Source organism: Paenibacillus lemnae (assembly GCF_012933385.1).
In the GTDB taxonomy this organism is placed as follows: Bacteria; Bacillota; Bacilli; order Paenibacillales; family Paenibacillaceae; genus Paenibacillus_AQ; species Paenibacillus_AQ lemnae.
The window spans coordinates 57,672-115,342 of record NZ_JABBPN010000003.1 but is presented as its reverse complement, the minus strand read 5'-3'; the positions used below and the strand labels follow the sequence as shown (position 1 = coordinate 115,342).

Here is a 57,671-nt window from a genome sequence, read left to right as displayed (position 1 = left end):
GATGTAGCTTGCTGTTCCTTCAGTAGATCGAGAATGCGATTAGAATCATATCCTCGATCTGCGATGACTTGCTTATCGGTTAAATCCAGATCCCGCAGCATCTCATACCCGATCACACTGTCGTGTGTGTTTCCAGGAGAAAGAACGATGCGCAGAGGGCACCCTAACGCATCCACTACCGTATGAATTTTCGTAGTTATGCCTCCTCGGGATCGCCCGATTACTTGCTTGTCTGGCCCCCTTTTGCGCCAGCACCATGCTGATGTACACGGACGATCGAGGCATCAATCATTAAGCTTTCCAAATCGGGTTCCGATGCTAGGCACTCTAAGACTTGATGAAATACACCTGCTTTCTCCCAGCGTCGGAATCGAGTATAGACTGACTTCCAAGGTCCGTAATATTCCGGTAAATCACGCCATGGCGCTCCGCTTCGAGCAATCCACAGCATGGCATTGATCATGGTTCGATTGTCTTTGGCCGGCCGGCCACCCTGAGCTTTCCGCTCCGCAGGCAGCAAGTCTTTCATCTTATCCCACTGGTCGTCACCTAATTCGTATCGTTGTCTCATACCTTTATTTTACCAGATCAAATCAACCCTGTAGTTTGAAGACACGCCCTAGATTCACAACAATTGAAGATTCACTTCATGTTTATATACAGAATGGTATGGTTCAAAAGGCAGCTAAAGTTTCATGGACAACTGGAGTAAGTGCTCGTCCGTTCGTTTATAGACTGACTGAATAGCCATGGCTCAAGTCTTGCTATCGAATCTTTAAGATCCGATTTAAATATATTGTTCATCCATTCTCCTGCAGCAGACTGACTGTTTATCCGAGCCATATAACATACATCCAGCATCGTATATTGCCTTCGGCAGAGCACTGCGCAAACTACGAAAGGATGACTTAAGCCTATATTCCCGTCTCGACCGGTCTTTTATCAGTGGGCTGGAGAACGGAGAAAAAGCGCCCTCTCTGCTAACCATTACTGCATTAGCCAGGGCGCTTCAAATTTTCTAGTCCAATAATTTCATTGCATCATCAAAACCGTCATTCTTTAGTTCGAGGAGACGGTCTTCTTTTAACTGCGCAGCCGCCCTCCCCCCACGCACTAATGACAAAGCTGTCAATGACTCTCCAATACATCTCTTTGCATCCGCGTAACCCTGACTTATTAAAGACTGAATTCGTTCCGGCCTAAAGTCAAACAGACTTGGGAGAAGACCATTCCGATGTAATGTTTGCTCAGGCCGAACTTCAATAATCGTCGTATTCTTAAACTCATGCCTGTTAAACATGGATCCATCTGATAAGTTCACGACCACACAATGGGTATATCCGGCTAATACTAATGGAGTTAAAGGTGTATTACCTCTCGAATGCACAGCTCCTCCTACTCCCCCGTCAACATAAGGCTGCCCATTCACAGTTTGCCGGCTGTACACTCCCGGAATGGCTGCACTAGCCAGAATAGCTGACAGTCGTTCTTCTTTACGAATCTCATTCAATTGCAGATAGTGCGATTCATTTGTATCCCGAATACCGGATCCTGCGAGTAAGTAATCTACAATATCTCTTGTCATTCCCTTACTCGGATATGCCGATACCCAAATAGGTGATGCATTCTCCATATCATGGATACCCAGCTGCTCCTCTAATAATCTTCGTAAGAACTGGTTATCTAACAGCCCTTGCTGCAGTTTAGAAAGAAGGGGATGCTCCGTGATGAGCTGGCTTATATTTTTGACATCCTTCATCACCTTGATTTTTGAAGCCAGCAGGTTGAAGGCTTCGTCATATACAGCTAATCCCGGATGAAGTACGATGCCTCTTTTGACTGCAGCATGGACCAAACCCAAAACTACCATTTGATGATTCATCTTCACAATGTCTTGAATTTTCAGTGTTCTCCAAACTTCTTCAAGCCGATGGACACCTTCCTGAAATGACGGAGCCCCAGCTAGAAACACCGCATTTAACGCCCCGATGCTGGCTCCAGCATAAGCGGATGGCACCCAGTTCTGGGAGGCCAGGTATTGAGCGACTCCGATCTCATATGCTCCCCGGGCGCCGCCGCCGGAGAACACCAGGCCGAATACCGGAAAATCAAGATGCATGGAGTCCCCTCCTATGCAGCCGAATGCGTGATTCCATAAGTAATCTTTGGCTCAGCCTTTTGGATTCAAACACGAGTGGGACGTTGACCTGGGTCAGTATAGATCTCATAGACTCAGCACTATGCTCTTCCAAGTCTACTACTTTCAGCATCGTACTCTGCAATGGCAAGCTAGCCAAAAGTTCAGCATCATCTTGAAGTAGAAATCTGAGCATTTCCTTATGCGCTGCCCTCTCTTTCACCAGCGACAGCATCCACTTGTCCGTAGGTAAGTTGCGCATGGGAATTCCTCTTACGTCTTTCAAAAGAACGGCACACTTATAATTTAACTGTTCCCTGAATTCCGGGTTAACCGCATCATACACACCAAAAGGTCCCCAGCTCAAAGCTTCTAATACCAGAAACATTTGAAGCAGTGGTGAAAATGAAGCGTATCCTCCGCCCGCCCATTTATCAAACTCCTGATTCATTTGAATTAACGCACTTTGTCTCATATCTATAGAGGTGAGCTGGTTACGAATTTGTTCCGACTGCTGAGTAAATTGTTCCTCTAATCCATGCATTTGTTCAGTTAACTGCCGCACCTCGTTTTTTAAAGCAACATGCTTGTCCACCAGCTTCATGATTCCCTGCCGGGTTTCTGATAATTTCTCTGTCACATAAGCTAAAGCCCGATCGGTCTGAATTTGACTGGCCTGCAGATTCTCCAGCCAGATCATGGTGCTTCGCAGCCCTTCGTTCAAGTTCTGATCAATTCGCTGCTGCCGCAGCGCCGATTTACCGGTTACGGCATCGACAATTCTTGATCCGAGCCCTGTAATGCGATCTTGGCTGACGCGAATATGATCTTGTGTAACCTGGATTCCATTGACCAGATCTACTATCATTTTATCCTGCAAAATGGGAATGGACTGCACCAGGCGGCGTATCTCTTGTTCTTCAGCGTTGTACTCACGTTCATGTATGCTCATTAGACTAAACTGACTTCCTTTCCTACAGGATTGCCCGACAAGATCTCGTTCATTATCGGCTCAATATCCTGTTGGTGCAATTCGACTACCGAGATGAGGCTCTCCATAGCCGACAGAAGCTTTCCCAAAGACTCCTCGCTTTTCTGCTTATCATGGATACCATCCATAAGATTGCCGAGGAACTTGTCCAGATAGGATGTAAGATGATTGAAGTAATCAGCCAGATTGTTGGAGAGTTCCTGATTCATATAAATATCCAAATCTTGTTGAAGCTTCTTCTGCGAAGCTTTTAAATTTTCAAGCACTGCAGCACCCATTCGCTTCGTATCGATGTGGTACTCATCCTCGTGAACTGTGTAGGATTCGGTATGCTCTCTTAACCAGAGAGTGTACCACTTTCTAACATATCTCGTTTTTTTCTTCTCAACATTCTTCACATTGATAGAGTCTTCACGAAGAGATTCGAAGTTGATTTGAATCGGTTTAATGGCATGCTGCTTGAAAGAGATTTTGAGATGAAAGGTGTCATTCAACTTACTGGCCGCTCGCTCCAGCACCGGTTCCATTTTGTCCCTAATCTCACTTTGGAGCTTATACTCCATCGATTCAACGAACCGATTTACTTCAGATTGAATTTGCTTGAAAATCTGGGAGGAGTCCTGGACAAGTGCCGATTGAATCTTATTAAGAAACTCAAGCGCATCTTGTTTGTTCGAGAATACGTTTAATCCGCTTTCGTTTATAGGGATGGAGGCTTTTTGGGCAGGTTTAAACAAGGATATAATATCCGACATGTAACCTTTATTCTTTTTATTATTCTTCCTCTCCAGTTTAGCCCGTTCACTTTCCAATCTTTTTCCATGTCTAAACAGACTGTCAATCAATCTCTTTAGAGTCTCATTTCCCTGATTAAACACCAGATCAAATGTTCCAGATAGTTCTTTCTGAGCAGAATCCGATAATGCCTCGGCTTTCTCCTGAACATCCTGGATTAATTGAATATTATGCTCCAACTCTGTGATGATTTGCTTTAAAGAGTCGATGTCGATATGGATGCTTCCTCTTCTCATCTTCAGATATTGAAGGATTTCTTCATCGTACATGTTCATTTTCTCAAGTGCCGATTGAATGACAATGAGAGCAGCTTCTTCATAGGCTTTGCCAATTACACGGTCCAACGGCTCTTCAAAATCACTTTTCTGCCACAATCGCTCTGCACTCTTGTTTACCCGGGGGATATCATCGATATCTTCTTGCCAGAAGGAACCCAGAGCTCGATCTCCAAAATCCTCAATCCACTCCGCTTGATCAGGAGATGGCAAGCACCCTCTCTCTGCGATCTCACGAAGTGCATAATTCGCCAGATACCCCAACTGGCTGGAAACAGGAAAGATATGCTCTTGAGGCAGCCGGTCTTCAAAAAGTTCCTTACTTACATAACGGCGAACTTCATCCGCCCCCATGGAATTCCGGTCTTTTTGATCAAATTTGTTGATCAACACAAACAGCCGCTCCCGGGAATACTTCGCTACCTCCTCGATCGCCATACGCACCTCAAAGTCTGCCTCTGAATTAAGCTGAGTATAGTCAAGGACAGCCAGGATGGCTGATGCTTTATGTAACTGTTCTTGCAGAATTCCTCTTAAATGCACCTGTCCTGCCTCATTGGGGCCCGGTGTATCAATAAGGGTCAGTCTCCCGTTGGTTTGCTGCTTTCTATGCTTTAAATGAAAGAACTCTACATCAATGACGGGCAGCTCCAGTAAGGATGTATATTCGGTAAGAGGAGAAGGAAGATCCAGATTCTTGGAGTCGCACAATCTTGAAATATCATTAAGCGTCTTCAGGAAATCATAAATACCCTCGGTCCCATGATAGGCTGAATCCAGCTCATGGATATGACCGCTCAAGATATCCTGAACTAATGTTCTGCCATCATCCGAAGCATTGACCGGGAGGCTCGACAATGCTTCCTCATCCATGTCACGCAGCGCTGATCTGATTTCCCGTATAGCCTGATTGAATGGTTGCGGCTTGGGAAAACGTAAAACCGGTGTTTCCTGTCCCGGCTGATGCCTGATCATTGTGGGTAACGTGGTCATCGGTCTATTCCGGTTCGGCAGCACCTCCCGGCCAACGATCGCATTAATTGTCGTCGACTTTCCTGCCTTCATTGTTCCTACAACGGCAAGCGTCATCTCCAAATCATGAACCTTCGTCAGCTCTTCTGCTAACGCTGCATTCCACATTTCAGCCAAGGGCCGGTCAAGAGAACGTTCTTGCTGCTCGTCTCTCTCCATAACCATGTCTTCCGATTCCAGAAGATCACTTATTATATTGCGCTGCTGAGATAAAAGCCTGATGACTTCATCCCTGACCGCGCTGACCGTATCTTTAAACATGAAAAAACCTCCTGCATCCATTTAAAGTAAGTTAAGAGCAAAGCGGTAATCAGCCTCAATGAAATGCATGATTACTTAATCATTATAGACTGTCTATGTAGCAAACCTTGTCATCGAATGTACGTTCCGATCAAGATGTCTCTTCTTAGAAAGATCCTATTCGTTCGAATAAGATAAAGACATCTGTTAATCGACAACCGCTTTCAATATATATATCCATTCAACAATGACTTCCGAACTCCTCCTCAAGAACCAACTGGATCTATATTTTTCATTAACATGTCTCCTATTTCCTATTTATCGGTCAAATAGCTCATCAGTCTTTACCGCGTCATTCCTATGTAAAGCCAGCAAGACAGTATACACTAACCCCGAAGACAACACCATTTAAGGGAATAACTCAAGAGCAGCATCTGTTCAGAACAACAAAAAAGCCCACCATTCTTTAGGAGGAGGCCTGAGTATATAGAGCTATCAGATCGTGTCGCTGGAGTTACCAAGGCTGAATTGCTGTAGAAGAGTACCTAGATAATGGTTTACTTCGTTATACTTAAATCCTTTTTCTAATAAATAATTCATGCGTTCAACCACAAGGTCCGCATCCGTCCAATCACTAATGTCGACACTTTTAGCACGAATTCTAGTAAAACTTCCATTCAGCTTTTTCAGAGCATTTGACTTTATGGATAATAAATGATCCGGGTCATTATCATTGATATAATTTAATAATTTCAATCTGGTATGACCATCCGTGATGGGTCCTACTTCAAGGATAAGTCGCAGCTTTTTCTCTTCAGCAGCAAAGAAATAGCTTATGGGTCTTGGTGATTTCCATTTCTTAAGTAAACGAGGCAGCTGTTGATCGATCATATTAGGCATAAACCAGTATTCTTTATCGCTTAAAAAGAAATCAGGATTTTCCCCATGCCCAATGTCATTCAACTCCGATTTCAAGACCTCGGCTGCCTGGTTGAGGGTCGAAGTGGAAGTAACCCCATATTTAATGATTGTTTCTATCGCTTCTCTATGATGTTTATAAATATCGCGGCATAGCTTTATTAGCTGTTCATCCTGCAAAGTGAGTACCTCCAGAGTCTTGGTATAGTAACTAATAAAATTATGGATTTTACTATTCATATTTTCTTTATTTAAGGTCAGAATGGATTTTAAAATGCTAAGAATATCCAAGTGTGCAAGGCTAAAATATTCCGAGTGCGGGGCTTCTTCTCCGTTTAAAGTTAGGAATACAGGAATAATGTGCTGGACCCCTGGATAATGATCCTTAACTAATTGGATGTACTTCTCTAGCTGATGGCTTTCTAAACCGGCGTGCACTTTATTTTCAATAAGAAGGATAAAATCATTGCTCCTTGAAAAGACAAGAATATGGAAGCTGCCTAATAATATATCCGATACCTTCAAGTCGTGGTTTTTAATATCAATGTCTCTGCATATTACTTCAGCAGTTACTTTCTTTAGTACCAAATCGCTTAAGAAGTGATTCTCTCTTGGATTTAACAGCCATGCCAGTATGTTTGAATGTCGAATCTCAAATTGATCCACCTTCATCACTTTAAAAGGATTGAACTCATTGATCCGAGAATTCAAAAGCTCCAATAAATCATTATTTGTAACAAAACGATTGATTTTATGGTAAAGCTCGTCCATATCACTCATAATCTTTTCTCCTTAACATGATTTCTATAAAGAGGGACTAGGTAAATGTACCCTATAGTGAAAAGTATAGCTAATCAAACGAGATACGTCATCACATATTGCTTCCACAAAATAAAAAGAGCCGCCCGAACATCAGAACATTCCTGATATCCGATCGGCTCTTTCACTCAATCCTACTGCACCACTCTCTGTTCCTTACGCTCAAAATGATAGTGCAGCCGGTACAGGCATACCTCCTGCGTCCAGCTGTGCAGCACTTCTAGATCCTCCGCAGCAGGTTCAACATCCAGGCTAAACACGCCATCCTCAAAGCCAGTCATGCTGCCTTTAGCTGAGCTCCACTTGGTCATGGGCATTCTCTCAATCAGCTTGCTGACCTTAACCTCATCGTAATTCCACAGCTTCTTCGCATCGTTATCCGAGAAATCAATCCGTTTGCGGTACTCTTTCTCGGTCAGGTACTTATGGAAGAATGGCGCGACTTCCAGAGAAGTCACAGGCTCTGCCCACTGCTTCGGTCCGCGCTCCAGCATGTACAGAAGAACGATCATCTTGTAGCTTTTGTTCATGGCCGTCTTCTCTACATCACGCAGCCAGTTCTCATGCCGCCAATAAACTTCTTCTTCCTGCTCACTCAGGCACTCCGCCCATAGAAGAAAGCCCGCATAGGAACCGAATTCATTCCGATACTCCCAGCTGTTGGCGCGGCCGTAGAGGTGAAGCTCCAGATAGGTCGGGATCCGCCCAAGCTCCGCTTGAAGATCCAGAAAAGAGCGGTGTAGACGTTCGCGGTGAGGCAGCTTTTTGCGGCTTAATTCATCCAGCAGGTTGATGACCCCGGTCTCCAGCTGGATCTCGCATCCGGCAGGCACAGAAGGAATCACCTTGTCCTTGGCCGTTCCTTTCAACTCCTCGTCATTTGCGAACAGCCGCAGCTTCACATCTGCATTCCTGTAGTTGCCGATCAGGTCGATAATGGTGCAGTGTGTCTTCTGCTCATACAACCTGAGGCCCCGGCCCACCTGCTGGGTAAACACCGTTAACGATTCAGTCGGACGCACGAACAGCAGCGTATCCACACTCGGAATATCCACGCCTTCATTGAACAAATCCACTGTAAAAATAATTTCAAGCTCTCCACCGGCAAGACGCTGGATTGCTTCCCCTCTGGTCATGCCGACCGTTCCGGAATGCAGACTGACGGCGGGTATGCCCTTGTCCTGAAAATACCCTGCTAAATAATCCGCCTGCCGGATCGATGAACAAAAACCAATCGTTCTTGTCTGCTTATGACCGATCCAGGACTCGTAAATTTTGTCCGCTAGACTCCCTCTTAACTGGGCAGCCGTCAGCTGTTCGTCATCATAGTGCGATCCCATCCAGCGGATGGAGGAATAATCGGTATCATCATAGATGCCGTAATATTGAAAAGGAGACAGCCAGCCGCGCCGAATCGCTTCAATAAAATGGATCTGGTACGCCACGTTTCCATCACAAAGAGCATACACATCCTTGCCGTCCATACGGTCCGGCGTTGCTGTAATGCCAAGCAGAAACCTCGGTTCAAAATATTGAATCACCGATTGATACGAGCTGGCAGCCGCATGATGAAATTCATCCACCACAATCAGGTCAAAATGCTTCTGAGCAAATCCCTCGCGATGCTTCTTCATGCCCAGTGTATAAATAGAAGCAAATACACAATCCGCGTCTCCTTCTTTCAGCTGCCCGTTATAGATACCTAAGGTTTTGTCCGGCATAATCTGATGAAAAGACCGCTTCGCCTGGAGCAAAATCTCCTCCCGATGCGCTACGAACAGTACACGCTGAAACCGCTGAGCGAAAAAGCCAGCGAGGTAGGTTTTGCCCAAGCCTGTCGCCATGACCACCATCGCTTTATCGTATTCCTCTTCCAGAGTACGCTCCAATGCATCTAAAGCATCCAGCTGGGCAAATCGGGGCTGAATCAGTACCTGCTCGACATCCGGAATAATCGCAGCATCAGAGCTGCCAACACTCTCCGAACGATACTCCTCTTCTTCCATCTCGGTAATTCTGCGGATAAGTTCCGGATTCTCCCGGTGGTAAGCCCGGTACTCTTCCTCATATAGAGAGATTGTATGGTCGTTCAGCGGCAGGGTGGAGTCGTGATAAAAGTTCTGCATGAACTTATCCAAAGCGACCTGAAAAGTGTACGGCTCGGCCTTTGCATTCATCGCCAGGTTCCACTCCATCCCCATCCGCATGGCCGACATCGAGAAGTTCGAAGAGCCCACGATGAGCAGACCTTCTCCTTTGTCATAATCAAAAAGATAGGCTTTGGGATGGAACGAGGTTCCCATACTCCGCCACAGCCTGGCCTCCAGCTGGCTGTCGATGTCGCGCAGGGCCTGCAGGCCTTCAGGCTGTGTCACATACAAGTAGTCACCCGCCAGCATTTTGACCTCGGCACCGCGATCGATGGCTTTTTTCAAATGAGGAGCCAGTAAACGCACACCCGACTGCATTACAAACGAAGTCATAATATAAATGCCAGAAGCATGCTGCATGCCAATAATCAGCTCGTCCGCTAGGTTCTCTGTAATCAGCTTAACATTAAGCGTTGTCGTCGACATCGATGAGATACACCTTATCCTTAAACCCGCCGCGTGCCTGCGCCTTTTGGTCTCTCAACGCTTCAAGCTGCTCCCAGCTTGAACCATGTACAGCAGCCAGTGACCGTATCACCTCAAGCATATCTGCCAGCTCTTCTAAAGCTTCCTCCGACTTCGATGCGGCAAAATACTCCTCCGATTCTTCCTTCAGCTTCACGTTCAGCTCTTTCTGGTACTCTTCTTCATCCAAAATCCGTGTCCGGCATTCCTTGCCGCTCTTATGTATAATCTCCGGGATCAGATCCCGGACAAGCTTATTGTATACTGGCATGGGTTATTCATCCTTTGCTGGTTGGTTGTGTAATTGTATTGTAGCATGTTAACCGGCATCTTTGGCGCTTGAGTAGAGCAGAAATACTCCCAGGATAAATAGCAAAATGGGTATTAAAATCCACATAAAACTAAGATTAAACAGACTGTACTCAAAGGCTCCAAGGTTTGTACCTGACGAATAATGAACAGATCTCAATGCTGAAACAATAAATCCTGTACATAGGACGATAACGGATGAGATTATGGACGTGATACCTAACAATATTTTGATCATAGGCTCCTCCTTTTTAACGATCAGAGTCCAGACTCTGCTTGAATTTTTTCACCTAGTGTTGGCGAAATTTTCTTGAGAGAGTTAGAAGCAAGGCCTTGTAATAATAATTGAGACTCTACTAGATCTAACACATCGTAATAAGCAAAGTTCAAACCCAATCTGTAAGATTTATCTTTATCACTTTCATCTGCAGGTACATCCAACGTATCATTATACTTCTCCTGAATGAGTATAATTAAGTCACTAAGGAAATCTTTTAATTGTTTATTCATTTTCACCTACTCCTTAAGCGTTTACCATATCTACTATTAACCGGGAATAGGTATACCACCCTCATATATTCCAATATATTCAATCACGAGAGATGGCCCCAATACCGATAAATATAATAGAATAGACTAAAAGCTACATACATTTACCAGAATGCAAGACCGGAGGGAAATGAATTGAAAAAGAATATCCACGTCGTCGGAGCTGTCATCATCGAAAACGGAAAGATTCTCTGTGCCCAGCGCGGGGCTACAAAAGCTTTAGCATACAAATGGGAATTTCCCGGCGGCAAGATTGAGGAAGGCGAAACGCCTCAGGGTGCATTGAAGCGCGAGATTGACGAAGAGATGCACTGCAGCATCGAGATCGGTGAGCATATCGAAACGACCGTGTATGAATATGATTTTGGTATTGTGCATTTGTCTACTTTTTATTGCCACCTTCTAAGCGGAAAGCCTGTGCTCACAGAACACGTAGAAATTGCCTGGCTATCCCCCGATGAACTCATGTCCCTGGATTGGGCACCTGCAGATATCCCTGCCGTACACAGCATTCAAAAGGACTTGATCAAATAAATGGATACCTCCACCCAACAGTTCAATCATTCTCTAAGCTGGGCGTTCATTAATCATCAACAGGAGTCGGTAGACAAATATAAACCAAAGCTGCTGGTGAACAACAAAGAGAGCAAGGATTATGTCCTGACTCCACTACTAGAAGAGCTGGATCACTGTCAGTCCTTCGTGTTCTCTGTTGCCTTTATCACAGAAAGTGGACTAGCCACACTGAAGTCTCATTTACTCGACCTGAAAATGCGCGGTGTTACAGGTAAAATCCTGACCTCCAACTATCTTAACTTTAACCAGCCAAAAATCTATAAAGAGCTGCTGAAGATCACCAACGTAGAGGTTCGATTATCAGATCTAAGTGGATTTCATGCGAAGGGCTACCTTTTTCACCATGAAGGTTATTCCACCATTATTACAGGAAGCTCCAATCTGACAGCCTCTGCCTTAAAAGCCAATTATGAATGGAACGTGAAGCTAACCTCTTTTAAGCATGGCGGTCTCCTGGGGCAGTTTCAAAGTGAATTCAATAAGGTCTGGGATGAATCCGTCCCTTTGTCCAGCCAGTGGATTGATGCATATCAGATTTTATATGAAGAGGTTACAAAAGCCACTCAAGATGTGAGCCAGGTGTTTCCACTCGCTCCAGAAGGCATTCCGCAGACGGTGTTCAGCCCTATTGTGCCGAACGCCATGCAGATGAACGCCCTGAGGAACCTTCAGGATCTGCGTGCCACCGGAGCACACAAAGGGCTCGTGATTTCGGCAACAGGTACAGGCAAGACGTACTTGTCAGCATTTGACGTCAGAAACTTTGCCCCTAAACGAATGCTGTTTGTCGTTCACCGGGAGCAAATTTTGCAAAAAGCCATGCTCGATTACCAGCGGATCCTGGGTGGTGAAGATCGAGACTATGGCATTTTATCTGGGAGCAGTAGAGAGACGGATGCCAAATATTTGTTTGCTACTGTCCAGACGATATCAAAAGCCTCCAATCTAAACAGCTTCGATCCTGAAGCGTTTGATTACATTTTAATAGACGAAGTGCACAAGGCCGGGGCCAGCTCGTATCTTAACATCCTTCATTATTTTCAACCTAAATTTCTGCTCGGGATGACTGCTACGCCGGAGCGGACGGATGACTTTAACATCTATGAGTTGTTTGACTACAACGTTGCTTATGAAATTCGTCTGCAAGAGGCGCTGGAAGAGGATATGCTGTGTCCATTTCATTATTTTGGAGTGACGGATTTCGAGTATAATGGCCAAGTGACCGACGATACCGTGATGCTCTCTCAGCTCGTTTCAGATGAACGAGTAGCCTATCTAATAGAAAAGATTGAGTATTACGGTTATTCCGGAGAGACGGTAAAAGGTCTTATCTTTTGCAGCCGGAAAGAAGAAGCGCTCGAGCTATCTAAGCTGCTGAATTTGAGGGGTTACCGCACGATAGCTTTAACGGGGGATAACCGCCAGGAGGAACGTGCTCGCTGTGTGACAGATTTGGAAAATGGGCAGCTGGACTACATCCTGACCGTGGATATTTTTAATGAAGGTATCGATATTCCGTGCATTAATCAGGTGGTCATGCTGCGCCAGACTCAATCTAGCATCGTATTTGTACAGCAGCTTGGGCGCGGACTACGTAAACACGGTGGCAAGGAATTCGTGACCATCATCGATTTTATTGGGAATTATAAGAATAACTACCTGATCCCGATCGCGCTTTCTGGAGATAAGTCGCAGAACAAGGATAATATCCGCCGTCATATGAAGGACACCAGCTTTATCAATGGGGTTTCGACGATTAATTTCGAGGAAGTTGCCAAGAAACAGATCTTTCAATCGATCAGCAATAGTAACTTAACCGCGCTGAAGATCCTGAGAGAAGAATATATTCAGCTCAAAAACCGTTTAAACCGCATCCCTACGCATCTGGATTTCTTGGAGCACGGCTCGATCGATCCGCTGATTTTCTCAGATGAGCACGGGAGCTATTATCATTTTTTGCAGAAGATTAAAGAGCCTGTCCCGCCACTATCCGAGCAAGAGAAAAAGTATTTGGTAATGCTGTCGGCGGAAGTGCTGAGTGGCAAACGCAGGCATGAGATTGTTCTGCTGAGCAAGTTACTAACAGAGTGTAGTGTTACAGCCCAGGAATGGGTCCACGCTCTTGCTGAGCATGGATGCTCTGTGGATTCGCAAACACTGGATTCCGTGAAACGTGTGCTGGACATGTCCTTTTTCACGGAGCCGACAAGGAAGAAATATGGTGACACTCCTGTCGTCGTATTCACGGAAGCGCAGCGGTTTCTATTTCATCCGATGTTGTTGCAGTCCATGCAGAACAATTCATACTTTAGGGAAATGCTTGCCGACATCATCCAAACCGCTTCACATCTCACGGAGCAGTATGATTGCCATGAACACCTTACGCTCTATAAAAAATATTCCCGGAAGGATTCCTGTAAGCTGCTCAATTGGCTGAGTGATGAAAGCTCCACCATGTATGGGTACAAGACAAAGTATCAGACCTGCCCGATCTTTGTCACCTATCACAAGCATGAAGGGGTTGAAGCAAGCACGAACTATCAGGAGGAATTTATTTCTCCAGAGGTTTTGAAATGGTCGACAAGAAGCAGACGAACTCTGGAATCGGAAGAAGTCAGAACAATCCTTGAGGCAGATGAGCGGGGAATCGACCTGCATGTATTCATCAAAAAAGACGATGCGGAAGGAACGGAATTCTATTATTTAGGCAAAGCTCATCCCGATCCTCAAAGCGCCGTCCAAGGGTCTATGCTCGATCGTAACAGCAAATCGATTTCCGTTGTGCATATGAATCTAGTACTGGAGCAATCTGTGGAGAGCAAGCTTTATAGGTATTTGACCCAATAAAAAACTAAAAAGCAGCTGACGTCGAATTTAATCCCGGCGTCAGCTGCTTTCATTTATTGATACCCTTATAAACACCCTTGATACCTTAACCTGTCATCCTTTAACCGCGCCGCCTGTTAATCCGCGAACCAGGGTCTTTGATCCGAACAGGAACAGCACGATAAGCGGAAGCGTCCCCAGCGTTAGCCCGAGAATACTGGCCGAATAATCGGTCCGGTAGCGGGTCGACAGGTTGGCAATACCGAGCGGCAGCGTGTACAGCTCTGGCTTGTTGATCGTAACAAGAGGCAGCAGATAGTTATTCCACGAACCGAGAAAGCAGATCAAGCCGAGTGTACTGATCGCTGGCAGCAGAAAAGGAATGACGATTCGCGAGAATATGCCCGGTTCCGTACACCCGTCAATACGTGCGCTTTCCACGACCTCCATCGGTACAGAGGACTGCACGAATTGGGTCATAAAGAAGACACAGAAAGCATTATTCAGACCCGCAATAATGAGCGGCGCATGGGAATTATTCAGATGAAACCATTTCATCTCCATGACAAAAGCAATCAATCCAAGCTGCCCTGGAATCATCATGGTAAGGAGAATAAATCCGTACAGCCACTTCTTACCTTTAAATTCATACTTGCCGAAGGCAAAGCCGGTCAGCGCACTCATCAGCACCGATACGAAGGTAAATAGTACGGCTACATAGAAGCTGTTCCAATAGGTGCGAAGAAAGTCCGCCGATAGAATCGTCTTCAAATTATCAAGCAGATATCCACTAGGCAGGATTGGAAGCTTTTTAAACAGAGCCTCGGAATAATAGGTTCCCATTGCAAACATCATGTAAAAGGGAAACAGAAACAGCAGCGACACCACGGTCAGCACGATGATCAGCAGCCATTTTTGAGTCTTCATGTCGAATCACCGTCCCGGTTCAGCCATTTGATGCCCATTAGTGAGAACAATGCGATAAAAAGGAACGTTGAATAAGCTATGGCCGCCCCTTTGCCGTATTTGAACGAAGAGCCGCTAAATGAAGCGTCGAACATATACCAAATCGGAGTAAATACAGAGCCGTCCGGTCCTCCTGTCATCGATGTACCGGAAGCCCAGCCGCTGTACAAGAGCATCGGCTCTTCTACGAGCTGCAGTCCGCCGATAATGGACGTAATAATAAGAAACAGGTTGATCGGCTTAAGCAGCGGGATGGTAATGCGAAAAAAGACACTTTTGGCAGAAGCGCCGTCAATCTCGGCTGCTTCGTAGATTGATGTATCGATGCTCGCCATTCCTGCTGCATAGAACATAATAAAGTATCCAAGATTCTTCCAGAAAATCATCATGATCACAATCCAGCGTGCCCAAGCAGGCGAGCCAAGCCAATTCACCTTATCCTGGATCCAGCCCAGCTCAATAAACAGATTATTGACAAACCCTCCCTGCCAGTCAAAAAGCAGCGCAAAAATAATACCAATGGCCACCGGTGTCGTCATATAGGCACTGAAAAAGCTCAGGCGGAAAAAGGTTTTTCGGCGAATCAGCTTGCTCTCAATCAGGCTGGCAATCAGCATGCCGATCAGTACCAGTGCAGGCAGATAGCAGGCAATAAACACGAGAACATTCCATAAAGAGGTCCAGAAAAACTTGTCATGCATGAACAGCTGCACATAGTTATCGAAGCCGACGAAGTTTTTATTGCCGAACAAATCCCAATCGGTAAAGCTCAAATACAAGGTGAAGAAGATGGGAAATAAACTGAATACAGCATAGAACAAAAAATAAGGTGTAATGAACAGATAAGGCCACTTATTGGTTCGATTCATGCGACTTGTCTTCATTATTCAATCGTCAATTCCGGATGGTTCTTCTTCATCTCCTCGGACCATTTCTCAAGCGCTTGATTGGCATCGAAATTGTTGTCCTGCGCCATCGTCTGGAGCACGATTTCCGAAGCGGCATACACATCCTGATCGTATTTTGTGACCGGTTTGGCTTTAATGCTCGGGAATACCTTTTCGACCCAGAACTTGTTCAGGTCCTGGCCGCCGAAAAACTCATCTGGACCGGAAGCCAGCTTGGAGGTATCGTCAAAGACCGATTTCAGAGGAAGAATGGCCTGCATCCCCTTGAAGCTGACCTCTGCGCCTTCCTCAGAACCGTATGTTCCTTTCAGGTATGTCCACGCGGCTTCCTTCTGCTTGCTGTCCTTCCAGATTCCAACCGAAGTACCCCCATAGGTGAAGCCTCCTCCAGGCGGGACCGTCAGACCCCAAGCGCCACTGCTGTTCTTGTCATTCGGCTTGATGACAAACTCAGGCGACCAATTCGCCGCTGGATAGAAAATCACGTTGTCCTGGGAGTAGGAAGCGCTCCACGAAGGTGACCACATACTGAGCTTTGCTTCATTGTTCGTGTCCCGCAGCATCTGGAGCTTATTGAACAAGTCAAGCATCTCCGCCTTATTGACCTTATTTCCGTCAACAAATGGCTCTGTCATCTGATTGCTCAGAATGGTGTAGGCGTCCATCAAGCTTGCGAACATCGTAACTTTGCCTTGGCTTTGATCATATACGTCCTTGCCCTTCTGTGCGAAATCGTCCCAGCTCTGGAACATCGAAGCAAGCTGATCCGGATCATCTGTACCCAGATACTGCTTTGCCAGTTCCCGCTTATAGGCAACAGCGCCCGGCGCTACTTGCTGATCCAGAGCGACCAGCTGTCCCTTGCTGTTGGTCAGGAGCGGAACTTCAAAGTCCAGAAGTGTACTCTTATCGAAGTTGTACGGTGCGGCACCGAGATCTTCCAGTACATTCAGCTCATAGATCGCTCCACGCTGTGCTGCTTCTGCCCAGATGATGTCAGGCAGCTCGGAGCCGGACGCGATCGAGGTCTGAATTTTCTTCAAATAATCCTTTGCTGAAACCTCCACGTATTCCACTTGAATATTCGGATGATTTTTCGAGAATTCGGTCATCAGCTTGTCGTGACTGCCTTTGTCCCATCCCCAGACGATCAGTTTGCCGTTCTCAGCTGCGTCCGAGCCGTTTTCCGATGATGCCTCCGGCGAGCTGGAACTGTTGGAATTGCCACCTTCATTAGAGCCTCCGCATGCCGACAGAACGAGTGAGACGCAGAGCATCAGTCCCATGAGTGTGCTCCAAGATAACTTTTTCCGAAAATCTTTCTGCATTTCTTGCAACCCCCTTTGTAAACTAGCTTTGGACAGCACCGAGCGATAAAGACTATGCATCCGTGCTGTCTGTTCACCACGTAATATACCGTCGATGTGAAGGAGCCACAATGATACAATCTGATGATTCTGTATAAAAAGCGATACCGAATTTTAACCGCTTTCAATAATGACGTCTGACTTCAGCGGCAGAGTAATCACAATGGTCGTTCCGTCGCCTTCGTTGGTATCCAGCTTGAACACTGCTGCATCGCCATACAAATAAGTTAATCGCTCGCGAATGTTGGTGATTCCGATATGCTTCATAGGGCCGGTATGCCGAACGGTTGTAGGAAGCTCTCCCGCTAATAGTCTTGCGGCCGTCTCGGGGTCCATGCCTGTTCCGTTGTCTCTTACTTTCAGAATGATGTAATCCTCCGTCCGCTCCAATGTGATTTCAATCAAACCGGGTGATTCCAGTTCGGCAAATCCATGAAAAATCGCATTCTCCACAAGCGGCTGCAGCACGCTCTTGGGAATCAGGACAGACTCCATCTCCTCTTTCATATTCCAGACCAGATCGAATTTATCAATATACCGGTACTTTTGTATAAGCACGTAATGATCAATGAGTTCCTTCTCTTTCGCCGCCTGAATGAACAGCCCGCTCTCGCCGAGCTTCACGGCATCATGCAAAATGCCAATAAAGGCTTCAACCATCTCCTCGACAGCTTTGTTGTTTCCTTTACGTGACAAGTAGATGACGGTATTCAGTGTGTTATAAATAAAATGAGGGTTCATTTGGGCAAGAAGCAGTTCTGTCGAAACTCTCTTTTTCCACTTTTCCTGCTGGACTTTCTCTTCGATCTGCAGCTCAATGTCGCGCAGCATGGATTGAAACCCGGTACGTAAAATATCCAGCTCGTCATTGCTTCGGAACTGCAAACCTACATTGTAATTGCCCATGGACACCATCTTCATCGCTTTGGACATTTGGGAGATTGGACGGGTAATGTTGGAGATGATCGGCAGAAACAGCAGCACGCAAAGACCGAGGCACAGCGTCAGGAAGATCGCCCAATACTGGACGACGTAGCCCAGGAGTCTATAAAATCTCCCTTTGGAAGTATACGTGATAACGGACCAGCCTGTCTCCTTGAATGAACGGGTCAGATAGTATCCCGATCTCTGATGATGCACGGTAACTTCCCCGTCCGTAAGTTCCTGGGTTGATGCTGAAATACTGTGCGTCATGTTTCGATTCAGCAGATAGGTTGAACCGCCATCATTCATCCAGGCATAGCGTTCGAAGGAGGGTGCGAGCGAATCGAACAGCTTGGCAATCGCATCATATCTGATGTTCAGCAGCAGGACACCTCCATATTCGGGCGCAAAACGGATGTAAAAGCTGACCACCTTCTGGTCTCCGCTGCTGACACTGATGGTGTGAGGGGCAGTAAAACCGCTTTTCCGTCCGGTTCCAATCGCGTCGCGATACCAGCTCTTGCCCAATTCCCGCTCAAAGTAGGGGTCAAGATAGAGAGAAGACCAGAACACTTTGCCATCATTTCGAACAATGGCCGAGCTCTCCAAGTAGTTGCGGAGCACATTGAACTTGGTCAACTGAACGACCACCTGCTGATAGGCCTTGATCTCCTCGTACACAGAAGGATAGGAATTCCGCTTGGCAAAGGACTGCAGCAGCTCGTCATTAACCATGTTGCCTGCATACAGCGTTACATCCTCGATGAACTGCTCGATCTGGTCGGCTGTCTGATCGACATGGATCAGATCCTCTTTCAGGGCCTGGTTTTCTAAAATCGAAGAGAAACGCTCCAGTGCCAGCACACTGATCAGCGTGATCGATACGACAACAATCAGAATGACACTCCCCAGAATTTTGTTTCGGATGCGGCGTACTCTCATCGACCGGTTTCCGTTCGGACAAAATCTTTGGGATGGAGGCCTGTGGCTTTCTTGAACACTTGACTGAAGTACTGGCTCGTCCGGTAACCAACTTTCTCGGACACTTCGTAAATTTTCAACTTTTCAGTAAGCAGCAGCCGCTTCGCAGCTTCTATCCGATACTCTGTCGTGTAGTCCAGCAGCGATCTGCCTGTCTCTTTCTTGAATGTCATCCGCAAGTGAACCGCGCTGATCTGCAGATGTTCCGCTGCAGTCTCCAGCGACAACTCGGTGTCACCGTAATGCTCATGCACATATTCCATCGCTTTCAGCACCCAGCGAGAGTACTGCGACTGTTGACGATTATTTTTCGCTCTGTCTTCAGCCATGCGGTATAGAGTGTCCACAATATGGTGAGCATCACAGCCCAGCGGCATATCCGGTTTTCCAATGCCAGCTTGAGTCCATCTCTCTCCCGTCCGTTTAACAGTGAAGAGCAGGCCATCTATCGACTTGTTCGCCAGAATCCCATCCAGATTTTTTCTCCAGCCATCCAGCATCTCCGTATCCGTCTTCTCTCTCTCATTCTCTGCTGGATCCATCCATTCACTCTCCAGCTCTGCCGACGTTTCAGTCGAGCCCAGAGCCTGTTCCAGCAAAAAGATAGATCGATCGGGGAGAAAGAAAGCATAGGTATACAAATGCTTGATCCGCTCATACTGCCGGTGGACATTCTCCCGTTCCAGCACAGCTGACATCAATATTTTAGGTGCCTCTCCTGCACGATCCAGCATACAGCGCTGGAGGGTAAGCGAGATCTTTTGGAGTGTATACTGTTTGATCAGCAGGCTGTTCGGAATGGAGAACTGAATAACTGCCGCGCAGCCGCCATCCCCTGTCTCCAATAAAAGAATCTCCTTGATTCCTGTACCTTCCTCCTGCATCATTTCATCTGCCACAGCATCCCATACAGAAGGATCATCAAAACGATCGGTCTCTCTGCGGCCGTCCAGCCTTAAGCAGGGATTTAATTCAAAATAAAGCAGGGACGCCGCGCAAGGAAGAAGCCGTCCTGCTTCCCGCTTCTCGGACTGCTCATCTAAATTGCCGCAGAGCAGCTCTCTAAACCAACGGCGGTTTTCCTGACGTTCTGCGGTCTGCTCGGCTTCTATATGTTCACGGAGCTTGATCAGCTGCTCCAGAAGCCTGTTGCGGCTGATCTCATGTTTCAGCAAATAATGAGCCGCCTTTAAATCAAGCGCATGCCTGACATAGTCGAAGTCCCGGTAAGCGGTAAGAAAAATCAGGTGGGTCTCCGGCCGGATTTCACGGACGCGGCTTCCGAGCTCCAGCCCGTCCATGGGAGACATAGATATGTCCGTGATGACAATATGGGGCCGGAGCTGCTCGAACATTCTCAATGCCATTTTTCCATTTGTCGCCCGGGCGACGACTTCGAACCTGTAATCCTGCCAAGGCACGGTTTCATACAAATTTTCCAAAGCAAGGGGCTCATCGTCGACAAGCATCACGCTGATCCTCATTCTTAAGCACCTTCATTTCTTATAGCGAATTAAGATATTTAATAGATATAGCCAACACTTATCGCGTTGTCAAGAGAAGTGTCTGCAAGCAATCAGTTGAGCCCGCAGGGCTGTGAAACGCAACAACAAAAAAAGCTGATGTTGTCATCTAACCAACGTCAGCTTCTACTTTTCCAGATTCCGTATTTCAATCCTTAGACCTCACATATCCAATAAGTGCGATAAAGGCGACAATTAGACACGGCAGAAAGAACTTGTGGACATTATATTAACACATGACACGTTTCACGTAACATGGTAATTTTGATTCGCTGTTAAAAACATGGTGGGGGTTATGAATGAAATCGAAGAGACGGCACTAGATCCGTAAATCCCTCAGCCGGATTACGCAGAGCTTCCAGCACAACCTGTGCGTTATAGCCGTCATGGAAGTTGAATGTGACCCCAGGTTCTCCATTCATGAGCTGAATGAACTGCTTTAGAATCGGCAGCGGGCTGACGACATCGTTCACAGATACAGGCTGCATGTCTGCTGCATCCTTATCGCCCAACTGCAGCTGGCTCCAGTTCTCCAGCGCCAGCGTTCCTTGCTTACCCTGAATCACCAGGGACATCCGCTCCTCACCTTCCCGCTGGTCCGTTCCCGACAGATGAATCTCCGTGCCATCATGAAGCCGCAGGACTGCCTGGACACGGCTCTCGCACTTGCTTGCATCCTCCGGAAACTCTATCTCACTCTTCACATGCGTAATCGGGCCAAATACCTGCTGGATCATCTGAATCCAGTGAATGCCTACTTCGAGCAGATAACCGCCCTGCTGTCTGGAAGCGATCCACGGGTTCTGCTGCCAGGCTCTTGGCCACTGCGGAAACTCCAGGTATAGATTCATCATGCGAATCTCCCCGATCGCTTTACTCTCAAGCAGGGACTTCATCTTCAGAACGGGTTCCTCCAGCGGAAGCGAGAAATGAACCGCGTGGATTCTGTCAGCTTGCTCCGCCAGCTCTACCAGACTTCTGGCTTCTTCCAGGCTGTTGGCGAGCGGCTTCTCACAGAAGACATGGATGCCCTTCTCAAAAGCAATCCGCGCCACATCATAATGCAGGGACGGCGGAACAGCGATATATACGATATCCAGTGCCACTTCCTCCAGCAGCTGACGGTAATCGGTATACAGCTGCGGGCTTCCGCCTGCTTCTGCTGCTTCTTTTTGCAGGCTGGATTCATCCCTGTCGCAGATGGCGATTAGTTCGATATGGTCTGTGTATTGGGGCACGAGGCGGTGGATCATATGGCGGCCCATGTTGCCTAAGCCGATCACAGCTAATTTCTTTTTTGTCATTTGTGTTCTCCTGTTCCATCAGGTAATGATGTATATGATATGTAGTTGAATTCCAACTTCTCTATTATAGAACAGTAAGGCCTATCAAAAAAAGCCTCCGGCATCTTTATGCGCAGAAGCTTTTTTTTTGAGATATACACTAATAGTTACCACAAATACAGGTCGTTTCCTTTCAACTTAAAGATGGCTTCCATGAAATAAAAATCACCGTAAATAATCGACTCATGATGCCGCGCCGCATGGTAGGCTGCCGAGCCGTGCAGCAGGATATGGTCTGTATCTGGCGACCAGTCGATGCGTGAGGCATCCAGCGTGCGAAGCAGCTTCAGCGCCGCCGACAGATAGAACCGGCTTTCGTGACCGCCAACTGCCTTTGATATCTCGATAAGTCCGCAGGCCGCAATCGCTGCAGCCGTATCATCCGCGAGCTTGGGCTCCTCCGGCTGTCTGAAATCGACAGGAATAATGCCATCCTCCGGAATGTGGGCCATAAAATAATGTGCCACCCGCTTCGCCGTCTGTAAATATTCGTCGTTGCCGGTATAACGGTAGCTCATCATATATCCGTACAGTGCCCAGGTCTGTCCCCGCGTCCAGGAAGAGTCTTCACCGAAGCCCTGTCCGCCGTGCGTTTTGACTACGCCGCCCTGAAAGGGATCGAATTCCACGATGTGGTTGACCGAACCATCAGGACGAACAAATGCCGTCATGGCTGTATCTGCATGCTTCACCGCAATTTGCTGGAACCGTGGATCTCCCGTCTCCTCCGTTGCCCAATAAAGGATAGGCAGATTCAGCATGCAGTCGATAATTGCCCAGCCCCGCGTATCCCCTTCCTCCAAATCATTCCACGCGCGGATGAAGCCGCCCGCAAGATTGAAGCGCCCGGCCAGCAGGTTGGCCGCATGCAGAGCCCGCTTGCGGGATACCGGATTGCCGGTCAGCTTGTAATTCGTGACGCTGGTCGGCTGCCACATAAACCCAACATCATGATGCAGGCCGTAAAACTCATCAAAGCACTGGTCCATCTTCGCTTCGGAAATCTGCGCAATCTCCTTGTACTTCTCATTCCCGGTTTCATGGTACATCAGCCACAACATACCGCCCCAGAAACCGTTGGTCCACCAGTTGATCCCATCGGTATCGTATCCGGAAGGATTTACAGTTGCCCGGTCGTCATGTACCCCGTCCAGCGTTGTATATGGAATTTTGTCCCGGGAACGCTCGCTGACCTGATCCATCTTCACCGTTAATTTCTCAATCACACTATTCAGCCATTGCTGTTCTGCTTGTTTTAACATGTGTCATGCCGCCCTTCGTTGTTCAATATCGTTACGCTTCAATCAACAACAGTTCTTATTCATCTTCCTTGAACACCGGCAGCAGGCGGAGTTCAAACGTAAATGCCTTCTCATCCAGCCGGTACGGCTCACCAAGCTCCGGACCGCAGGAATTCGAACCGATGCCGCTCATTTTGTAATCCACGTGCACAATCGTCTCCCTGCGCGGAGTCAGCTCATAATCATGCCGTGCTGCAGTGAGGTCCTCTGGTGTGTAATGCAGCGCCTGCAGGGAGAAAGGCTTCGGTGCTTCCACACGCAGCCCCATCCCCTGACGGTTAGAGATTACAGCCCATTCGGTACCATAACGCGAACCATTCTCCTGTGGATGAATATAGTTTTCAAACATATCGTCCACCGTCAGCTCGTACTTGCTCATTCGCGTGCTCAGCCGCTTATCTATATAACTTTCTTGCGGACCATATCCAAAATATTCGACCTCTTCGTTCCCCGCCGGCAGGGTCAGCTGAAGACCGAATCTCGGCAGGAACGGCAGCTCCTCCCGAACCTCGACTTCCGTGCGGAGAAACACACCGCCATCCGTACCAAACCGCCAATGGGTTCTGCCACGCAGCAGCGGATAGCGGGTATAGCCGCCGAGCGAGTAGTCGACGATAACCTCCACCGTACCGTCCGGCTGCTGCGACCATGTACAGCCGTACACCTTCATCACGGCCCGGTCATACCCTTCGGTGAGCCATTTGGATTGGATGCCACGGTCATTGTCGGTCGGAGCCCGCCAGATGCTCCATGCTGCAGGAGCAGCCAGCATGGTAACACCGTGTTTGGACAGGCCGGTGAGCGTTCCCTCATACAGGTCGAAGGTATGGCGGAAATCCAGGCCTTTGATCACCAGCAGTTGATCCTTCAATTTCGCCTGAATTTCCCGGCGATGTCCTTGCGAAGCATGCAGCGACGGGCGTTCTTCTCGTCCGGACGGATCAGCGGAAAGCACGTCTTTGCGACCTGTCGGCAGCTCAAACTGCTGGAACATAATCTCATATCCCGGCTCTGCCCAGCGGGTTTCCGCATTCTGCCGGCAGGACAAGGTAAGGAAATACCGCCCATCTCCTTCCGGCAGCTTGTATGGCAGGGTTAGTGTTTGAGAACCGCCGTGTGGAGCCGCCTCCAGTTCCATGATCTGGCCCTGCTCCAGCACATGACCGTCTTTCTCGACACACCAGCTGAGGAACAGATGCGACAGATCTCTGAAATCATACAGGTTGCTCAAGCATACCGTTCCGCTGCTGAGGTCCGAGGCTTCGATCCGGACCGGAGCAATGACCTGCTTCAGCTCCAGCAAGCCGGTATGTGGAATCCGGTCCGGTGAAACCAGGCCGTCAATACAGAAATTCCCATCGTTCGGCTTATCTCCGAAGTCACCGCCGTAAGCGAAATACGGCCTGCCGTCTTCGGTCTCGGCCAGAATACCGTGATCGCACCATTCCCACACACAACCGCCCATCAGCTTCGGATACTGATAGATGACCTTCCAGTAATCCTGCAGATCACCAGGACTGTTGCCCATGGCATGGCTGTATTCACACAGGAACAGCGGCTTGGTCTTACTCTCATCCCTGGCGTACTCCTCGATAAACGGCACGGATTCATACATATGGCTTTCCATGTCCAACGCCTCGACATCGGTGCTGCCTTTATAGCGGGCAGCCGCGCCCTCGTAGTGCACAAGCCTGGATGCATCACGGCTCTGAACCCAGCGGGCCATAGCGATATGGTTGGGACCGTAACCCGCTTCATTGCCGAGAGACCAGATGATGACGCACGGGAAATTTTTGTCCCGCTCGACCAGACGCTGGGCCCGCTCGACGAACGCGGCTTCCCACTGGGTGTTATCCGACAGCCGGTTGATCGCGCCCTCGGCCCATTTTTCCGCCGAACTCATGCCGTGAGCTTCAAGATCCGCCTCGTCAATGACATAAAACCCGTACTCGTCGCACAGCTCCATAAACCTCGGGTCGTTCGGATAATGGGCGGTGCGGATGGTGTTGATGTTGTGCCGCTTCATTAAATGAAGATCCTGAATCATATGCTTCAGCGGGATGACCGCGCCAAGCTCCGGATGGGACTCGTGCCGGTTCACCCCTTTCAGCTTGACCGCACGGCCGTTAATCTGAAATACGCCGTCTATTACAGTCGTCTGCCGGAAGCCCGTTCTGAAAGCCAGTACTTCATCGCCATAGTGAATATGTAAGGTATATAAATACGGCACCTCGGCATTCCACAGCACAGGATCTTGGACCTGCAGCTCCACATTGCCGCTGCCATTGATGACTGCACTTGCGCTTTGGAGCCTTCGTCCTTCAGCATCCCGCAGCTCCACGTCTGCTTTCAGCGTACCGATTATGTCCAGTTCGCAGGTCAGCCTGCCAAGACGGAAATCTTCCGACAGCTCCTGCTTGATAAAGACGTCACGAACATGCGCCTGATCACGTGCAAGCAGATAGACATCGCGGAAAATGCCGGAATACCGCCACATGTCCTGATCCTCCATATAAGTCCCGTCACACCACTTCAGCACCATAACGGCGATCCGGTTTCGGCCTGAGGTCACATAAGGACTGATATGAAACTCCGCCGGATTGCGGCTTCCCTGGCTGTACCCGGCAAAAACACCGTTTACCCACAGATAGAAGCACGAATTCACGCCTTCAAACACAATATATTTTTCTTTCTCCTGCCAGTTTTCTGTAACCTGAAATTCCCTGACATAGAGTCCTGCAGGGTTGGCATCCGGTACAAACGGAGGATCGCAGGGGATCGGATAATTCGTATTCGTATAATGCAGCTGATCATACCCGTTACGCTGCCAGCATGAGGGTACAAGCAGATCATCCCAGCCGCTGACATCAGCGTCTTCGGTATAAAATCCCTCTTCCACATGTTTTACGCTTGTATGATAACGAAACTTCCAGTTTCCGTTTAAAGCCTGATAAAAAGGCGACCGGGAGCGCTTGCGTGAAGCAGCAGAATCCAGGTCAGCGTATGGGATATAATAAGCCCGGGCTGGTTCCCGGTTCACATGCAGCAGATTAGGGTCTTCCCAATATTTTTCAATCGATAGCACAGTGCATTCTCTCCTCTCTATCCAAGACAGTATACTCCGGCACCCGCCAGCGGCGAGTGCATTTTCTTTAGCTTGCATCGCAGCATTTTTGTGATTTTCCTGTTCAAGGTCTGCAGTAAAATAACGACCCTCGTAACGAGTCCTTCCGCTCTTCCCTTAGCCGCAGGATCTCAAGCTTCAAAGGTAATGCCGTCTGTATACTCGTTTAGCTCCAGCACGCCCTCTTCAGGACCCAGTACAAGCTGGTGATTGATATATAGTCCCTTAAACCGGACGTTCGAGACCGTTTTTTCCTCATCGTACCCCATGATCCGGCTCGGTTTATGACGTGTTCCCTGGTAACGGATATCTTCAAAGGAAATATTGTAGATTCGTCTGCCGGGAGCGGGGTTGTAATCATGGTTCCACATCACGCGGACATCAATCAGCCGGCCCAGTTCAAAGTCTTCAACCCGGATATTCCGGTACACAATATCCCGGATCGTGTTGTGATCCCCTGCATTGATGGCCATAGCCCCCATATAATTGACCTGGGGCTCGTGATGCTCCAGAATGTCTATGTTCTCAAACTGCACATCATAAATATGATCTCCGGCTCCCTCATCGTCTCCATGGGTTCCCATCATCAGCGGGTGCGCCACATCTGCCCACAGCACCGCGTTGCGAACACGGATCCGGCCAGAGTCTCCCCGGTAGCCCCACCTGGATCCGTATACGGCAATACAATCATCCGAGGTCCGCAGAAACACATCGTCGATGTCGATATCGGTGCAGGCCATCATATCAATGCCGTCCGACCATCCCCTTGTACTGAACGATTTGAAATTGGAAATGCGCACGTCCCGTGACTTGCCAAGATAAATGCTGTAATGCGGCGGGTCCAGGGTGATAATCCCTTCTACAGTGATGTTCCGGGAGAACATGATTCGAATCCCCCGAAATGCCGAGAAACGCGGGAACTCCGAGAGATACAATATTCCCCTGCCGCGGATGATCACATCCTGCACTTGGTCGCAGACCATCGATCCTGCCACGATTGCGCCTCCGGCAATATACACGGTAGTCCGGGACAGAATTCGCAAAATCGTCTCTTCGATATGATGCATGCCGGGGGCAAAATACAGTGTTCTCCGGTCTGTGCCGCCGTCCGGCCTTTCCAGCAGAGCAAGAAGCTCATCAGTCCGATGGATTCCAGGCTTAACATAAACGGTTCCGCTGTCATTCGCCTGCGGCGCATCCTGCTCACACGGATTGGCGAACAGATGCAGATTGGAAAACCGATCTCCGTTAATTTCTATTGAACATTTTCGAGGCTCACTTAATGTAAACTCGACTCTATGCTCATCATGGGTGAACGCCAACTCGTACGATAGCGGACGGATTACCGCCTCTTGTATGGGCTGTTTTCGGCTGACTACTCTCACTTCAATTTCGCCTTCCATATCGAAATAAGCCATCGATGATCTTGTGACCTGATGCATGTCTACCTTCACTTCATAAACAAACAGCTCCTGCCAATCTCCCCCCGACATGCGGGCATACACAGCAAAATCATCGCTTTTCACCGCCCCCGAAGGCGCATCGTAAATCTTAAGTAAACTCAACCGTCCATCACCTCTTCGAAAATTCCTAAAGCTCATACAATAGAACCGGGCAAAGATTGTTCTCTTTGCCCGGTCCCCGTTCTTACATTTCAGGCTCCATTACATTCTGAAGAATCCGGTACAGCATGACGGCTGCCTGCGCCCGGGTGGCCTGCTCCTGTGGAGCAAACTGGCCTCTGCTTAATCCTTGGAGCACACCCGCACTGGATAAACGGGCAACCGCAGGCCCCGCATAGGCAGATATATCACCCTCATCCGAATATTCCGAAGACGACTGGGATGAGATCGGAGCATTCACATAAGATAAAGCCCGGTCTAACATCACCGCGATATCTTGTCTGCTGATCGGTTCGTTCACGCCAAACCGTCCATCCTCGTATCCCTGGATAATTCCAGCTTGCTTCGCTGCTGCCACAGCCTCCTCATACCAGGCTCCGTTCACTGTATCCGTAAACCCGGATCTGCCGGTTCCGGCCTTCAGGTCCAGTGCCTCGGCCAGCAGTTTGACGAACTGGGCACGGGTTACCGCCCCTTCCGGCTGATACTGCCCAGGGGCCATGCCCTCAATGATACCTCTGGCTGCCAGATTCAGAATTGCATCCCCGGCCCAGGACACACTGCTCAAATCATTGAAATGCACATCCGATTCCAGAACCGTATAGACACCGAGCGGAGCAGCATAGAAGGTCAATATGCCTCCGTCTCGATCATAGCGGCTGTTTCGGATGACATGCAGAGCACCATCTTCATTCACGGAAAACGCCACAATGGTCTCCGGGTTCTGCCCGGCTTCCATCTTATAGTCCAGTTCTACGGCTCCCACTACCGGTGCGTTATCACCCGTAACAGGCTTACCGTCAATCTGCAGCTGCAGATCATATACAGTTCCGCGGCCGATCCGCTCCTTTACAGAAGCCGGGAGATCATCCGGTGACACGGCGGACACCAGCAGCGTCAAATGATTTGCACCTTTTGCTGTCTTCATCAGTTCATCCGCTGATACCGTCACAGCAGCCAGGCCGAGGCGGAAAGAGATCTCTTCAATGTTTCCGGCCTCCAGTTCCGCAAGCAGTGTCTTGACAGGAAGCTGAACGGACGCTTTCTTCAGAGAAGGCTCAGCTTCCGCCGAGGTGGTCTTGACTCCAATCATGATTTTGCCGTCCTTTAGCTGCTTCAGCACCTTCAACAGATCCTCAGATTTCACTTCAATCTCGAGTTGGCCTTTGCTGTCAGGCTTGAGATCATATAGGATTGAACCTCCGTTAACTGCTCCGTCAGTTCCAGCCGCCGCAGGCGGATTCGTGATGACAGGCGGCGGCCCTGCCGGAGGAGTTACAACTGGTTCAGTTGGAGGCGGGACCGTTCCTGGCCGCTGCTCCCGGTTGATCCGAAGGGTGTACTCTTTGACCGTACCATCCTCGGCCTTAACTTCCAGTTTGATCTCATTCATGCCAATCTGCAGGGGCACCCGGATTGCGCCGGAGCCCGCTTCCGCCCCGTTCACCGTAAGCGATGCGTTATCGTCATACACGGATGCCGTGACGTTTACGCTGCTGACGCCATAGCCTACCTTTGCGCTGTATTCCTTAACATCTGGACGGAAAGCCGGGGTAAGTGTACCCGGGCTGACTTTAAGTGCAGACAGATCAGCATTCGATGACTTTTCTTCATCATCTCCGTCACTGTCATCTTCTCCGCGGACCACTTTCAATACGTATTCTTTCACGCCCGCTTCTCCACTCACCTGGACAGTAACCGTGTTCTCCCCTGCCTCCAACTGGACAACAGCTGGAATTCCACTCTCCGCGTCATTGCCGTTGATGCTCAGCGTAGATGATGGATCATACACAGATGCCGTCACGCTGATCTGGTACACATCCTGGCTTACGCTGGCGCTGTATGCGATCACTTCGGGATCAAAGGCCGGTGTCATTTCACCCTCACTCAGCTGCAGGTCAGCCAGATCCAGACGTCGATCCGCACCAGGCTGCTCTACGCTTGATCTGTCTTCGACATACGAGCCGAAGAACTGAAGCTCCGACAGATTCCCGAACCAGGAGTTTTGATTCACAATGCGGATATAGCGATAATAAGTGTCATCGTTTACGATCAGCCCCTGCCAATCCCAGAGAAATTTGGATTCGGGAGAGATCTTCTTGAAGGTCACTCCATCGCTCGAGCCGGCTACGTAAATGCCGATCATACGGCTGGCCAGATTCGTGGTCATTCTCGGTACAAGCTCTACACTGCTCAGCGAGACACCGCCTTGGCCAAAATCAAACTGATAGAACACATTGTTGCCGGAGCTGGACTCGTTGCGGATATCCACGAATGTCGATGTGTTTCCGTCAAACAGTCTCGGGCCGACCACCGCTCCAAGATCTGACGGCCGGTTGAAGGTCAGCTCCGCTTTACTCATGACATCAATCCGCTTTGAGGTGTCCGATACCAGCACCACAGACCCGTCTGTCGTACCTTCCATCGGCAGACCTGCCGTTTCCGTTCCGTTATTCCTGGAGTCCAGGTATTTGTAATTGATTTCAAATACCGCATTCCGGCTTGCATTCCATGCCGCCGCTTCCGGACTGAGGGTCACCGAAGCCGTGTAATGCTGATCATCCTGCTGGATCACTTCGGCATCCATACCGGCAATGCTTGCCGTAAGCTCAGTCAAAGGCTGCTTCGTGGTTATATCCAGCGTTATCGTGTCGCCTTCAGCGGCTTTTTTGACCGGAACCTGAACATTACTGCTGGCACCGCTCCCCTGCATATGCTGTGTCAATGGAGTTGCATCTGTACCGATGGATACGCTCTCGAGCCGGGTCGGGATTTCGGAACGCTCGCCGAAGATTCTAAATTCACCCACGCTAAGAAGGTAGCTTTTTCTCCCGTAAGTATTGGTGGTTTCTGTCGTCGAAACTTTAAAATACCGGTAGGCCTCGCCCAGGCGTTCCGGCAGCACGTTCAAGGTCTGGAGATCGTTGCTGTACTGGGCTTCACCCGTCAGCGGAATCCACGTATCTCCATCATCGGAGCCGTAAACAATTGCACCAGCCATGCGTTCGGGCCATATATTCCGAGGCTGCAGGGCAAAACTCTCAGGTGCAACCCGGAAATTCAATCCGAAATCCATCGTGAAATATTTGGACCACAAATCTCCGCTGAAGGTCACGGAGTTATTGTCCGTCAGATAGGCATCGAATCCGGTCTGAAGGGATGAACTCATCCGGCCGGGAAAATTTAGGCTGCCGTCGCTCAGGAGCGGGTTCAGAAGCTTCAGTCCATCCACGGCGCGGCCCAGCTCATCGAGAGCGGCATAGAACTCGCTGTCTGTCGACGTGTTCACCAGTCCAGACACCGTGGCATACACTTCCTCATAATGTTCGAGGGAACTCGATTCATAAGCGGTATCCGGGTTATAGTGGGAAGATACTTGATCCATGGCACCCTGCCGATCTGCGGCTACATTAATGTTCAGGCGCACGGCAGTAACCGACTCGCCGTCTGATGCAGCAACCAGACTTACATAGGAGCCCGCCTGCCCGGCTGAAGGAGTCCAGGTGAATGCTCCCGTCGAAGGGTCAAGCACCGCACCCGGCAGATCATCGCCCTGCAGCTCATATGAAATCTGATGTCCACTATTGCTGTCCGCAGCAGAGAAATCATATTCGATCGTACTGTCAGCAAACACGGTCAGATCCATGCTGTCGTTCGTAATCTTGTTAAAGACAGGCGGCGTCAGCGTTTCATCTGCTTTGATGTTCATGTAATCGAAATCCACCTTCGTACCTTCACCAACAATGTTAAAGTACGCCAGGAATGTACGGGTCGTAAATTCTCCGTACGAGACGTCATCCTGCCCCATATCAAAGGTTACATACTTCCACTCCTGATTTGTGTCCGGCAGTTCAAGGGTCTGGAAAGGCTCGGACTCCCGCTCTTTCTTCAGCTCCAGCTTGGCCGGGCCATCCGTGCGGATCTTCAACGCGACCTTCGCCGTGTCATTCCGGTTGATGAAGAAGATGTTGTAAGCCGCAAACATCGTGCCATTATCGCTCGCTGTTGTCCCAATATAGCTGATATCTCCTTCGGTCTCCGTCCGGATCAGCTCGGTTTCATCCACGATCTCGTTTGAGCCGTCGATAATGCTGTAAGTTTCATCCAACTGCAGGATGTACCGGTTCTCATGAGAAATATTGTCCTTCACTGTTCTCTCGGTGGAGTCCAGCGATTCAGCGGCTGCTTCTTCCGGAATGAATATCCACCAGTCTGCCCCGGTAAATCTCCGGACTACGTCCTCGTCAGAGCCTGCACCGGAGAAATAGAAGTTGGGCGCGACCCGGGTCTTGAATGCTTTGACAAAATAGGGAGCCTTCGCTTCCAGCTGCTCCTCTGAATAGCCCAGCTTGTAACGGTACACGTAGTACAGATCCCAGGCCGTCAAATTCGTATACAGAATCCTGCCTTCATACTCATCCGACACGATGGAATAAATTTTCGCCTGATGATATTCCGAAGCGGCCGAAGTTCTGACCGGAGTCCACTGGATGTCATAGCCCAGCTGCTTTTTGAGAAAATAATCGGTTCCCGCTAAGATCCGGTCGTCCAGGAACTCATACACAGACACTCCATCTCCGCCCGTGGTCACCGTACCATCCACAGGGTCTACCTTGGTGCCTTGAGATTCCAGCATACGGGCGAGAGCCACCATGTTCGACGCATCTCCATCGCTATGCGCCAGATCGCGCCCCATCTCCACAGCCTGCACGTAAGGGTTCACAGGCTGGCCGGTTTCATCATTCTGTGTCACCATCCGGTACAGCCAGTAGATGGAGCCTGTGATGTATTTATCCGGGGCTGAGTCATTGACGGTAAACCACTCTACCGCCTTCTCATAATTTTCTTTGTCATTCTTAAAAATGTAAGCAGAAAGGGTGCCGTACAGCGGATAATTGTGCTGGTTCATAAACTTGTCGTTATAATCCAGAAAGGTCCTTACCGCTGGATCAATGACATTATTGGTGAACTTTTCTGTGTCCTCCTCTGTCCACTTCAACTCCTCTGAAGAACTGGTATAGCGGAGAATCTCCGCCGCCATAATCATCATGTAGAGCGGAATACCGGTGTGGATATGCGAATCGGCAAAATATTGATATTTATCCGGATCCATCTGCTGCCACAGCCTTAAAATTCTCAGTGCATTCGAGCGATAGGTTTCGTTTCCGGTGATGTAGTATAACAGGGCCTGTGTGTATGCCCGAGATCCATCCCTTGACGCCATATCTTTAACATTGCTGGCATTATAAGCGTCGGTCCGCAGGGTTACGCCATCCAGAGAAATGCTGGATACGAACTGAGTTTTCGCCTCATCGGCTTCCAGCATGGCCGTATAGTAGCTGTACCATGGCTCCTGCATATTCTGAATCTGCGTTCTCATATTTTCGAGTACTTCCTTGGTGGCACCTATGCCGGGATGGACGAACCCTTCCTCACTGGTCACGCTGATAATATCGACGGCTGCATTCAAGGTGCTGGACAATTCTTGTACGTCTCCTTCCTGTGCAGTGCCTTCATTCCCTGCAGCGGCGATGGCTGCCGGTAGTCCTGCTTCATCTGCAGATGCTGCCGAGACGGATACCGGCACAACCGATACAAGCATAGCGATAATGATCACGATGGAGATCCATCTCCGTGGCCGTTGTTTGTTCATCGTTCCCATGTCCTGATACTGATTCATTCCTTCCTCTCCTTTTCCAAGAAATATAAATGCTGCCTATCAAACCTCACGGTTATTCCGGTTACGGAATACATTTAAGGTATAGCGCTTACACTACTTCGAACTGACGTCATTCACCCCCTTATATGACTACAGATAATTGGCCCTTCAGGTCACTCGGATTTTATCACTCACCTTATCCTGAATAGATGCAGTTATTTCAGCTGTAATAGCAGTTTTTTAAGATGTTCATAATATTCCTATCGTTCTTTCAATCCATAAAATATCTGCAATCAGTTGTTATCTGAATTAATTTCATTTTTTCGCGACACTAGAGCTTACAGAGACCTCAAACGGACGCTGGACTCCACTGTTCCCCGCGGACTGTTCTGTGAGGAAATTCAGACAAACCTGATGCTCCTCTGTCTGCAATTCTATGCTCCCGTCCGGCTTGCGGGTCACGCCAAGCTCCCGTTTGCCCTGTTCTTTGGGATAGAGTACGGTCAGAAATCCGTTCCTGCTGTCCGCCACGGCCCGCACGTAATCCATAAGACAGACCCCCCCGCTCTTCCTTTCATAGAAAGGTGTCGTGCGGCCCTGTTCCAGCGTAATGGAATCCACCGGCCCCAGAAATACGGTCTCCAAGTCCACAGAATACGCACCCCGGGAGTACACCCGGCTGTCTTGTATCTTCGACTCCGCGGCAGCTACCGGGAGACTAAACAGCACCTTTCCTTCAAACTCCCGAATCTCATCACAGATAACATACAGGTCCGGTTCGCGGACATACGTTACGCGGCGGATATGCGTTCCGCTTCCGTGAGGATTTACAATTTCGATAGAAATGCTCTCCAGTTCTTCCCCCAGACTCACTTCCAGCACCCGGCTGCTCTTCGGCACGTCTTCCCAGCCTCGTTCCCGGCTGTAGGTGCCTGCAGACAAATTGATGGAGCCGCCCGCATCCTGTTCAGGGATCTCGCGTTTCGTCTCAAACTGAAGACATGCATGAGAATACGAACTGATGTGCCATGGCGTACTGCTGTCGAAATATCCCTCAATTCCTGAATCCATAACCAGCGGAACGGAGTTTTTATACAGGATGAAAGATCCCTGATCCAAATGTCCATGGGCGACCGGCTTCGGACTGGACATGATGGCAAAATAACTCTGATCCCGGCTGCCGAAGTTCTTGCGGAAAACCGTAATGCCCGCATCCGGGTACCCGGCTTCGGATTTCAGTTCAAGCTTCTGTTCAGGCTGATAGGTGTCTACCTTGGATAGCAGATTCTCCAGCACCACGCCCTCCGGCCCCGTCCTCTTGAACGGCCGGCCGGCCTTCACCCAGGTATGATACATCCGGTCTCCCAGTTCCTTGTCAACTTGAGCAATATCCGACAGGAACACGGCAAAGTACCCGAACTCTTCCCCTCCGCCCAGCGCATGATCTCCGAATGGCGGCGTACTGATCTTTCCATCAAAAAAATCGTATCCCGGGGTCTGCATATCGATACCGTAACTGAACATCCGGGTTAATGGCGTGGTTTGGAACCAGTCTTCACCGGTTACATTTTTCAGCACCTTGGCATATCCCGCGAACCGTTCGAGTGACGCGTGGTGGTAGCGGATGGATTCCGGCCAGGAGGCGTCAGGGTTCACATTCAGCTCCAGCTGAGCCTTCAAGATGGCATTCGCATTGTTCAGCCACGTCATGCGGTTCGGAAAATCCGTCATCGCCATCATCATCAATCCCGTGCCGGCACACATGTCGGTCTGCCAATTGCTGCAGCCCCGCTGAGCCTCTTCAGGCGTCCATTCGGTCCGGTCCCTCAAATCCAGCAAGTAGCGCAGCATAAATTCCACCAGTGCATACAGCCGCTCCTTCTCCTCTGCGCTGAACACATCGGCCGAACGAATCAGCGAATAGCTGGCCGCCATGACGGACATCATCCGCCCGCCCTGCACTGCTCCATAGGCGTCGCTTCCTTCCGGGCGCAGATTGGTGACGAGCCAGTGCTCTGCCCCTTGAGAAAAGTCGTTCAGGGTATACAGCATAGCCAGTTTGACTTTCTCGGCATAGCTTCGGTTTCCGGTCACGGCATACTGGATCGCATCAGCCTGCATGGCCAGCTGAAAACGGCCGCCGGGAATAGAGGACTTCCTGTTGAAGAAATACGTAAACTCACCCGCGGAACCGCCCTGTTCATCGAAGAACGAGATGAGCACCTTCAATCCCTTCCTGAACTTGCCGTCCAGTTTGGCGGCGAATGTCAGGGTACAGCCGGTTCCTCCCTGCACATCAAACTTCCGCGTATACGTCCACGCTCCCTCATCGTTAGGACCCGGGTTACAAATATAGAGTGAACGGTTCTGATGGTTACCGGTACTTCGGGATGCCTCTGAAGACGGATTAACCGGACCGCCACTGCCGCCTCCACAGAATGGATAGCGCTTCTCCCACATGAAGATCGGCTCGCCTTGTATCGGCTCTGCTCTCCAGCAGTCCGGCCCCTCTTCCCCTTCGTCGAAGCCCCCGTTCTGGATATCTAGACTGGCACCGCTGGCCGTGAGGATCTCCAGATCGTCGATCCATACATGCCCAAGGCCATCCTGCTGATTCTCCTCTGCCGGAAGAATAAAAGACAAAGTGCCTTTCACGGCACCGGATGGTACCTTGAAGTTGACGATTTTATCCGTGGAGCTCCACAGATAGAAATGCCGGTTCAGCTCCTCGTAATCAGCTGGGCCGTTCAGCATGCCGCTAACTGCCCGCTGCAAATCCTCTAATGTATACATTTCGGTCAGCTTTTTGATCCGGTCATACTGTGCGCGGACCAAAGGCTGGGAGGTTACGGCTGTCTTCAAATCCTCCAGTCCCTCCACAGTCAGATATAAGGAAGACTGCGGATCCAAATCTGTACGCAGGCGCCGGGACTGCCGGAAACCACGCAGGCGATTATAGACATCCACAATCCTCCGGGCCGCTTCATCTCCGCTTGTCACCGGTTCCAGCATTTCTATCGCCCGGCTCAGCGCCTCCATCGATCGCTCCAGCTCCGCTGCCAGCGCAGCGTCATACTGTCCGACAACGTTCCCGGTCTCTGTCTCTACCAGAAGACTGCGGGCCTTCTCCAGCACGAAGGCTGCCTTGGCCGGGAGACATTCAGCGCCGTTCCGCAGTACATCCTGCTTCTCGAACCATTCCAGGGCAGGCTCCAGCCCATAATAGGTAAACACGGTCCGGTCCTCAGCAAATGGAGGCACCATCGTATATCTTTTTGATGCAAACTGAATATCTTCATCCTCACGCGGGACAAGAAACTCCCGGTTCCGGACGAAAGGCTGCCCGCCCTTTCCCTCAAGTGCAGACTTCGCCAGCTGCAGTGAATCGATGAGCGCAAGCTTCGCTCCCTCTGTAAAGAAATCTCCTCTGGTCTCCAGCAGCGTCTCCGCTTGTTGAATGAGCGTCCGAAGCTTGGCCGGATGCTGTATGTCCGATGTCATATCTTCATTCCGCCCTTCTGGATAGAATGTAATTAACAGTTACCTGTCTAATAGCTGTGATGGCAAGTGTTCTTACGACCGCTGTTGTCTCCAAAATGCTTGAATTTATGTTCCATTGAGGCATTTCGGAGACAAAGCTTAGGCTTACGATGCTAGCTTTCCTTTGGAAAGCTTTCAGGCGGACGCTACCGCTTCTTCAGAATCACTTGTCACCTCCGCTGTAGAGGGTAAAATCTTAATTACATGTCTATAGATTTAATTTGGCTGTACTGCTTTCTCGGCGCAGTACGCGGCCTGCTCCATCCGTCTCCGTAACCACGAGACGCGTGTCCGCCTGCTCGGCATCAAAGCCGGTGACACTTAAGGTCTGGACTCTTCCATCCGCAAGTCTTACCTCAACCTCATCCGCGGAGCTGGCCCGTGCCGAACGAATGACCGGCTGTTCTTCATAAGGCTCAATGACCGTGACAAATCTCGCCGTTTTCCCAGTACTGCGGGCACTCAGTATTTTGCGTCTTTGCGTTTCGTCTCCGAGCGGATAATCGCCGCCGATGGACGTCACCAGACGTGCAGCTCCTATACCGCCAAGGTCCACGCGAATGACGCCTTCGCGCTCCGTATTCGCCGGATTCGCCGGGATGGCCCGGTTAAACGGCTTGAGGTGGAGCTTCACAGGTCCTCCGAAATAATCAACGCCAACGCCGCTGCCCGGATCCGTATTTTCTGTCACCAGCGGCAGATCTGCCAGATACACGGTATCCCCGGATTCGGTAATTAGATGGGGATCTCCCCAGAAAATAGTTTTCTCCGAGGTTTTCGGCAGGCCGTTGTCTCCAACACCCTCCTCTGTACGGACACGCAGCTCCAGAGAGCGCACGCCTTCAAGAGGCAGATCAAGATCATCCCGGCCGAAGATCCAGGCACCAAATTTGCCTTCGGCCAGCACCTTCCCGTCCCCGATAATCTGATAATACAGACGCTTATCCACCTTATACATTTCAGGGTCATTGCCGACCATAAACTCTGCCTCAGGCGGCCACAGGGTGTAATGGTCAATCGACAGAGGCCCCTCCTCGTTGTTTACCGTACGGTTTGCACGGTGATCGTACTCCGGACCAAAACCCGTCTTGAATCGCGCTTTCACTGGCCCTTTCGTGTCATACCACTCGCAGTCTGTAATAAACTGGGCACTGTTCAACGGATCAGTATCGAACTGCTCGGTGCGCCGTGCAAGCTGCAGCTCTTCCCCCTCCAGGCCAACCAGCCCTTTACAGTGGAACAGACAATCGTATTCATGCTCCTGCTCACCGGACACATAATCGAACAGGACAACATAATCATCGGTAACGACGGTTAATCTCCGTCCCAGAACCGTCTCTGTAAAGCCTGTTCGCTTCGAATACTCCGGTTCGTTCTGTGGAACCGGCATCCAGCGCCCTTCATTCCAGGCCCGTTCCGCGAAGGTACTCTCGTCTTCAACCCGCCATCCCCCGTACGGCGGATAAGACCATCTGGCCTTGTTCTCCACCGCGCAGGCTTGAAACAAACTGCCTGTGTGAAACAAGAGCCGGCTTCCTTCGACGGGATCCTGCTGTTTCCGGTCCACCACCACCATGTTATGAGTGATGGAAGTCTGGACGTAAAATTTATACATAAAGGTATGATAGCTGTACCATATGTTTTGGGGATTATAGAAGCTTCGGCCGTAACGCATAATGGACAGCAGGCTTAAACGGTCATAATGGCCATGCGCACCTCCATGTGTGCCGTACTTGACTACAGCCTGAATCTGTTCCCGAGGTTCCCGCTCTTCCGTCTTCGACCGCAGTACCGCCACGCCCGCATTGTCCGCGCAGGAGGATGTAAGATACATCTTGGAATCGCTGGAAGCAGGGTTCGGAACAGCATACAGGAGATCCCGGTCTTCCAGATTACAGCTCAGAAGAACATCCGCATACTCCGGTTTGCGGTAGAGGTAATAGGCCAGATCATAGCGGCCGTCAAGATACCCTCTTTCGGAGATGCCGGGCAGCTTCGATTCCGCCGAATCATTAATACCGAACAGAATTCCGCGGTAATCGGCAAAGGGAAGCAGACTGTCCCACAGCTGGGTGATAGAGCGGTAATTCTGATGTCTTGGACCCCAAACCTCCTGGCACAGCCCGTCGATTTCCGACTTGCGTCCAGGTGTGATCTGATCAGAGTATTGGGCTGGCACCCACTGATCGGCAAGGTTCATGCCCCATGGTATGCAGCTCTGCACAACCTCGGTAAACAAGCCGGCCGACATCAGGTTATAGCCCACGGAGCATTCAAACCACCAGCCGTCATCCAGCGTGCCTGTCGACAGATGATCCGTGAAGCCGCCGGTACCGAACAGGAACCGGTTCATTCTCTCCAGATCCTGCAGCGCCTGGCTGCAGTACAGGGCACCGATCATTTCGCCAATCGTCCAGTTCGAAATATCTCCCAGGGACAGCGCATAGTCGATCAGGTTCATAAACAGACGGAAGGAATGCTGGACATGATGATGATCTTCGACTGTCAGCAGATCCGTATCCGCCAGCAGGTCGTACACCACCGCTGCATGCTTGAAGAACTCGCCTTCATGAACCAGCTCCTGGTGACAGGCCTGCAGAGTCCGCGGGTATCCCCTTTCCGGGTCCACCAGCTTCCTGAGGAAAGCTGCCGCTTTTTCCGCGAGTTCTCTGCGGCCAGACAGCTTCCAGACAATCACTGCATTCTCCGCCTCGTTGGCATGATGGCTGCGGAACAGGAAAGGACCGGTTTCAAGATCAGGCACAATCCAGCGGTCCGCACGCTGTTCATATTGTTGAAACAGCTCCTTGATCCAGTCATACTCCTCGATATTGCGTCTGACCTCATCCCATCCATCCGGCGTATGCTTGATATAAGGATGAGGAAGCTTGCGCAGCGTAATCAGGGTCAGCTGTTCTGCATGTTCTCCCCGGCCTCCCGGAGCCAGTGTGAGTTTCTGTACCTCATGACCGCCCGGGGCCACACGTTCTGAAACTTCAACCTGTATTGAAATCTCCTGCGTCCCCCAAGGTTCAAGCACACACGATGCAGGTTCAACATTCACCTGCATACATTCCCAGCCGTATTTTTCCCGGGAGATCACTACCGGCAGTACTTCACCTGTACAGTTATGTAATATAACCGGATAGCTGGCTGTTTCTCCCGCAGAAACTGCCTGTGAATAGACCGGGGTCTCTACATATAACGCAGGTCTCCGTACAAACCGGATTTGCCGAATGGAGACCGTGCCGCGTTCCTTCGCATCCTGGTCCTTGAGGGACAGCCGGACCGAACGGACAAACTTCCATTTCCCGGACAGCGCCTTGTCATCGTCAAAATGACTCAAAGGAAATGTGATCACGCTGACACCGCTTCCGTTTCCGGCAGCCAGGCATCTGGAAGAAATGTATTCTGTTTTTTCCGGCAGCGGACTTACATCTCGCAGCAGACCTACTTCGGCCTGCAGCTCTACCACTTGGTTCTGCGGCAGCTCAGCCGTGATCTCCAGCGCATACCAACCCCGTAGATCCACACTACATTCGTTACGGCTGACGAAACCGTGCTGCACCCAGTGATTATCCAGATGAATGCCTGGATATCGCAGAATGACAGCGCTTTCTGATTCAAGCTTCAACAGAGGTGCAGGCAGCGAACCTTCCGCTGCCTGCGGCTCCAAGCAATCCCATTTCATGACATCGATCATCGTTAATACAGTCGAAGTTTCATTCACGGTGACACTCCTCACATCACGAAATTACAGCCGGTCATACACCGGATAAGCTGATCACTGCTTCCGGTAATACCTCCGGTACTCCTTCGGCGTAACGCCAAAAGTCTTCTTGAATAAAGAACTAAAATATGAGGTGCTGGTCATCCCGACCGCCTCCCCGATGTCTGCGACTTTATCCGCTCCCGCCACCAGAAGCTCTGCAGCTTTTTTCATACGCAGGCTGGCCAGATAATCATTGAAATACATACCGGTCTCCTGCCGGAAGATATTCCCGAGGTAATTGGGGGTGAGATATACCCGTTCTGCGATCGTTCGCAGACCGATATCCCGGTCATATTCCTGGTCGATTATTCCGATGACCGTCTGTACAATCGTGGTATCGGATTTTCGCTGTTTCTCTTCTGCCTTGTCCGTCAACATCATCAGCCATCCGCTCAGTATGCCTTTGACCTGGCGGAAATGCTCCAATTCGTGCAGAGATATACGGAGTTCCCACAATGAATCCTTGATATCGTTCAGACCGGCAAATTCCTCGGCCATCCTGGAGGCAAGCCGCATGATAAAATCCTCTACATATGCCGGATCAAGGCCTTGGTTGTGCGACAAGTAATGAAGAGTCCGGTGAACGGCGGCCTGGACCTTGGATCGGTCCAGGCCATTTACCGCAGCCCGGATGTCGTCAGACAGCTTCATCAGCTCTTGCTGGATCTCTGCTTCATGCGTGCTCCATTGATCCCGCCGTCTGACGACTTGAGCATATTCCAGTTCTTTAAGCTCCCAATAAAAACCAATATACTGCGTTAGAACCGCTTCTTTATAACTGCGCCGGATCTCTTCCGGGCCCTGAACCCGGCTTCCGGCGTACCTTACTTCAAAGCCTTCACGGGCTGAATTGTGAAAACCTGCGGCTGGATCGACGGACTCATACCTTGCAATGCCAACGTTCACCCCTTCATAGAATTCCATCAACCACATTCCGCTGGCGTTGAATTTCAGTTCAGGTTCCTTCCCTAGAACAAAAACCTGATAGGAATATCCGCTTAACGCAGCGTAATCCTCCTTCTTCCCGCCCAGAATATCGAGAAAATACTGTCTGGAGTGCTGACGCTCTCTATGATCCAGCATCTCGGATGTCATCCGGTCCATCATCTTACGCAGCTCCGATTCTTCAATCGGCTTGAGCAGATAATCGTCGACCCCCATCTTTACCGCCTGCTGTGCATACTTAAATTCGCTGTACGCGGACAACAGGGCAATCTTGACGGTCTTGTCGGATGCCCTTATTTTCTCAGCCATTGTGATTCCATTCATGATCGGCATTTTAATATCTGTCAGCACAATATCCGGTTGAACGGACCGGTAGAGCTCATATCCCTCCTGACCGTTCGCTGCGGTTCCGGTGATTTCAATACCGTAATCCGTGCGCCAGTCGATAAAATCCATCAGCCCTTCCCGGCCGGCCCGTTCATCGTCAACTATAATCATCTTCATCACTGCGCATGCCTCCTTAAGCCTGTAGAGCGCAGCCCTTGAACATTTTAATTGACCGCTTTGCGTGCTTCGAACCAGACTTTCGCGGCTTCTTCCTCAAAGGCTACGACATCATCGTACCCCAGGCTCTTGGCTTTTTGGATCATTTCTTTTTTGAGCGCTTCAAACTCCGCATCGTTCTTGGCGTAAATCATCTTCCAGGACAGTTCCTTGATGATCGATCCGACCTGATCGCGTTTTACAGCCAATTGATCGTCGAACTGAAAGTTCGGTACAGCTACGACCGTATAAGGAGCAACCATATCATTCTTCACCATATATTCCTTCGCGGACAGCGCACCGTCATAATGCTCCGTCCAATTTTTATCCAGCAGCTTGGCGTTATCCTCCAAATAGGATTTCCAAGCTGTTTTGTTCATTGGCGCATTGAACACCGGACTAATCACGTTCTGATCCAGAGCCGCTCCATTGAACATCATTTTCAGCGTATCGTCTACTTTTCCTCCGCCCCATTCTTCTGGAACTGCCGTTTCGTAAGGTGCATTGCCAAGATCCGTTACAACCGGCTCGCCGCTCTCATTCACATCCCAGAACAAGCCTTGAGGTCCCAAATGATAACCCAGTGCACCCTCATCTGAATAGAAGAAGTCCAGAAGCTTGAGTGCTGCTTCCTTGTTCTTGGTGCTGGATGACAACGCCCAGAACCAGTTGCTGCCTATCGTAGCAGTCTTCGCTTCAGCAGCTTTAAGCTCGGCAAACGGAATCCGCTTGTAGCCTTTCCCCTGTTCTACCAGCTCCTGATTCATCGGGTTGAAATTCAGGTTGCCCATATAGCCGAATAACCAGATGGCCGATTGTCCCTTCTCCGCTTTCTTCAAAAAGTCCGCCCAGGTCTGGGATACGGAATCTTCGTCCAGCATGCCATCTTGATAAAACTGATTAAACCAATCCAGTGATTTCAGATAATAGCTGTCTTCTGCCAGCAAATTCTCGATTTTATCTTCAGTGGCATGCGGCATAATGAAGTTATATCGGTTCACACCATCAGTGTTCGAATATCCGTAGGCTTCAGCAACTTTGGTTGCCATACCGACCGAGTTACCATCCCATTCACTGAACAGGGATAATCCATAGAAGCGGTCCCCGCTCTCTGTGGTTGGATGGTCTTTGACCATCTGTTTAATCACATCGTAGAAGTCCCAGTACTCCTTGATTTCAGGTGTACCCAGCTCCTCATAGTAGTCGTATCGCAGCGATGGGATTACGACCGGATCCAGCTTATGCACTTCATTCGAGGTGGCAACTCCTGTAGGAATGCCATACACGCCATCGAAATTGTTCATCATCCGTTCCACAGCTTCTTCAAACCGGGCCACATTCGGCATACTTCCCAACTCCTCGTTCAGATCCACAACAGCTTCGGCATCGATCGCTTTCTTGAAATCGTCTGCCGAGGTGAACAAGATCAGATCACCCAGATCACCGGTAGCCAGCTTGGTTTCGAACCTTGAAGAGCCGCCGACACTGTTCGGAACCACGTTCAGCTTCACATTCACTTTATCCTTGATGAATTTGCCCATATATCCATCCACAGGACCTTCATAGGTGGCGGATTGCGTATAAATGCTCAGCTCTGGCGTGCCCTCACCGCTCTCTCCTGATTTCCCTGAATTGCAGCCAACTGAAGCGATCAGCAGCAATGCCGACGCTCCCCAAAGTCCCGCTTTCTTAAACATGCTCATGTTCATAATGACCTCCCAGATATATTTAGAATGATAGATATTATCCTTTAACAGCACCGATCATAATGCCTTTAACGAAGAAACGCTGGAAGAACGGGTATACGAGAAAGATAGGAATAACTACGATCATCGTCACAGTAAGCTTGATCGACTGTGCCGTCTGCATGTTTGCACTCACTTCTTCTCCGGATACCGTGCCGGAATTTACGATATTGGCGAGCGCGGTTGCCTGGCTGAGATAACGGTACAGCACATACTGCAGGGTGTGAAGGTCTTCCTTCGTCACATAGATGACCGTGTCCATAAAGCTGTTCCATTGTCCCACAGCAGAGAATATGGCTAACGTGGCCAGAATCGGCATCATCAGCGGAAAGGCGATCTTGAAAAATACCGTCCCGATTCCTGCCCCATCCATCTCGGCAGATTCCTGCAGCTCATGCGGAATGCTGTTCTCGACATACGTTTTAACAAGAATCATATTAAAAGCCGATACCATACCTGGAATAATATAAACCAGGAAATTGTCCAGCAGTCCGAGTTGATTAAACAGGAGATATACCGGGATAATCCCGCCTCCGACATACATTGTGGTAATAAAGTAGCGGTACACAAAGGTGCGCATCCACATTTTTCGCTGGGTCATCATAAATCCTAGGAAGCCTGATACCAATACGGTAAGCAGCGTGCCGATGACGGTTCTAAGCACACTGATCATAAGCGCATGATAAATATTCGGAATTTGAAGGACCTGAATATAGTTTCCGAAATGGATCCCCTGCGGGATAAACCGGATCATCCCCCGCGCGCTCAGCACATTGTCACTGATGGTATTGATGAAGATATAATAAAACGGATACACACACAGCAGCATAAATGATATAAAGAATAAATAGTTAAACACATTAAATACTTTTTCGCTGGGGCTGAGGTTTTCTTTTTTGTCACCCTGAAGCTTGCTGCCCTTGTTAAGCTTAATATTCATTTTCGTGTCAGACATTAGAATATCGACTCCCCTCTCAACGTCTTGGACAGACGGTTTACGCTGAACAGGAGGGTCAGGCTGACAATGGTTTTCAAAATACTAATGACGGTAGCCAGTGAGAAGTTGCCTTTCAACAATCCGATGTTGTACGTATACAGATCCAGCACCTCGATGGAGCTTTTGTTCATCGCATTCGAGAATACAAAGAACTGATCCATGCCTGTGTTGATCATATTGGCAACGGCCAGCAGCAGCAGTACGAAGAAGGTTGGCAGCAGACCTGGTATGGTAATGTGCCACACACACCTGAATCGGCCCGCTCCGTCAATTCTGGCAGCTTCATACAGATCTTGCGAAATCCCGTTAATCGCCGCCAGGTACAAAATTGCGCCCCATCCGAGTCCCTTCCATATTTCCAGACCGACCATCTTGAGCCAGATATGATCCGAGCTCGCCAGGAAATTGATAGGTTTCTGAATCAAGCCGAGATCGATCAGCAGGTTGTTGACCACGCCGCTGTCCACTGCAAGCAGGGAGAAGACGACGGAGTAAACCAGCACCCAGCTGATAAAATGCGGAATGGTCGTCAGCGTTTGGACAATTTTACGCATCCGAATGCTCCGAATCTCATACAGCAGAATGGCAAATGCCATCGGCAGAAATGAGAATAACAAACTGAGGAAGCTGATCCCGAGGGTGTTCTTGAGTACCCTGAGTATCTCATAGATCTGCTGCTCTGAATAAACGAGCATGCTGAACCATTTAAAACCAACATAATCCATTTCAAAAATGGATCTTCCCGCCCGGTAATCGACAAAGGCATAGAGCCAGCCCCAGAGCGGCAAATAAGCGAAGATAAAGGTGAATACCATGAACGGAACTACTAGCAGAAACAATTTATATTTAGTCTGGATCAAAAGATGCCCCACTCCTTTCTGTCTGGAACCAAGGTCCGCTTTACGTTATGAAATAATCACCCCTCTTTATGTAATCGCTTTCTTTTATCTGGTTTTATTCTAGCATCCGCTTTCATTTTTATTATTTTCAAAAATCAACACTTTGTTAGGTAAGCAACACAGATTTCTATTTCAATGGCTTCTTCATTGGGGTTGGTGGGCAGAAGTGGTTTACGCCAAATGCAAAGAAAGCCCCTCCGTCGTGGAAAGGAAGAGCTTTATCTGTCGATATAGGTTGATCAGGCCTTGTCGTCATCCAACACTCCTGCTGATTCTGGATTTAAGGAACTTGACCGTTACCATGGTCCCCGCTCCTGTCTCACTGAAAAAATCGAAATCGGCATCAAGCCCGTAGTAAGAATGCAGTGTTTTCTTTATGGATCTCAGCGAGAAGCCGTCTTCTCCGTCAAATGCCTGTCCCTCGTTAATGCGCCGAACCGTCTCGGGATCAGCTCCCATTCCGTCGTCAGCGATACGAATAATAAGGTAATCCGGGTCCTCGCGGACGGTCACCTTCACCTTTCCCCGTTCATTGGACAGCACGCCATGCTCTACAGCATTCTCAACCAGAGGCTGCAGCAGATTGCGGATGATCTGATACCCGTCCGTCTCCGCATCCACCACAATTTCATAATCCAGCTGATCAACAAAGCGGCAGCGCTGAATCTCCAAATAATGACGAAGCAGCTCCAGTTCCCTCTCCAAGGCGATGTAGGTCTCGCCTTTTCCCAAAGCCAGACGGTAATAGCGGGCAAACAGGCCTGAAATCCGTTCTGTATCACGGGCTTTCTCTCTGCGTGCGGTCCAGGATATCAGGGCCAGGGTATTATAGAGGAAATGCTGGCGCATTTGCGACTGGAACGCCCCCATTTCCGCCTCGCGTTTATCCTGCTCCGTCTCTTTGATAATCTCAATCTGATCGTCAATCCGGCCCATCATTTTGTTAAACCGGTTCGCCAGCAGGCCGAATTCATCCTGACTGTCGGTTACGATCTGCGGCGTGACATTGCTCTGATTGACACTGCTCATGACCGCGACCAGCTGCTTCAACGGACGGAGAATATAGTCTGTCATGAACAGAATCACCGCAGCCAGCACGATGAGGGGAATAAAGAGAATAAAAAGGCTTGTCCGTATATAACCGCCAAAGTCGAGCTGGAAGTTTTCTTTCGGAATGCTAGCGAGCACCAGCCAGGGTGCGTTCGGAATCCAGTTCATCTTGACCATCAGCGGTTCTCCCTGTACTTTCTGGATCTCCGCCACATCCGGCTCAGGCAGAGTATGAAGAATCCCGCTTGAGATGACCGATTTCTCCGCCATCTCCCGGTTGGAATAAATAGCTCCGCCTTGCTCGTTCACGACAAAGAGTTCCACCTGTTCGCTCGCCATATCCTGCACGGAGCGAAATACCGCTTCGGGCCTGATGACCACGTCCAGCCAGCCTCTTAGTCCTGAAGTTTTACCAGACACACTGAGCGGAATTCTGTAGAAGATGTTTCCTGATCCATTGTCCTGCTGCTCCATATGCCAGCCATAATTGGCCCGGGGGGAGGCTGTGATCCGGTTGAATGTCTCCAGGTCGACCTTGGGTTGATTGAAATACGTTTCCGGGGAAACCGTAAATATATTCTTTTCCAGATACACATGGACTTGTTCAATATTTCCGGTCTGGGACAGCAGGCTGCGGAAGATTTGAACACAGTCAAACTGAAAATCAATATTGGCATTCTCATGTTCGAAATAGCCGACCGCGTATTTGCGTAAATACTGCTGAAATGTCTCGTTAAATACCAGCGTATTGGCTGAAGAAACCACGTTGGCCAGCTCGTTCTGCACGCTGCCGCTGCTCTGCGACACGTATTTGCCCACCAGCTCGGCCCCCTGCTTGCGGACCAGATCGGCAGAATGAGTGTACAGATACATATTGGAAACAATAAACTGAACGAGCAGGACCAGGGAACACAGCCACACAAACTTCCAGCGAATTCTCATATTCTTCCAGCGGTTCTTTAGATTCATGGATTGACCTCCGTGGTGATATCTTGTTGCTTCACAGCCTGGCGACTCCCAGACCATTTCTCTATCAATCCAAACCTAATTCCACATGTCTTTACATAATCCTTCCTCAGGACCCTTTTCCTTTCGCTGATAACGTATCACGTAAAAACCCTTGCTCCTTAGCCACGGCTAAAGGAACAAGGGTCTGATCATGGTGCGATGATGATTCTATCGTTAACACTCACGAGCCATTTTACAAGCAGCAGATTACAACCGGGTCAGCGTATTGTTCCGAATGCACCTTCCAATCCGCCTTGCCATCCACAAGGGAAGCCTCAATGATGGTCTTTCCGCTCAAATGAAGTTTGAACGAAACATTCCACGTTTTTGGCCATGCGGGAAACACGTATATAACGTGATCCTTCTGCTGAACCAGCATATCCTGCAGGCCGATCATACCGCTTCCGCCCCAATTGTGGTCAGGAACCCAATCATGTCCAGGCCCCCAGAAAGCCGGAAATCTTCGGCCGCTGTCACTCAGTTTCCTGCTGTTAATCTCCACCGCTTCTTCCACCAGACCCAGCCGGGCGGTGAATATGCCGTCCTGATGCCAGCTGATATGGTGTTTCTGCTCTTCCGGAGCTGTTCGCCAGGTGTGAATAGCACGGTCCAGGCTTCCTCTGCCGATCCCCTCTAATGCATAAGGGAAAACCGGGTACAGCTGCGGAAGCTCGCAATTGATAATATGTGTCCAGGCATAGGCTGGTGCAATGCGCTCCTTCCCGTCGTGAATTTCAGTCTTATAATCGGGAACCCGGCTGTACAGCTCTTGATAGTGCTTGCTGTCCACATATTCATCCAATCGGGATAATTCCGTCAAAATCGCCTTCAGGCCGGAGATCACATCGGTTGGATTCAGTGCATCCTTATAGGTCTCGAGTGCCGTCGACGGAAAAATGACCAGCTTGCCGTCTGCATCATAAGGACTCTCCGCATTCAGGCGGTGGATCTGCTCATAATGCTCGAAGAAAAAGGTGACGCAGCTCTCAATAAACGGGATGTACTTGCCAATGTCATTTCCCGTGTACCGATAATACTGGATAATCATGAACGCGAATTCTACTTGTGTGATGTACTCATACCGGATCCATGCACTTCGCATTTCGGTACGGTCGAAGTTCTTCGGCCTCAGATGCTGCAGATCCTCCGTCTCCTGAAACCCCCAGTTCCAGCCGATCGGCAGGCCCATATTCTCTACCTGTTCGGTAAAGGAGCAGCCCCGGTGGCCCCAATACTCCAAGGTCCTAAGTTCGGCATTATGGAGCAGCCTGCGGTAAAATTCAAACTGCGGAGCCATCATGTCAAAGTCACCGCTCTTCAGCATCGGCCAGTACACAAGGCGCTGATTCTGTGCTGTGAAGCTGCCGCCTCCCCATGCGCGGAAATCCGGAGTTTTCCCTTCGTGCTCCGGACCTACGCTGTACGCAGGATCAGCAATAAACAAGCCGCCGTTGAATTTGGTAGGGTACGCTCCATATGCATTACATCCCAGCATATACCGGAACAGCGCATAGTTTCTCGCGAGCTGAAATCCCGTGTTCTGTTCATCTGCATAGGGCTCAATATCGATAAAACTTCGGTTCCAGAAAGCATCCCACCATGCCCTTGAGCGTTCGGAAGCCGAAATGTCCTGCTCCGCTTCCCGGCTCAGATCTTCCAACCGGCTCTTCCACTCTTCAACTGAAGGGGTCTGCTCTGTGTGGAACGCGATCATAAAGTGATGCTTCTCGTCCGGCACAGAGGTATAGGCATAGCCCTCATAATCCACTCCGGCATAAGAACCCAAGGTACGCTCTTTGTATTTCAGTGTATCCCCGAACAGTCTCCCGCCAAAGATGAGGTTCTGCTGCGGGTTCATCAGCTGATCCTTAATCCCGTTCAAATGCTGCAGGTTTACCAGAAAATCGAAGAGCAGTTTGTCGTTTCGGTTTTGGTGATAAAAGGTCAAGCTCTGCTCTTCAAATGCAACCTGATCGGGGTAGGTAATGACTTCACCAGGGTAAGCGACATAACTTGCCGCAGCCATACGTTCATTAGGAGGCAGCGCCCTTTCCTTAAACCGCCAGTTCTCGTACTGTACGGTTATCCCAAGCCGGGATTCCGACTCCATCTCCACATGACACACGGGTCTTGATGTATCGAACCAGATGTTCAGCTCGAACCTTTTGCCTTCAATTCGGATTCGGCCCTCTTGCAGCATCAGCTCCTGCACAAACAGCTCTTCAAAGGGGTTGTCGTCAAAACGGATCCGAAACCGCCCCATTTTCAGCATCTGATTGTTCTCGTCAAAACTGCCGCTCCGGTCGATATAGAGGAGCACTTCATTGTTCTCCACCCACACATTCGCTCCGGTATCAAAACCACCGCACGGCATGCTCTCACCGGAATTTCTGCTCTGGGAGTCCCAGCGTACATTATACTTGGTGATGTCCATAGCTTAGGTCCTTTCATGCTCTGTCATTTCCCGCTGCTATTATTTATTGATCGTAGAGTTGTCATAGGAGCTCTGCATAATTTCCAGGTAACGCGCCAGATTCAGCGATTCCAGACCTTTGATGTATGCATCCCAGTCTTTATCCAGGCTCTTGGCTCCGGTTACGAACTGCAGCGCATTCTGGTCGATGTAATCCTTGATATTCGTCCGCATCATGCTGGCTTCGTCCACAATCTCCGGATCTACCCACAGCGCCCAATGAGGGAATACACTCTCTGGCTGTTTGCCGTCATAGAGCAGCGTGGCATTATACAGGCGGCGCTCAAAACCGTCCGCTGCGTAAATGTCAGTGCCTTGGACCTGTGCATCCCGCAGTTCTTTATTCTGGTTGTATTGAGCCAGCGCTCCCCAGCTGTCATTCAGAGGATCACTTCCGCGAGGCAGAATAATCTGGGAGTACAGCGGTTTTGCCTCATCGTTCAGCGCCACTTCGCCCTCTTTCGGTTTACGCCAAGCGGAGTCTTCCTCACCGAAGATTCCCTTCAGTGCTCCTTCTTGGGTATAGATATAATCCATCATCTTGACGGCTGCAACCTGGGCTTCCTCACTGGCCTTGTTCGTCAGCACGAAGGTCGCTCCCGCCTCTACCGGATAATTAAAGGTCGCATAGCTGCTGTTAGGACCCTCCAGAGGAGCTATCGGATTGTAGTCTTTATTGTACTGGCCGTCTTCTCCCGTGTTAATGAAAATAGCAGGATGCATTCCAGCTCCGGCGCCAAGCAGCGGGGCATCAGCATTGTCGCCGATTTTCTTGAAAGCTTCCGCATTCTGGGTAAATGCGCCCGGATCGATCAGCCCCTCATCATACAAGGATTTAACATAGGTCAGACCTTCTTTCCATTCCGCCTTGTTGGCCGCAATATCAACCTTGCCGTCATTCATATACAGGTACGTGCGGTCATCATCATAGATAAAACCGTTCATCAGAAATGGAATGATGTGAACGCCGAATTCCTCAACCGACCCGCTGAGCGGCACTTCATCCGCTTTGCCATTGCCGTTAGGATCCTGAGTTTTGAATGCTTTCAGCACATTTTTAAAATCTTCGGTCGTCTTTGGTTCGGAAAGTCCCAGTTTATCGAGCCATGTGGTATTGATCCACATTTTGTTCGGGTAGGAACAGTGATAGCACTCGTTCAAGCCGGTTAATCCGTAGATTTTCCCATCTGGCGCCGTGTTCATAGCCTTGTAGTATTCATTTCCATCCAGTGCCGCCTTGATGTTCGGAGCATGCTGGTCAATCAGATCATTGAGTGGGAGAATGACACCCTGCTTGCCGAACCGGAGGAGGTCGGTTTGGGAGAAACGGTCGACCCAGGGAATGAGCAGGAACAATTCCGGATAATCCCCGGAAGCCATGGAGATTTGTCTCTTCTCCGCTGCGCCGTCAAATGGCACCGTGGTCCATTTGAACTGAATATTGAATTGTTCCTCAATCAACTTCGTGAACTTGTTGGTCTTCAGATCCACATCCGAGTCCTGATGGGAGAACACACTGATGGACACTTTGCCGTCTCCGCCGGCTTCACTGCCCGGACTACCCGCGTTATCTTTACCTTTGTTACCCGAAGTACATCCAGCCAGCACCAGAGTGAAGATAAGAACACAAATTACAAATCGATTCATGGATCTTCTCATTTCACACATCCCCCTTAGATAGTTTTGCTTTCTCACCCTTTAACTGAACCGATCAGCATGCCTTGAACAAAATACCGCTGCACGAACGGATAGATGATCAGCACCGGCAGACTGGCCACCACAATAAGTGAGTATTTCATCAGCTCTGCCAGCTGCTGCTGCTTGATCATATCGGCTGCATCTACACTGGAGCCGTTACCCAGAATCAGAACACTGCGTAAGATCAGCTGCAGAGGGTAAAGCGACTGCGTTTTCAAATAGATCAAGGCATCGAAATAGGCATTCCACTGACCTACGGCATACATGAGGGACAGCACCGCAATGATTGGCTTCGAGAGCGGGATGATGACACTGGTGATAAACCGCATGTCACTGCAGCCATCAATCTCTGCCGCTTCGGACAGCTCGTCGGGGATCGACGATTGAAAAAAGGTACGGGCAATGATTACCTGCCATACCCAAATGGCGTTCGGAATCAGCAGCGCCCAGCGGGTATCGATCATACCGAGTTCTTTGACAACGAGATAAGTGGGGATCAGCCCTCCTGAGAAGAGCATGGTGAACGTGATGAAAATCATTAGAGGACCCCGCCCGAAGAATGTCTTCTTGGAGAGCGGATAAGCAATCATGATGGTGAGACTGACACTGATCAAGGTACCGAATACAGCGTAGAATAAAGAATTGGCATAGCCCATAAGGACCTGGTCGTTTTGGAACACAGCCCTGTACCCATCGAATGAAATTTCCACCGGCCACAGCCATACTCTCCCTGACGCTACAGCAGCAGGGCTGCTGATGGATGAGCTTAGGATATACACCAGCGGATACAATGCAATAATCAAGACAACCGTGAGTATCAAATACGTCAAACCGAGAAATATACGGTCACTCCGCGATTCCCGGATTCCCCTGCGAAAAGCAGCTGATTGACTGACTCCGTCACCTTTTATGGCAGACATCTCATTCCTCCTCTCTTGAATGGTCCACTACCATAGACTCGTAGTTGACACTCGTTTGGCAATGGAATTCACAACGATGAGAAGAACTAGATTGATCACTGAGTTGAACAAACCGACGGCTGTCGCGAAACTGTAATTGGCGTTCAGCAGTCCAACCTTATATACATACGTTGCGATAATCTCGGAAACCGGAAGATTCAGCGGGTTTTGCATCAGATACATTTTCTCAAAACCCAGCGCCATGATATTTCCAACACTGAGAATCAGAATAATGACTGCGGCCGGCATAATGCCCGGAATGTCTACGTTGAGGATTTTCTGGAACCGGGATGCGCCATCCACCTTCGCTGCTTCATACAGCGAGGGGTCAACTCCGGCAAGGGCTGCAAGATAGATCACTGCGGAGTAGCCCATGCTCTGCCACACATCCGAGAATACGTAAATGGTACGGAACATGCCTGTATCTCCCAGAAAATTCACGGAATCAAAGCCCAGCGCATTGCCGATGAGGTTAATGATCCCCAAGCGAGGTGACAGAAACAGCATCAGCATGGAAACCATGACTACGGTCGAAATGAAATATGGGGCATAAGTGATCATCTGCACAGTTTTTTTGAATCTTCGGCTCCTCACCTCATTCAGTGCAAGCGCTAACAAAATTGGAATCGGAAATCCGACAGCGAGCGAGTAGAATGAGATAATGAGCGTATTCTTGATCAATGTAGCGAAGGCAGGGTTTTCGAAAAACAGCTCGAAGTATTTGGTCCCTACCCAAGGGCTCCCCCAAATCCCCTCAATGACGTTGTAGTCCTTGAATGCCAGTACCGCATTGAACATGGGGATATACTTGAAAATAATAAAGTAAGCAACCGGCAGAATAATCAATAAGTACAGCTGCCAGTGTCTCTTTAAACTTCGCCTGGCAAGGTCCCGCATGCCTGGAGCACGCCTATGAACCTTTACAGGCATCGGAGCAGATTCTGAATACGAAGTTCTAGTGTTCATGGCTCTCCCCCCTCTAGAATTTAATTCTTAAAAACGTCCCCTTCCACATTCATAATAGCGCTTTCATAATGGACTGAATAAAACCTTTCACTTCCTTTCCCCTTCTCTGACGTCATAGATGATGCTTCATTTTGCTAGAACAAAATACTGTTGTACACACATTATAAGAAAGCATAAATGAATTTAAAATAGCGAGATCATACATTGAATATAACAATACAACGATTATAAATACATTATTCTCCATCGCGGATCTCTTCGTTTCTTCACATATAAAAGACCGGCACAGGGCGGTAATGTCCCCCAATGCCGGTCATCATAATCCATGCAGAAATACGGGTTATCCTGCTGTCACAACGTATCGTTGTCCGCTGATCACCGGGAATACAATACAGCCGTCATCCTGCTGCTCAATAGCGATGTTATGACCATCTTCTGAGATCGTAACCTTCCCTTCGGACCGGATCCTGCAGCTCTGTGTGATGGAAGACGTGAGTACAGCCTCGGTAAGTACGCCTTGCGACCAGCGGATGTCGACCTCATATCCGCCGCGGGCACGCAGTCCTGTTACTTCCCCGTCCTTCCAGCTGTCCGGAAGGGCTGGCAGCAGCTCCAGGTATTCCTGGTGGGACTGCAGCAGCATCTCGGCAATTCCTGCTGTTGCCGCAAAGTTACCGTCAATCTGAAACGGCGGATGGGCATCGAACAGATTGGCATAGACGCCGCCCCGCTCATGATTGATCGGGTCATCTCCCTTTACCAGCGTCAGCAGATTGCTGATCAAGCGCTCCGCCCGGCTGCCGTCCTTGAAGCGGGCCCACAGGCCGATTTTCCAGCCCAGACTCCAGCCTGTTCCTCCGTCTCCCCTGAGCTCGAGCGAAGTCTGGGCCGCTTTAAACAGCTCCGGGTTCGAGGATTCCGTAAGCAGTCTTCCAGGATACACCCCTACCAGATGGGAGACATGCCTGTGATGAACATCCTCGAACTCAAAATCCTTGGACCACTCCTGAAGCTGGCCCTGGCTCCCGATCTGCATCGGCAGCATCCTGCTTCTCGCTTCTTTCAGTTCTTCCCTGAAGGATTCATCGGCAGCAAGGATCTCCGAGGATTGGATACAAATATCCAGCAGCTCGGCAATTAACGAGAGATCCATCGTCGTGGCGGCGCTGAGTGCGCATTTTTCACCGTTAAACCTGAACTTGATCTCAGGTGAAGTCGAAGGTGAGGTAATCAGGTATCCGTCCTCATTCGGAATCAGCCAATCCAGGCAGAAGAGCGCAGCCCCTTTCAGTACGGGATAAGCTCTGTTTCGTAGAAAATCTTCATCCTGGCTGAAGGCATAATGCTCCCACAGATGCTGGCTCAACCAAATGCCGCCCATCGGCCACAGCGCCCACACCGGGTCCCCATGCCCGTAATCGCCTACAGGCGAGGTCTGTGCCCACAGATCGGAATTGTGGTGGGCTGTCCAGCCCCTTGCACCATAATTCGTCTCGGCCGTATCCTTGCCATTCTCGGCGAGCCGCTCGATGAAATGCAGCATCGGCTCGTGCATCTCTGCCATGTTGCAGCTTTCTGCAGCCCAATAGTTCATAGGTGCATTGATATTAAGCGTATAGTTGCTGCTCCATGGCGCGCGGGTCTCTTCATTCCAGATCCCTTGAAGGTTCGCTGGCTGCGTACCTTCGCGTGAGCTGGCGATCATCAGATACCGCCCGAAGTGAAACAGAAGCTCGACGAGTCCCGGGTCACTGCTTCCATATTCCACAATGCGCCGGTCTGTAGGCAGATTCGCCGGAGCTTTCGATTCACCCAGCTTTAGGGTCACTCTGCCGAACAAGGCTTTATGATCCTCCAGATGTTGGCTTCGCACATCGGGATAAGCTTTCCCAATGACGGCCTGGACCGTCTGCAGTGTAATCTCATCCGGCTTCCGGTCTGCACTGCTGGTGCCCGTGGCTGGATCAAACGAAGTCGCCGCGCTGAAGTACAAGGTAGCGCTGTCTGCACCCTGGATGTGAAGCCCGTCAGCATCTACAGTGATCGTTCCTCCCTCGTGCACCACAGCCAGCCGGCCATGATATGTTAAGGCCTTGGACGTCTCAGGGTCACCGTAACGCACCGGATCTTCACCGTCGTAGTAATTTGGCGTAATATGCTCCGGCGCCCTGCCGGACAGGGTATAATGCTCCCCTTCCACCGCCGAGGTACAGCGGAGCGTGCCCTCCAGCTTCGCCCGGAAGCTGATGCTCCCTTTCTTGCTGGCCGATAACCGTACGACAATCACCTGATCCGGGTGAGAGGCGAACACTTCCCTCGTGTATTGTACGCCTCCTACCGTGTAAGCCACTGTCGTGATGCCAGAAGCCAGATCCAGCTTGCGGCTGTATTCCCGTGACAGCTGTCCGTGATCCATAATGATATTCAAATCACCAAAAGGCAGATACGACTGCGTATAGGGTCCCATCATCTTTTTACTGAGCCGATCTGCTTCCGCATACTGCTCCTGTGATATCAACTCACGGATCTTCGGCAGCAGTTCTTTGGCGTCCGGATTGTTCCAGCTGGCGGGAGACCCCGACCAGAGTGTATCTTCATTGAGCGCAATACGTTCTTTCTCTACACGGCCAAACACCATTCCGCCCAGTTTGCCGTTCCCAATCGGCAGTGCTTCAGTCCAGTAGACGGCAGGGGATTGAAATTGAATATTCATTGTACTCCTCCATTCAGCGAAAAATTAAATTACTCGATGTCCACTTCGATTGAGAACCATCTTCCGATCGCTGTTATCCCCGGATTTATTTGAATTACTTATACATGAGAAAATCCGGGGATAGCTTATGCTTTCGAAGCTAGCTTTCCTTCGGAAAGCTTTGAGCCGACCGCTTCGCTTCTCCAGCTTGGTTCTCACTCTACGTTAAACATGTAAATTTTCATTTTTTATAGACTCTTCGTTATTGTAGCCGTACAAGCGGAAGGCCTTGAGGTTGGCTGGTACATCCTCTGGCAGTGTGGTGAATGTTATCCTCACATAGCGGCAGGGGGACTGATCAAGGTTATCTTCAACCTTGCTGACTGCTTCCTGAAGATGGCGGCAGTCCAGCAGTGTGGACCAGGTATTGCCATCCGCAGAACCCTCGAGGATGAACTGGTATCTGGCTTCCCGGTCAAATTCAATCTCCACATGCTTCGGATATTTAACACCTTCAAGATCAAGCATCCACCATTCTCCGGCTTTCGTGCTGCCCGCTCTCCACGAGGAATTCGTATCTCCAT

34 protein-coding genes (2 of these 34 cut by a window edge) are annotated in these 57,671 nt (G+C 49.6%); 3 read left to right on the top strand and 31 right to left on the bottom strand.

Going from position 1 to position 57,671, the window contains the following annotated elements; all coding sequences use genetic code 11:
- Window positions 1–571, bottom strand: a protein-coding gene (locus HII30_RS04200) for an IS5 family transposase (RefSeq protein ID WP_211184429.1) whose coding sequence is annotated in 2 segments (ribosomal slippage) — window positions 1–227 and window positions 230–571 — 759 coding nt in all; it reaches 190 nt to the left of the window's first position. Because the reading frame shifts where the segments join, the coding sequence is not laid out codon by codon here.
- A 220-nt stretch (window positions 572–791) separates the two neighbouring features.
- On the opposite strand from HII30_RS04200, the gene HII30_RS21910 reads away from it, so the two are divergent.
- Window positions 792–1,022, top strand: a complete 231-nt coding sequence (locus tag HII30_RS21910) for a helix-turn-helix domain-containing protein (RefSeq protein WP_343045068.1) — start codon at window positions 792–794, stop codon at window positions 1,020–1,022.
- Here the strand turns inward: HII30_RS21910 and HII30_RS04190 are convergent.
- The 7 genes from HII30_RS04190 to HII30_RS04160 all read right to left on the bottom strand — a co-directional run bounded on the left by HII30_RS04190 (window position 1,019) and on the right by HII30_RS04160 (window position 10,641).
- Window positions 1,019–2,119 carry a patatin-like phospholipase family protein gene (locus HII30_RS04190; protein ID WP_169503769.1) on the bottom strand — a complete coding sequence of 367 codons (1,101 nt, stop codon included), beginning with the start codon at window positions 2,117–2,119 and terminating at the stop codon, window positions 1,019–1,021. The two genes, HII30_RS21910 and HII30_RS04190, sit on opposite strands and share 4 nt — an antisense overlap.
- The gene (locus HII30_RS04185) at window positions 2,109–3,089 is read right to left on the bottom strand and encodes a diguanylate cyclase regulator RdcB family protein (protein ID WP_169503768.1); all 981 of its coding nucleotides are present in this window, start codon (window positions 3,087–3,089) and stop codon (window positions 2,109–2,111) included. The genes HII30_RS04190 and HII30_RS04185 overlap by 11 nt, the downstream gene beginning before the upstream one ends.
- Window positions 3,089–5,491 (bottom strand): dynamin family protein, encoded by a 2,403-nt coding sequence (locus HII30_RS04180; RefSeq protein ID WP_169503767.1) that lies wholly within the window; start codon window positions 5,489–5,491, stop codon window positions 3,089–3,091. The genes HII30_RS04185 and HII30_RS04180 overlap by 1 nt, the downstream gene beginning before the upstream one ends.
- A 474-nt stretch (window positions 5,492–5,965) precedes the next feature.
- Window positions 5,966–7,168, bottom strand: coding sequence for a PDDEXK-like family protein (locus tag HII30_RS04175; RefSeq protein WP_169503766.1), 1,203 nt, complete (start codon window positions 7,166–7,168; stop codon window positions 5,966–5,968).
- A gap of 173 nt (window positions 7,169–7,341) precedes the next feature.
- Entirely contained in the window at window positions 7,342–9,783 is a 2,442-nt protein-coding gene (locus HII30_RS04170) for a DEAD/DEAH box helicase family protein (RefSeq protein WP_169503765.1), read from the bottom strand.
- Entirely contained in the window at window positions 9,764–10,093 is a 330-nt protein-coding gene (locus HII30_RS04165; protein ID WP_169503764.1) for a nucleoside triphosphate pyrophosphohydrolase, read from the bottom strand. Before HII30_RS04165 ends, HII30_RS04170 begins: the two co-directional genes overlap by 20 nt.
- 296 nt (window positions 10,094–10,389) lie before the next feature.
- Window positions 10,390–10,641 carry a hypothetical protein gene (locus HII30_RS04160; RefSeq protein ID WP_169503763.1) on the bottom strand — a complete coding sequence of 84 codons (252 nt, stop codon included), beginning with the start codon at window positions 10,639–10,641 and terminating at the stop codon, window positions 10,390–10,392.
- Window positions 10,642–10,815: 174 nt separating this feature from the next.
- Between HII30_RS04160 and HII30_RS04155 the strand changes: the two genes are divergently transcribed.
- Together HII30_RS04155 and HII30_RS04150 are read left to right on the top strand one after the other, a co-directional pair.
- Window positions 10,816–11,214 carry a (deoxy)nucleoside triphosphate pyrophosphohydrolase gene (locus HII30_RS04155; RefSeq protein WP_169503762.1) on the top strand — a complete coding sequence of 133 codons (399 nt, stop codon included), beginning with the start codon at window positions 10,816–10,818 and terminating at the stop codon, window positions 11,212–11,214.
- Window positions 11,215–14,103, top strand: coding sequence for a DEAD/DEAH box helicase (locus HII30_RS04150; protein ID WP_169503761.1), 2,889 nt, complete (start codon window positions 11,215–11,217; stop codon window positions 14,101–14,103).
- A 93-nt stretch (window positions 14,104–14,196) separates the two neighbouring features.
- On the opposite strand, the gene HII30_RS04145 is transcribed toward HII30_RS04150, so the two are convergent.
- The 23 genes from HII30_RS04145 to HII30_RS04035 all read right to left on the bottom strand — a co-directional run.
- The gene (locus HII30_RS04145) at window positions 14,197–15,009 is read right to left on the bottom strand and encodes a carbohydrate ABC transporter permease (RefSeq protein ID WP_169503760.1); all 813 of its coding nucleotides are present in this window, start codon (window positions 15,007–15,009) and stop codon (window positions 14,197–14,199) included.
- Complete coding sequence (locus HII30_RS04140) at window positions 15,006–15,932, bottom strand: carbohydrate ABC transporter permease (protein WP_246246097.1); 927 nt, start codon at window positions 15,930–15,932, stop codon at window positions 15,006–15,008. Before HII30_RS04140 ends, HII30_RS04145 begins: the two co-directional genes overlap by 4 nt.
- Window positions 15,932–17,284 carry an extracellular solute-binding protein gene (locus HII30_RS04135; protein WP_169503759.1) on the bottom strand — a complete coding sequence of 451 codons (1,353 nt, stop codon included), beginning with the start codon at window positions 17,282–17,284 and terminating at the stop codon, window positions 15,932–15,934. The genes HII30_RS04140 and HII30_RS04135 overlap by 1 nt, the downstream gene beginning before the upstream one ends.
- Before the next feature lie 153 nt (window positions 17,285–17,437).
- Window positions 17,438–19,189 (bottom strand): cache domain-containing sensor histidine kinase, encoded by a 1,752-nt coding sequence (locus HII30_RS04130; protein WP_169503758.1) that lies wholly within the window; start codon window positions 19,187–19,189, stop codon window positions 17,438–17,440.
- Window positions 19,186–20,712: a response regulator transcription factor gene (locus HII30_RS04125; RefSeq protein ID WP_169503757.1), complete on the bottom strand. Its 1,527-nt coding sequence runs from the start codon at window positions 20,710–20,712 to the stop codon at window positions 19,186–19,188. Before HII30_RS04125 ends, HII30_RS04130 begins: the two co-directional genes overlap by 4 nt.
- Before the next feature lie 332 nt (window positions 20,713–21,044).
- Window positions 21,045–22,055 carry a Gfo/Idh/MocA family protein gene (locus tag HII30_RS04120; protein WP_169503756.1) on the bottom strand — a complete coding sequence of 337 codons (1,011 nt, stop codon included), beginning with the start codon at window positions 22,053–22,055 and terminating at the stop codon, window positions 21,045–21,047.
- A 146-nt stretch (window positions 22,056–22,201) separates the two neighbouring features.
- Window positions 22,202–23,356: an AGE family epimerase/isomerase gene (locus tag HII30_RS04115; RefSeq protein ID WP_169503755.1), complete on the bottom strand. Its 1,155-nt coding sequence runs from the start codon at window positions 23,354–23,356 to the stop codon at window positions 22,202–22,204.
- 55 nt (window positions 23,357–23,411) lie between these two features.
- A complete protein-coding gene (locus tag HII30_RS04110) occupies window positions 23,412–26,480 on the bottom strand; it encodes a glycoside hydrolase family 2 TIM barrel-domain containing protein (protein WP_169503754.1) in 3,069 nt (1,022 codons plus the stop codon).
- A 170-nt stretch (window positions 26,481–26,650) separates the two neighbouring features.
- The gene (locus tag HII30_RS04105; RefSeq protein WP_169503753.1) at window positions 26,651–28,084 is read right to left on the bottom strand and encodes a glycosyl hydrolase family 28 protein; all 1,434 of its coding nucleotides are present in this window, start codon (window positions 28,082–28,084) and stop codon (window positions 26,651–26,653) included.
- 82 nt (window positions 28,085–28,166) lie between these two features.
- Window positions 28,167–33,821, bottom strand: coding sequence for an S-layer homology domain-containing protein (locus HII30_RS04100; RefSeq protein WP_169503752.1), 5,655 nt, complete (start codon window positions 33,819–33,821; stop codon window positions 28,167–28,169).
- Window positions 33,822–34,115: 294 nt separating this feature from the next.
- Window positions 34,116–37,301 carry a heparinase II/III domain-containing protein gene (locus HII30_RS04095; RefSeq protein WP_169503751.1) on the bottom strand — a complete coding sequence of 1,062 codons (3,186 nt, stop codon included), beginning with the start codon at window positions 37,299–37,301 and terminating at the stop codon, window positions 34,116–34,118.
- A 247-nt stretch (window positions 37,302–37,548) separates the two neighbouring features.
- Window positions 37,549–41,070: a COG1470 family protein gene (locus HII30_RS04090; RefSeq protein ID WP_343045062.1), complete on the bottom strand. Its 3,522-nt coding sequence runs from the start codon at window positions 41,068–41,070 to the stop codon at window positions 37,549–37,551.
- 54 nt (window positions 41,071–41,124) lie between these two features.
- On the bottom strand, window positions 41,125–42,561 hold the full coding sequence (locus HII30_RS04085) for a response regulator (protein ID WP_169503750.1): 1,437 nt from the start codon (window positions 42,559–42,561) through the stop codon (window positions 41,125–41,127).
- 47 nt (window positions 42,562–42,608) lie between these two features.
- Window positions 42,609–44,303: an extracellular solute-binding protein gene (locus HII30_RS04080; RefSeq protein WP_169503749.1), complete on the bottom strand. Its 1,695-nt coding sequence runs from the start codon at window positions 44,301–44,303 to the stop codon at window positions 42,609–42,611.
- A 40-nt stretch (window positions 44,304–44,343) separates the two neighbouring features.
- The gene (locus tag HII30_RS04075; RefSeq protein ID WP_211184427.1) at window positions 44,344–45,300 is read right to left on the bottom strand and encodes a carbohydrate ABC transporter permease; all 957 of its coding nucleotides are present in this window, start codon (window positions 45,298–45,300) and stop codon (window positions 44,344–44,346) included.
- Complete coding sequence (locus HII30_RS04070; RefSeq protein WP_211184426.1) at window positions 45,300–46,202, bottom strand: ABC transporter permease; 903 nt, start codon at window positions 46,200–46,202, stop codon at window positions 45,300–45,302. The genes HII30_RS04075 and HII30_RS04070 overlap by 1 nt, the downstream gene beginning before the upstream one ends.
- Before the next feature lie 291 nt (window positions 46,203–46,493).
- Window positions 46,494–48,260, bottom strand: a complete 1,767-nt coding sequence (locus tag HII30_RS04065; protein ID WP_169503748.1) for a sensor histidine kinase — start codon at window positions 48,258–48,260, stop codon at window positions 46,494–46,496.
- Window positions 48,261–48,492: 232 nt separating this feature from the next.
- Window positions 48,493–50,733: a DUF5703 domain-containing protein gene (locus tag HII30_RS04060; protein ID WP_169503747.1), complete on the bottom strand. Its 2,241-nt coding sequence runs from the start codon at window positions 50,731–50,733 to the stop codon at window positions 48,493–48,495.
- Between the two features lie 39 nt (window positions 50,734–50,772).
- Window positions 50,773–52,431: an ABC transporter substrate-binding protein gene (locus HII30_RS04055; RefSeq protein ID WP_169503746.1), complete on the bottom strand. Its 1,659-nt coding sequence runs from the start codon at window positions 52,429–52,431 to the stop codon at window positions 50,773–50,775.
- Window positions 52,432–52,463: 32 nt separating this feature from the next.
- A complete protein-coding gene (locus tag HII30_RS04050) occupies window positions 52,464–53,390 on the bottom strand; it encodes a carbohydrate ABC transporter permease (RefSeq protein WP_169503745.1) in 927 nt (308 codons plus the stop codon).
- Between the two features lie 27 nt (window positions 53,391–53,417).
- Entirely contained in the window at window positions 53,418–54,272 is an 855-nt protein-coding gene (locus HII30_RS04045; RefSeq protein WP_169504072.1) for an ABC transporter permease, read from the bottom strand.
- Between the two features lie 463 nt (window positions 54,273–54,735).
- Window positions 54,736–57,108 carry a glycoside hydrolase family 95 protein gene (locus HII30_RS04040; RefSeq protein ID WP_169503744.1) on the bottom strand — a complete coding sequence of 791 codons (2,373 nt, stop codon included), beginning with the start codon at window positions 57,106–57,108 and terminating at the stop codon, window positions 54,736–54,738.
- A gap of 204 nt (window positions 57,109–57,312) precedes the next feature.
- A protein-coding gene (locus HII30_RS04035; RefSeq protein ID WP_169503743.1) for a glycoside hydrolase family 2 protein crosses the window boundary here: on the bottom strand, window positions 57,313–57,671 show its final stretch. The gene runs 2,317 nt beyond the window's last position; the window shows 359 of its 2,676 coding nt (coding positions 2,318–2,676); the start codon falls outside the window, past its right edge; it ends in the stop codon at window positions 57,313–57,315.

What these genes read in the sequence shown, in the direction of transcription:
- HII30_RS04190 (WP_169503769.1), bottom strand. Translation starts at nt 2,119, where the DNA reads ATGCATCTTGATTTTCCGGTATTCGGCCTGGTGTTCTCCGGCGGCGGC.
- HII30_RS04185 (WP_169503768.1), bottom strand. Translation starts at nt 3,089, where the DNA reads ATGAGCATACATGAACGTGAGTACAACGCTGAAGAACAAGAGATACGC.
- HII30_RS04180 (WP_169503767.1), bottom strand. Translation starts at nt 5,491, where the DNA reads ATGTTTAAAGATACGGTCAGCGCGGTCAGGGATGAAGTCATCAGGCTT.
- HII30_RS04175 (WP_169503766.1), bottom strand. Translation starts at nt 7,168, where the DNA reads ATGAGTGATATGGACGAGCTTTACCATAAAATCAATCGTTTTGTTACA.
- HII30_RS04170 (WP_169503765.1), bottom strand. Translation starts at nt 9,783, where the DNA reads ATGTCGACGACAACGCTTAATGTTAAGCTGATTACAGAGAACCTAGCG.
- HII30_RS04165 (WP_169503764.1), bottom strand. Translation starts at nt 10,093, where the DNA reads ATGCCAGTATACAATAAGCTTGTCCGGGATCTGATCCCGGAGATTATA.
- HII30_RS04160 (WP_169503763.1), bottom strand. Translation starts at nt 10,641, where the DNA reads ATGAATAAACAATTAAAAGATTTCCTTAGTGACTTAATTATACTCATT.
- HII30_RS04150 (WP_169503761.1), top strand. Translation starts at nt 11,215, where the DNA reads ATGGATACCTCCACCCAACAGTTCAATCATTCTCTAAGCTGGGCGTTC.
- HII30_RS04145 (WP_169503760.1), bottom strand. Translation starts at nt 15,009, where the DNA reads ATGAAGACTCAAAAATGGCTGCTGATCATCGTGCTGACCGTGGTGTCG.
- HII30_RS04140 (WP_246246097.1), bottom strand. Translation starts at nt 15,932, where the DNA reads ATGAAGACAAGTCGCATGAATCGAACCAATAAGTGGCCTTATCTGTTC.
- HII30_RS04135 (WP_169503759.1), bottom strand. Translation starts at nt 17,284, where the DNA reads ATGCAGAAAGATTTTCGGAAAAAGTTATCTTGGAGCACACTCATGGGA.
- HII30_RS04130 (WP_169503758.1), bottom strand. Translation starts at nt 19,189, where the DNA reads ATGAGAGTACGCCGCATCCGAAACAAAATTCTGGGGAGTGTCATTCTG.
- HII30_RS04125 (WP_169503757.1), bottom strand. Translation starts at nt 20,712, where the DNA reads ATGAGGATCAGCGTGATGCTTGTCGACGATGAGCCCCTTGCTTTGGAA.
- HII30_RS04120 (WP_169503756.1), bottom strand. Translation starts at nt 22,055, where the DNA reads ATGACAAAAAAGAAATTAGCTGTGATCGGCTTAGGCAACATGGGCCGC.
- HII30_RS04115 (WP_169503755.1), bottom strand. Translation starts at nt 23,356, where the DNA reads ATGTTAAAACAAGCAGAACAGCAATGGCTGAATAGTGTGATTGAGAAA.
- HII30_RS04100 (WP_169503752.1), bottom strand. Translation starts at nt 33,821, where the DNA reads ATGAATCAGTATCAGGACATGGGAACGATGAACAAACAACGGCCACGG.
- HII30_RS04095 (WP_169503751.1), bottom strand. Translation starts at nt 37,301, where the DNA reads ATGACATCGGACATACAGCATCCGGCCAAGCTTCGGACGCTCATTCAA.
- HII30_RS04085 (WP_169503750.1), bottom strand. Translation starts at nt 42,561, where the DNA reads ATGAAGATGATTATAGTTGACGATGAACGGGCCGGCCGGGAAGGGCTG.
- HII30_RS04080 (WP_169503749.1), bottom strand. Translation starts at nt 44,303, where the DNA reads ATGAGCATGTTTAAGAAAGCGGGACTTTGGGGAGCGTCGGCATTGCTG.
- HII30_RS04075 (WP_211184427.1), bottom strand. Translation starts at nt 45,300, where the DNA reads ATGTCTGACACGAAAATGAATATTAAGCTTAACAAGGGCAGCAAGCTT.
- HII30_RS04065 (WP_169503748.1), bottom strand. Translation starts at nt 48,260, where the DNA reads ATGAATCTAAAGAACCGCTGGAAGAATATGAGAATTCGCTGGAAGTTT.
- HII30_RS04060 (WP_169503747.1), bottom strand. Translation starts at nt 50,733, where the DNA reads ATGGACATCACCAAGTATAATGTACGCTGGGACTCCCAGAGCAGAAAT.
- HII30_RS04055 (WP_169503746.1), bottom strand. Translation starts at nt 52,431, where the DNA reads ATGAGAAGATCCATGAATCGATTTGTAATTTGTGTTCTTATCTTCACT.
- HII30_RS04050 (WP_169503745.1), bottom strand. Translation starts at nt 53,390, where the DNA reads ATGTCTGCCATAAAAGGTGACGGAGTCAGTCAATCAGCTGCTTTTCGC.
- HII30_RS04040 (WP_169503744.1), bottom strand. Translation starts at nt 57,108, where the DNA reads ATGAATATTCAATTTCAATCCCCTGCCGTCTACTGGACTGAAGCACTG.